The sequence below is a fragment of the Streptomyces sp. NPDC002309 genome (assembly GCF_053593375.1).
In genome coordinates this window covers 113396-160418 of record NZ_JBSFCI010000015.1, presented here as the reverse complement: position 1 = coordinate 160418, position 47023 = coordinate 113396, and the positions used below count along the sequence as shown (strand labels likewise).

The following is a 47023-nucleotide window of genomic DNA, read 5'->3' as shown; positions in this document are numbered from 1 at the left end:
TCTTCGTGACGAGCGGTATCCAGTTCAACCTCGGCGCCCTGTTCGAGGACGCCGGGACCATCCTCCGGGTGCCGATGTTCCTGGCCGCGCTGCTGCTGGTCCGCGGCCTTCCGGCACTGCTGTACCGCGCAGCCGGACTCTCCTGGCCGGAAGTCGCGGCCGGAGCTCTGCTCCAGGCCACCTCACTGCCGGTCATTGTGGCCGCAGCGACCATCGGCCTGAAACTGGATGCCATACGGCCCGAGAACGCGTCCGCTCTGGTCGCCGCCGGGCTGCTCTCCGTGGTCATCTTCCCCCTGATCGCGCTGCCCCTTCTCCACCGCTCCCGGCAGCAGCCGGCAGCGGGTGCCCGGACACGGCCCCCCGGTGCGCCTGCCGGGATCTAAGGCTTCACGCTGTCCCGTGCGCCCGTCCGACTGAGCGTCGTCGATGATCCTCAGGCGCCGGTGCCATCCACCGTGATCGCTTCGTTGCGACGGCGCAGCCGCGGCAAGTGCGCCTTGCTTGCCGGCATGCACGGACCGCACCTCCTGTGATGCCGCTCTGCAGGCGATGCGAATGCCGTATCGCGCCGTAAGACGGGGGCTTGGACACGGAGATGGCCCGAACGGGCACGAGCGCTGCGCCGGACCGCGGAGGGTCGTCCGCGTACTGGGCGTACGCGAGCGATCCCGACAACGCGGCGAGGCGCCGTGCCAGGCGTCGCAGAGCAGACGGGATTTTCGAAACACGACCTAGCGAGCCCGCTCCACCCGCCGCTCGTCCCAGACCGGCTCCGGTGTCTCCCGGAGCCGGCCGTCGGTGCCGAAGACCAGGAAACGGTCGAAGGAACGGGCGAACCAGCGGTCGTGCGTGACCGCCAGGACCGTGCCGTCGAACGCCTCCAGTCCCTCCTGGAGCGCCTCGGCGGACTCCAGGTCGAGGTTGTCCGTGGGCTCGTCGAGGAGCAGGGCGGTGACGCCCTGGAGTTCCAGCAGCAGGATCTGGAAGCGGGCCTGCTGACCACCGGAGAGCCGGTCGAAATTCTGTTCGGCCTGACCGGTCAGCTCGTAGCGGCGCAGCCGGGACATCGCGGCGCCCCGGTCCTGGGCGTGCTCGCGCCAGAGGATGTCGAGCAGGGGGCGGCCCATGAGTTCCGGGTGGGCGTGCGTCTGCGCGAAGTGACCGGGCACGACCCGGGCCCCGAGCTTCCACTCCCCCGAGTGCGCCACGTCCTCCCCGGCGAGCAGCCGCAGGAAGTGGGACTTCCCCGAGCCGTTGGACCCGAGGACGGCGACCCGCTCGCCGTAGTAGACCTCCAGGTCGAACGGCTTCATCAGACCGGTGAGTTCGAGCCCCGCGCAGGTGAAGGCCCGCACGCCGGTGCGGCCGCCCCGGAGCCGCATCGTGATGTCCTGCTCACGCGGCGGCTCCGGCGGCGGGCCCGCCTCCTCGAACTTGCGCAGCCGGGTCTGCGCCGCCGCGTACCGGGACGCCATCTCGTGGCTGACCGCCGCCGCCTGACGCAGGTTCAGCACCAGCTTCTTCAGCTGGGCGTGCTTCTCGTCCCAGCGCTTGCGCAGCTCCTCGAAACGGGCGAAGCGTTCCCGCCGGGCCTCGTGGTACGTCGCGAAGCCGGCGCCGTGCACCCAGGCGTCGGCGCCGGCCGGGCCGGGTTCGACGGAGATGATCCGCTGGGCGGCGCGCGCGAGCAGTTCGCGGTCGTGGGAGACGAACAGGACCGTCTTGCGGGTCTCGCTCAGACGCTCCTCCAGCCAGCGCTTGCCGGGTACGTCGAGGTAGTTGTCGGGCTCGTCGAGCAGCAGCACCTCGTCGGTGCCGCGCAGCAGCGCCTCCAGCACGAGCCGTTTCTGCTCACCGCCGGAGAGCGTGCGCACCTGCCGCCACTGCGCCTTGTCGTACGGAATTCCGAGCGCGGCGGTGGTGCACATGTCCCACAGTGTCTCCGCCTCGTAGCCGCGCGCCTCGGCCCAGTCGGCGAGCGCCTGCGCGTAGCGCATCTGGGCCGCCTCGTCGTCGACGGTCATGACGTCGTGCTCGGCGGCGTCGACGGCCTTCGCGGCCTCGCGGATGCGTGGCGACGACACCGACACCAGCAGGTCGCGCACGGTCGTCTCGTCCCGTACGGAGCCCACGAACTGCCGCATCACTCCGAGCCCGCCGCTCACGGTGACGGAGCCGCCGTGCGGCTTCAGCTCGCCCGAGAGCAGCCGGAGCAGGGTGGTCTTGCCTGCGCCGTTGGGTCCGACGAGGGCGGCGACGGCGCCCTCGCCCACCCGGAAGGACACATCGCCGAGCAGGGTCCTCCCGTCGGGGAGGTGGTACTCGATGTGCGCGGCTTCCAGATGTCCCATGAGGCCGCATTGTGCGGGCGGGCGGCGGGACGGGGCAAACCGATAACCGGGGCGGGTCCGCGCTACCGGGAGCTACCGGGCGTGTCCGCGCTCGTCCGTCGGCCGCCGGGTGGGGCCGTCCTCGCCCGCGAAGGCGACCGTGGCACCGGCCCAGGTCAGGGCTTTCCAGCCGTCGGACGGGGAGCCTTCGAGGATCACCACACCGGTGTTGTCGAGGGGGTGGGTGAAGGAGATGTCGACGTTCTCGGCGCGGGCGGCCGCCCACATCCGGATCACGGCGCCGTGGCTGACCATGGCGACGGTTCCGGCGCCGGCGGCGGCGGCCTCGGCGACCACTCCGTCGAAGCGTGCGAGCGTCTCCTCGCCGCTCTCGCCGCCCGGCATGCGCAGGCCGGTGTCGCCGTCGGCCCAGGCGAACACGGTCCGTATGTACTCCTCGCCCCTGCGCGAGCCGCCCGGCAGCATCTCGAGGTCGCCCGCGGACACCTCGCGGATCCCGTCGCGCACGAGGACGTCGAGGCCGCGGGCCGCGGCGAGCGGCGCGGCGGTGAGCTGGGTGCGCACGAGGGTGGAGGCGTAGAGCGCCTCGATGTCCTCGTCGGCGAGCGCGCCCGGCAGGGCGGCGGCCTGGCGTTCGCCCAGCTCGGTCAGGCCGGGCCCCGGGACCGCGGTGTCCAGCAGGTGGGCGACGTTCGAGGGGGTCTGGCCGTGGCGGACCAAGAGCAGGCGCACGATGGGTTCCTCCGGGTGCCGGCCATCACGGGCCGGACAGAAAACAACCGCATCAGGGTACCCGCCCCTGCATGAGCCCAGATGTCGACCTCACCGCCCTCGAACCCGGCCGCCACGCGCTGCGTGAGCGGCTGCTCGCACTGGACAACCGGCTGTTCGAGTTCGCCGCCGCGCGGGACTGGCCGGCCGCCGCGCCCGTCCTGCCCAGGCTGAGCCGCGCCGCGAACCACGGGCTGCTGTGGTTCGCCGCCGCCGGCGTCGTCGCGGCGAGCCGCACCCCGAGGGCGCGCCGGGCCGCCGTACGCGGGGTGGCGTCCCTCGCCCTGGCCTCGGCCACGATCAACACGATCGGCAAACGCAGCGTGCGCCGCACCCGCCCGGTCCTCGACGCGGTGCCGTCCGTGCGCCGTCTGAGGCGGCAGCCGATCACGACGTCCTTCCCGTCCGGGCACTCCGCCTCCGCTGCGGCCTTCGCGGCGGGCGTGGCCATGGAGTCCCCGGCCTGGGGTGCCGCGGTCGCCCCCGTGGCGTTCTCCGTCGCCATGTCCCGCGTCTACACCGGCGTCCACTTCCCCAGCGACGTGCTGGCGGGCGCGGCCCTCGGGGTGGGCGCCGCGTTCGCCGTAAGGGCACTGGTGCCGACCCGTGACCAGGTCACCCCGCCGCCCCGGCCGCGCGCGGACGCCCCGGCGCTGCCCGAGGGCGAGGGGCTGGTCGTCGTGGCGAACACGGCGGCGGGCAGCTCCGACCTGGTGCGGGCGCTGCGGGACGCGCTGCCCCGGGCGGAGGTCGTCGAGTGCCCGCCGGAGGAGGTGCCGGACGAGCTGGAGAAGGCAGCGGCCCGCGCCCGGGTGCTGGGCGTGTGCGGCGGCGACGGAACGGTCGGCACGGCCGCCGGGATCGCCGTGCGCCACGACCTGCCGCTCGCCGTGCTGCCGGGCGGCACGCTCAACCACTTCGCCCTGGACCTGGGCGTGGAGGACGTCCGGGCGCTGGCCGGGGCCGTCGAGCAGGGCGACGCGGTCCGCGTGGACGTGGGCCGGTTCGTCTGCGGCGACAAGCGCGGTGTCTTCGTCAACAACCTCAGCCTGGGTGTCTACCCGGAGCTGGTGCGCGAGCGGGACCGCTGGTCGCACCGGATCGGCAGCTGGCCGGCCGGGTTGCTCGCGGCGCTGCGCGTGCTGCGTGCCGACCGGCATCCGCTGGAGGCCGAGCTGGGCGGCAGGGTGCGGCCCCTGTGGCTGGTGTTCGTCGGGAACGGCACCTACCACCGGACGGGTCTCTCCCCCGCCCGCCGGACGGACCTCGCGGACGGGCATCTGGACGTCCGGGTCGTGCACGGTGGCCGCCGGCCGGCGCTGCGGCTGCTCGCCGCCGCCTTCGCCGGACCGCTGACCGGCTCCCCCGCCCACGCCGCCGTCCAGGTCCGCCGGCTGCGGCTGGCGGGCGTCGCCCCGGGCACGCTGCTCGCCCACGACGGCGAGGTCACCGAGGTGGAGGGGGAGGTGTCGCTGGAGAAGGTGCCGGAGGCACTGGTGGTCTACCGGCCGCTCCCTCTGCGGGACTGACCGTCCGACGCGCCGTCCGTCCGGATGGCGAAACACACTGTCTCAGCATCCGGCCGGACGCGTACCGTGTCCGAGGACGTGGTCCGGCCGGACGAGAAGGGGCACCGCCATGGCGAAGGCGAGGGAGACCGCCGTCTACACCCACGGGCACCACGAGTCGGTGCTGCGCTCGCACACCTGGCGGACCGCCGCCAACTCCGCGGCGTACCTCCTCGGCTCGCTGGAGCCGGACATGCGGATCCTGGACGTCGGCTGCGGCCCCGGCACCATCACCGCCGACCTGGCGGCGCTGGTCCCGGACGGGCATGTCACCGGCGTCGACCGGGCGCCGGAGATCCTGGAGCGGGCGCGGGCCACGGCTGCCGGGCGCGGACTGGCCGACGTCGACTTCGCGGTGGCCGACGTGCACGCGCTGGACTTCCCGGACGACTCGTTCTGCGTGGTCCACGCCCATCAGGTGCTCCAGCACGTCGGTGACCCGGTGCAGGCGCTGCGCGAGATGGCGCGGGTGACGCGGCCGGGCGGCCTCGTCGCCGCCCGCGACGGCGACTACGCCGCGATGACCTGGTACCCCGTCTCCTCCGGCATGGACGACTGGCTCGACCTGTACCGGCGGGTGGCCCGCGCCAACGGGGGCGAGCCGGACGCGGGGCGGCGACTGAAGGCGTGGGCACTGCGGGCGGGGCTCACCGACGTCACCGCCACGTCGAGCACCTGGACCTATGCGTCGCCGGAGGAGCGGGCCTGGTGGAGCGGCCTGTGGGCGGAGCGCACCGTGGCGTCCTCGTACGCGCGCCGGGCGGTCGAGGGCGGTCACGCGAGCGAGGCGGAACTGCGGGCCATGGCGGAGGCGTGGCGGGAGTGGGGGGCGGCGGCCGACGGCTGGTTCGGGGTGCTGCACGGGGAGATCCTGTGCCGCAAGGCCGGCTGAGACATCCTTCGCCGGGATTCCCTCCGCCCGGGCCGCCTGAGCACCCGGGCGGGCCCGGCCGTGTCCACCAGGGTGATCGCCGGCCGTGCGATCACCCTCACGGCTTCTCCCCCGCGAAGGAGTAGGCCGCCCAGGGGCCGGTCAGCTCCACCCGGACCCCCGGCATCTCGTCCTTCGTCCGGTCCACTATCTCCACGAACTCCTCGGAGCGGCCGCGCGGCACCAGATAGGCCGCGTCGAGCACGTTGCGGCCCAGGACCCCGGACACCTCGGCGCTCCGGGGGGCGTGCGTCCGGGAGTCGTCGGCGTGCGCCATGAGCCTCTCGTGCAGGCGCTCCGCGAACTCCTCGATCCGGCTCTGGCCCCGCTCGCGTTCCTTGACGCCGCCGCGCGCCGGACGGTCCCGGCCCGACGCCGGCGCCGGGGCCGCCCGCCGGTTCCACGTGTCCGGACCGTGCGCGGACCGCACCGAATCCACCGTGGTGCCAGGCTCCGCCGGCGCCCCGGACACGGTGGCCGACGGTTCGGCGAACACCTTCACGCCCCATTCCACCCGGCCGGCCAGCCGGTCCAGGGTGCGCAGGAAGTCGCCTTCCCGTGCCTCCAGCATCATCCGTACGCCGCTGTCGTCCCGGAAGACCGTGCCCAGCCGGAGCGGCAGCGGCGTGGTCACCGTGGTGAGCGCGTCGATCACGCCCTGGTGGCTCCGGGCCGTGGCGGTGAACCAGTCGAGGTCCTCCAGATGGGCGCGCAGCGGCTCCTCGGCGAAGTCGTGCTCCGGCACCGAGCTGACCACGGCGATCAGACCGTGATGGTGCAGCAGCTTGGGTGGCGCACCCGCCACACCCGTCAGCTGGGACTGCAGCGCCGCGTCGAAGGGGCGGCTGACGGCGTACACGTACCGCAGTCCGGTCATGGGCTCTCCTCCTGTGCGCGGCCGGTCCCGGGCAGCACCGGCCGTTCCCGCAACGTGTTCGATACGACCACCTCGCGGTTCGGGTGGCCCTCGATCCCTTGGCCAAACCTTCGGGACCGGCACACCTTCCCGGCGACGTCCAGCGACCTCCAGGAAGGCCCTCGACGCCCGCGCCCGGACGGTGGGAGCTCAGCCACGCAGCGTGTCGAGCCGGCGCCGCGCCGGGCCGAGGGCACGCCCGCGGTTCAGCACACCGGCCCAGGGGTGGGTACGGGCCTGGTCGACGGCGTCGGCGACGGTCCAGCGGCGCGGCCCGAACCCGGGGTGGTCGAGCTGGTCCCAGCCGACGGGCACGGCGACGGGGGCTCCGGGCAGGGCGCGCACGGAGAAGGGGGCGACGGCGGTCTGCGCGTAGCCGTTGCGCTGCACGTCGAGGTAGAGCCGGTCTCCGCGGTCCTTCTTGCGGGCGGCGGTGGTGCACCGGTCGGGGTGCGCGGCGGCGAGGGTGTCGGCGACGTCCCGGGCGAACTCTCTCACCTCGTCGAAGTCGTGGCGCCCGTTCAGCGGCACGACGACATGCAGTCCGCGCGAGCCGGTGGTCATCAGCGCCGAGGGCAGTCTCAGCTCGTCCAGCAGCTCGCAGAGCAGCCAGGCGGCCTCGCGCACCGGCGCGAAGGAGTCGCCGGACGGGTCGAGGTCGAACACCAGCCGGTCCGGCCGGTTCAACGCGCCGGTGCGGGACAGCCAGCGATGGAGGGTGACGCACGCCTGGTCGGCGAGGTGGACCAGGGTGGCGGCGTCGTCGCAGACCGTGTGGCGGACGGTGCCGCCCTCCTTGGGCACCTCGACGCGGGTGATCCACTCCGGATAGCTGTCGGGCGTGTTCTTCTGCAGGAACTCCGGGCCGTCGAGTCCGTCCGGCCGCCGCTGGAGCATCAGCGGACGGCCCCGCAGATGCGGCAGCATGAACGGCGCGACCGCCCGGTAGTAGTCGACGAGATCACGCTTGGTGTACTCCTTGCCCTCCTCGCCACCGGGGAAGAGCACCTTGTCCGGCCGGTGCACCTCGACCGTGCGCCGGCCGGCCCGCACGGAGTGGACGTCGTCACCGCTCACCGGACGACCGCCTGCTCCACCAGCAGCTGCACGGCGGTGGCGATGGAGTCGGCGTCGATGCGGGCGGCGTGCAGCTGCTGGTCGGGCGCCGCCGAACCCGGCATGGCGCGCACCGCGAGCCGCACCAGCCGCGGCGTCGGGCGCCCGTCCAGGAAGGCGTCGACGACGGCGTCACCGAGGCCGCCCTCCTCGCGGTGGTCCTCGACGGTGACGAGGCAGCCGGTGTCCTCGGCGGCCTGCCTCAGGGTGAGCCGGTCCACGGGCTTGACCGAGTACAGGTCGATCACCCGCACCTGGATGCCCTCGCCGTCCAGCATGTCGGCCGCGGCCAGCGCCTCGGGCACGGTGACACCGGCGGCGACCAGGGTCAGGCGGTCGGTGGCACCGGAGCGCAGCACCTTGCTGCCGCCCACCGGGAACTCCTCGTCGGGACCGTAGATCACCGTGGTCTTGCCGCGTGAGGTGCGCAGATAGCGGATGCCGTCCAGGTCGGCCATGGCGGCGACGAGACGGGCGGTCTGGTTGGCGTCGCACGGGTAGAGGACCGTCGAGCCGTGCACGGCCCGGAACATCGCGAGGTCCTCCAGGCCCATCTGCGAGGGCCCGTCCTGCCCGATCGCGACGCCCGCGTGCGAACCGACCAGGTTGATCCCGGCCCCGCTGATCGAGGCCATGCGCACGAAGTCGTAGGCGCGGGTCAGGAAGGCCGCGAACGTCGAGGCGTACGGCACCCAGCCGCGGGTGGAGATGCCCACCGCGGCGGCGACCATCTGCTGCTCGGCGATGTAGCACTCGAAGAACCGCTCCGGGTGCTCCTCGGCGAACGCCTCGGCCCGCGTGGAGTCGCTCACCTCCCCGTCGAGGGCGACGACGTCACCGCGTCCCCTTCCGAGGGCGGCGAGCGCCTTGCCGTAGGCGTCGCGGGTGGCCACCTGCTCACCCTTGTCGAAGCGGGGCAGCTCGACGTGGTCCTCGCGGACCACGTGCAGCAGGGGCACGGCGGGCGGCTCCTGCAGATGGACGCGCAGGTCGCGGAGGCCACCGAGTTCGGCGACGGCCGCCTCGGCGTCGGGCAGCGGCTTGCCGTGCAGCCCTTCGCGGTCCTGGACGGCCTCGACGCCCTTTCCCTTGAGGGTCCTGGCGAGGACGACGGTCGGCCGGCCCTCGGTCGCGGTCGCCTCCCGGAACGCCCGGTCGACGGCGTCCACGTCGTGCCCGTCGACCTCGACGGTGTGCCAGCCGAACGCCTGGAAGCGCCGGGAGTAGGCGGCGAGGTCGTGGCCGTGCCGGGTGGGGCCGCGCTGGCCGAGGCGGTTGACGTCGACGATCGCGGTGAGGTTGTCGAGGTTCTCGAACGAGGCGTGCTCGGCGGCCTCCCACACGGAGCCCTCGGCCAGCTCGCTGTCCCCGCACAGCACCCACACGCGGTAGTCCTCGTGGTCGAGCCGTTTGCCGGCCAGGGCGATCCCGACGCCGACCGGCAGTCCCTGGCCCAGTGACCCGGTGGCCGTCTCGACCCACGGCAGCCGCCGTGGCGTGGGGTGCCCTTCGAGGCGGCTGCCCAGCGTGCGGAAGGTCAGCAGCTCGCCGTCGTCGAGGGCGTCGGCGGCCTTGTAGGCGGAGTAGAGCAGGGGCGAGGCGTGCCCCTTGGACAGCACGAAGCGGTCGTTGCCCGGGTGGTTCGGACGGTCGAAGTCGTAGCGCAGGTGGTGGGCGATGAGGACGGCCATCAGATCGGCGGCGGACATCGACGACGTCGGATGCCCGGAGCCTGCCGCGGCGGCGGCCCGTACGCTGTCCACGCGCAGTTGCTGGGCGAGCTCGACGAGTTCGCGGGTGTTCATCGGTCTCCTTCGTCGGGCGTGTCGATGCGCCTGACGGGGCCCGGCGCGCGGTGGTCGGTGCCGCGCACGGGCGTGTCACCGCCGCGCCTGCCGCCACGGTGCTTCTGCGCCGGCGCGTCACCGCCGTGCTTCCCGGCGCGGTGCTTGCGTGCGGGTGCGTCACCCGGCGGCTTCCTGCGCCCGGCCGGTTCGGCGCCGGTACGGTGCGTGGCCGGTTCGGCACCGGGGCGGTTCCTCGCGGGTCCGCCGTCACCGGCGGCACGGGGCGTGCCGGGAGGCTCGGCGGCCCCGGGACCGTTCCGCGCCCCGGCACCGGGCTGCCGCTGCGTGCCGTCCGGCGCCCGGACCACCTCCGGGGACGCGGTGTCGAGCGGCACCGACCACGACCGTACGAGCCCCAACTGCACGGCCTGGCGCGGCAGTACCGCGTCCAGCAGCCAGTCCGCCGCGACCCGTACCCGGTTGCCCGGCATCGCGGCGAGGTGGTAGCCGCGTGCGACGGCCCCTGCGGCGATCCCGGACAGCGGCACGCCCAGCGGATCGGCGGCCGCCTTGACGCCGCCCAGGTCGACCACGAACCCCAGGTCCCGGTGGCGGTAGGCCCGCGGCTCCCCGTCACCGAAGGAGGCGGCGATGTTCCGGGCGCACACCTTGCCGTGCCGCCAGGCGTGCTGCGCGGTCATCGGCGTGTACTGGCCGGGGTTGTCGAGGTCGGGCACGGCGGCGGCGTCCCCGCACGCGAACACCTCGGGCCGGCCCGGCACCTGGAGGTAGGGGTCGACGAGCAGCCGCCCGCGTTCCATGGGCAGGCCGAGGGAGTCGGCGAGCGGATCGGGCCGTACGCCCACGCACCACACGATCGTGCGGGTCTCGACGAACTCCCCGTCGGTCAGCAGCACCCCGGCGTGCGTGGCCTCCTTCACGGAGGTCCCCATCCGCACGTCGACGCCCCGCTCCCGCAGCACCCGGTCGGCGGTGCGGGAGAGCCGTTCGTCCAGCTCGGGCAGGACGCGCGGGGCGATGTCCAGCAGGATCCAGCGGGGCCGCATGCCCTCCCGCAGGGGCTGCTTCCGCACCTGCGCGTCGGTGTAGAGCTGACCGAGCGCGGCGACCTCCGTCCCGGTGTAGCCGGCGCCGACCACCACGAAGGTGCAGCGCGCCGCGCAGCTCCCGGGGTCGCCGGCGGCGGCCGCGAGCTCGACCTGGCGGGTCACGTGGTCGCGCAGGTAGAGGGCCTCGGGCAGGCCGCGGAAGCCGTGGGCGTGCTCGGCGACGCCCGGGATGGGCAGCAGTTTGTTCACGCTGCCGGCGGCGAGCACCAGCCGGTCGTACTCCAGCGTGCCGCTCCCGCCCTCGGGGTCGGAGTAGTGCACGGTCCGCGTGTCGAGGTCGATACCGTCGGCCTCGCCGAGGACCAGCCGCACCTGTGGCAGGGAGCCCGACAGGGAGATGGTGACGCGGCGCGGCTCCAGGACTCCCGCGGCCACCTGTGGCAGCAGCGGCAGATACAGGAAGTAGTCGGTCGGGTTCAGCAGTGTGATGTCGGCCCTGCCCCGGGCCAGCCGCGACAGGTCGCGGGCCGTCCGGTAGCCGGCGAAGCCGGCGCCGACGATCACGATGCGGGGTCGACTCACGGTCATGCCTCCGGCGTTCGTCTCGTCCGAGGTGTTCCGCGTCCCCCTGGCCAGGACGCCCAAACCCGGACGGCCCCCTCGATCGGCTCCGCGTTCCGGCCGGAGAGCGGGTCGTGTGCGGGGGCGAGAGCCACACGATCGGCCGTGGCCGGGACGACGTCCGGCCACGGCCGATCGGTGGGGACATCCCGCGTCAGGCGCGGTGGTGCGGGCCCCCGGGGTCGATGTCGTCCGGCCGCCGCAGCGGCGGCCCCGGTGTCTCGGTCGGCGCGGCGGCACCGGGCGGGGCCGGCGGCATCTGCGGGTACTCGGCGGGGCCGGCGTGCGGCGGGACGGCGCCGTGCGCGTGGTCCCGGTCCGCCGTCAGCTCGGCGCGCCCGTGCGGCGTCCCGGTGGCGTGCGGCCTGGCGGCGCCGCGCAGCAGATGGGCGACAGCACCGAAGACCGCCGCGGTGATGAGCGCGGCGGCCCAGCCGGGCAGGACGAGGGCGAGGGCCAGCCCCACGGCGAGGGCGACCGCCGCGCCCGCGTACAGCGCGAGGGCGCCGGACGCGGCGTACAGCGTGGCCTTGCGGCGCTGCTTACGGGTCTGCTGGCGCAGTTCGTCGCGGATCGTCTCCCGCGCGACCTGCGCCAACTCGTCGACCAGATGCTTGTCCAGGTGATCCAGATGATCCATGCGGTCCATGGCGGCCGGGTACCCTTCACCGCCCTCGCTTAACGCCGGCTCCCGAGCGGCCGGTCGGTCCTCAGAGTGCGGGCGGCCGCATCCGGAAGTCGTGGCGCGCCGGCAGCGGACCGCCGCCGATCCGCTCCCACAACCGCCCCAGTACCTCGTCGCCCTCCCGCAGGTCGGCCACCTCGAAGCCCGCCGCGAAGACGGCGCGGGCGTCCTCGATCCGTCCCTCGGCGGCCAGCAACTCGGCCTCCAGCAGCCGGAACCGGCCCCGGGCCCGCGTCGCGGGAAGCAGCCGCTCCCACACCGCCCGCGCCTGCCCCGGACGCCGTACGGCGAGCAGCGCGACGATCGCCTCCCGGCCCAGCGCCGCCATGGCCGCCGTCCACACCTCACCGTCGTCGCGCCGCTCGCGGCACAGGTCGTCGAACGCCTCCACGTACCGGTCGGCGGCACGTTCGTGGTGGCCGTCGTCCCGGTCCGCGACCGCCAGACAGCGCAGCAGCGGCCAGAGGGAGGGGGCCAGCGGGAGCGCCCGCTCCCAGCTGCGCACCGCTTGCGCCCGGTCCCCGGCGTGCCACTGCGCGACCCCGAGGTGGTACTCGGCGAGGGGCGTCGCGGGCGCCGTCTCCAGCATGTCCCGCCAGTGCGCTCCGACCGGTGTCCGGCCCGGCGGCCGTACCCGGCGCGGCTCGGGCAGCGACCCGGCGCGCAGCAGATGGAGCCACGGCGCCTGGGCGTCCTCCAGGGTGGTCTCCTCGAAGGGGGTGCCGGGCAGCTTCCAGCCGCCGCGCAGCACTTCGAGCGCGCCCCAGCCCGAGCCGGTCGCGAGCCGCTCCCGGGGTTCGCCGTCGGCGCACGGCTTCCACGCCTCGTAGGCCGCCACCACGTCCGCGCGTGGCAGCACCGTCTCCAGCCGGGCCTCGGCGTCGCGGACCACCGCGGTCCAGTCCTCGCCCTCCGGGGAGGCGGTCAGCGGCCCGTACGCCTCCAGCCAGGACACCTCGCTCTCCGGCTCCAGGCGTACGTGCTCCAGCTGGGTCCGGGCGAGTCCGGCCTGGATCTCGCAGTAGCCGCCGGTGCCGGGCTCGGTGAGCCACTGCTGCCAGCGCCGCCCGCCGCCGCCCGAGCCCCACACGAACAGCTTGCGCCCGCGCAGCACGTCGGTGGACGTCTGTACAAGCCCCTGCCCGTCCGCGCCGAGCGCGGCGATCCAGGGGCGCCGCCCCTCGGGCAGCTCGTAGAAGTAGTCGGCGGGGTAAGGGCTGTTGAGGGGGTAGGTCCGGTCGGTCCCGTCGTGCGCGGGGACCGGCACACGGCGCAGGCGGCGCTCGTAGCTGAAGTTCCACGCCTCCTCGGCCGGCGCGAGCACCCGGCAGTCCTCGGGGACGGCGATGTTGGACCACCAGTAGGCCGGCACCGGCCGCTCGTGCGGATTGCGGATGCGGACGCCCACGTAGAGGAAGTCCGAGCCGTCGGGCAGCCAGAGGTCGACCTGGAAGGGCAGGTCGCGCAGCCGCTCCCACTCCCACAGACGCAGCATCTCCGTGCCGTCGGGAGCGGGGACGCGGGCGGCGTGCAGGGGTGAGCAGGACAGGGTGGTGTGTCCGGTCGCGCCGATGTTCCATTCGACGCCGCCGGAGAACCAGGCGCCGTTGAGGGCGAAGTTGGCGGGCTGGAACACCGGGTTGCGGTAGAGGAGTTCACGGCCGGACGGCAGGTGGACCAGGGAGACCAGCCGACCTCCGAGGGCGGGGAGCACGGTGGCGCGCAGCCGGTCGTTCTCGATCACCACGGCGTCGAAGTCGCGGGGTGCGCGGGCCCGTTCGTATCCGTCCCGGACGCCCACCGGGAGCAGGCTGCGCAGGGGCTCGTAGTCGATCTGCCGTGCCATGTCACGCGGCAGTTCCTCGCGGTCCCGGTCGTCGATGCGGTGCGTCTCGTCGAGGGGCCGTAGCGGGGGCAGGGGGTTGTCCGGTCCCAACTCGGCGGCGGGCAGTGTCACTACGTCGCGTCGGATCGTCGTCACGATCTCCATGGAACCCGCCCGCCGCCGAACTGGCCAGGGTGACGGCGGGCCGGGATCACGCGAAGGCGCACGGGCCGGGCCACGGCTTCCGGGGGCCGCGCTCGACGGTCACGGCACTCGGCACTCGGCACTCGGCACTCGGCACCGTGAGGATGCCACCGCGGTCGGCATCCTGAGGGTCAACCACCGGTCCGCATCTCGGCGGTGAGCGCCCAGCGCTCATGGTCCCGCCAGGCGCCGTCGATGTGGAGCATCAGGGGCGAGAAGCCCTCCAGGCGGAAACCGCAGGCGCGGGCGAGGGCAATGGACGCGGTGTTGCCGGGTTGCACGTTGATCTCCAGCCGGTGCAGCCGCATCGGCCCGAAGGCGTGGCCGATCACCAGGTCCAGCCCTTCCCGCATCAGGCCGCGCCCCGCGGCGTGCGCGAAGGCGCCGTAGCCGAGGGCACCGCTCTGGAAGGCACCGCCGACGATGTTGTTGATGTTGATGTACCCGGCGAGGGCCCCCGTGGCCGTCTCGCAGACCAGGAACCCCGCGCTCCCCGGGTCCTCTATCAGCCGGCCGGCATAGCGGGCGTAGGCCGAGGCCGTGTCCGGCGGGAAGAGCCACGGGTGGTGGAGGTCCTTGCTCTCCCGGACCCGCGCCGTGAACTCGGCGCCGTCCTCGTAGGTGAAGTGGCGTATGCCCACGCGGGGGCCCTCGGCGAGATGGCGGGACGCGATGTGCGGCATCCCGCCACCCTACGACCGGCGCCCGGCCGGCGCAGCCCCGGCCGACGCTCCCGGACCGCGGGCAATCCCACGCCACCAACGCCGCCGAACGCGCGCACCCGGCCCCCCCGGCGGACGAACACGGGACCGGCGCTCCCGGCCCCGGCAGCAGACGGATGCAAGCCCGACGGCACGCACACCCGATCCCGGCCCCGCCGGCAGACGAACACGAGACAGGCGCACCCGGCCCCGGCAGCAGACGCACACGAGCCCGACAGCACGCGCACCCGGTCCCGGGACCCGCAGCAGACGCACACGGAACCAGCGGCACGCGCACCCGGCCCGGCACCAGACGCACACCAGACCGGCGGCACGCGCACGCGGGACCGCGCCGGCGTCGGTCCTTCGGTGCGGACGACCGTGACGACTTCCGCGGGGACCGGCGGAGCCTCAGCGCAGGGCGGGCTCGTCCAGCGTCAGCGTCCCCGCGTAGGTGTCCAGCTCCGCCCTCACACCGAACGGAATCGTCAACGCCCCTTCGCAGTGCCCGAATCCGAACTCCTCGGCGACCGGGATCCCGAGCCCGCCCAGCCGGTCCGCGAGCACCGGGCGCAGCTTCTCGTACGGCCCGCAGTCGACCCAGGAGCCGAGGGCGATGCCCGTGACCCCGTCGAACCGGCCGGCGCGCAGCAGCTGGGTCAGGATCCGGTCGAGCCGGTACGGCTCCTCGCCCACGTCCTCGAGCATCAGCAGCCCGCCCCGGGCGTCGGTGCGGGCCCCCGGTGTGCCCAGTTCGGCGGCGAGCAGGCTCGTGCAGCCGCCGAAGGTCACACCCCGGGCCCGGCCGGGCACCAGGGCCCCGCCGCCGGAGGTGATCGTGCGCACCGTCTCCGGCGCGAACAGCGTGGCCCTCAGATGGTCCTGCGCCCGCGCGTTCTTGATGAAGTCGAGGCCGGCGGCCATCGGCCCGTGCAGGGTGACGAGGCCGAGCCGGGTGGCGAACGCCTCGTGCAGCGCGGTGACGTCGCTGAAGCCGACGAGCACCTTCGGCCCGGCCGCGCGCAGCGCCTCCCAGTCGAGCAGGTCCACCATCCGCTGCGCCCCGTACCCGCCGCGGGCGCACAGCACGGCCGCCACGGACGGGTCGCACCAGGCGGCCTGGAAGTCGGCGGCCCGGTCGGCGTCCGTGCCCGCCAGATAGCCGAACTCGGGGTGCCGGTCGAGCGTATGGGGGGCCACCACCGGGTCGAGGTCCCAGCCGCGCAGCACGGCGAGCCCGTTCTGCAACCGTTCCTCGGGCACCGGCCCGCTCGTCGCGACGACGGCCACCCGGGCCCCGGGCGCCAGCCGGGGCGGGCGCAGCAGTTCCCTCACCCGGTCAGCTCCAGCGTCGCCACCCCGGGCGGATTGAGCCCGAACACCTGGGCGTACAGGGAGAGTTCGGACTCCAGTGCGCGGATCATGGTGTCCGCCCGCCGGAATCCGTGCCCCTCGCCCTCGAAGGCGATGTACGCGTGCGGCACCCCCCGCCCCGCCATCTCCTCCAGGAACCGCTCGCACTGGGCGGGCGGGCAGATGACGTCGTCCAGGCCCTGGAGCAGCAGGAAGGGCGCCGTGATCCGGTCGGCGTGCCCGGCGGGCGAGCGCTCCGCGTACCGCCCGGGCACCTCGGCGAGGGGTCCGACCAGTCCCTCCAGGTACTGCGACTCGAAGTCGTGGGTCTCGCCCGTCGCCCAGCCGGCCAGGTCGAGGATGGGGTAGATGATCGTGCCGCAGGCGTAGACGTCGGTCATGGTGAGCGACGCGGCCGTGGTCCAGCCGCCCGCGCTGCCGCCGCGCACGGCGAGCCGCCCGGGGTCGGCGGTGCCCTCCTCGGCGAGGGAGAGCGCGACGGCCGCGCAGTCCTCGACGTCGACGACGCCCCACTGCTCGCGCAGCCGCTCCCGGTACTCGCGCCCGTAACCGGTCGAACCGCCGTAGTTGACCTCCGCGACCCCGATGCCGCGCGAGGTGAAGTAGGCGATCTGGAGGTCGAGGACGAGCGGGGAGCGGCTGGTGGGCCCGCCGTGCGCCCAGACGACGTACGGCGGCAGCTCGGCGCCGGGCGCGGTGCAGCCGGGGTGGTGCGGCGGGTAGACGTGCGCGTGGATCTCGCGCCCGTCGGGGCCGGTGAAGGCGCGGATCTGCGGTTCCGGGTAGAAGACCGGGTCCACCACGTCGTCGTGCTCGGCGCCGATCACCCGGGCCCGGCCGGTGCGGGCGTCCAGTTCGACCACCTCGTAGGCGCTGCGCGGGCTGGCGCCGACGGCGACGACCCGCGGGCCGTTGACCGCGAGGGAGGGCGCGAACTCGGTCCAGGGTCCGGCCGCGTCGACGACCTCGCCGGTCTCCGGGTCGAGTATCCCGAGGGCGGTGGCGCCGCGGCCGTGCACCACGGCGATCAGCCCGCCGTCCAGCGGCGCGAACCAGCGGTGGCCGAGCTTCCACAGGGCCCCGCCGAACTCCTCCTCGCGCGGGCACAGCGGCTCGCCGTCCCGGTAGAGGTTCCACCAGCCGGTGCGGTCGCTGACGTAGAGCAGGGCGCCGTCGGCGTCGAACTCCGCCTGCGCGATCGACTCCTGCGGGCCGCCGGCGACGGTGCGGGGCCCGGTGAGCGTGCCGTCCTCGGTCACCTCGGCCAGCACCAGCTCGGTGCCGTCCCACGGCATCCGAGGATGGTCCCAGGCCAGCCACGCCGCGAGCCGCCCGTCGGGCGAGAGGCGTGGCCCGGTGACGAAGCGGTGCCGGTCGTCGGAGAGCTCCCGGACGGCGTCCCGGTCCTCGGCGGCGGAGCCGTCCAGCGGCACGGCGGCCAGGACGCGCCGCACGTCGGTGGGGCCGTCGCCGGTGAACTCCTCCAGCACGCACCACACCTCGCCGCGCTCCACCAGCAGCTGCGGGTCCGCCCAGCGCAGCCCGCCGCCCACCGGCGACACGGGGGTCAGCGGACGGGGCTCGACGCCCTCCTCGTACCGGTACAGCCGCTGGTCGGCGAAGTGCACGAACACCACGACCGGGCGGCCGTCGACCAGGGCACCGGCCCACGGCTGCCCGCCGTACTCGATGACCCGGCTGCGCACGTTCCACGGCGCGGGCAGCACGGACTCCTCGGTGCCGTCGGCGTGCCGCCGCACCAGGGTGCGCCGGCCGCCCTCGGCGGGCCGGGGCTCGGTCCACCACGCCTCGTCGCCGACGAACCCCACGAACTCCGGGTGGCCGTCGTGCGCGGCGGCGAGGGCCGCGTCGACGGGCGACGGCCAGGAACCGTACGGCAGGGTCTGCACGTTCTCCCCCATGAGGTCAGGCGTCCCGCAGGAACCGGTCGAGGACGCGGACGCCGAAGTGCAGCGCCTCGACCGGCACGCGCTCGTCGACGCCGTGGAAAAGGGCCTGGTAGTCGAAGCCCTCGGGAAGCTTCAGCGGAGCGAAGCCGTAACCGGTGATGCCGAGCCGGGAGAACTGCTTGGCGTCGGTGCCGCCCGACATGCAGTACGGCACGACATGCCCCTCGGGGGCGAACTCCTCGACGGCGGCCCGCATCCTCGCGTAGGTCGGCGAGTCCAGCGGCGCCTGGAGGGCCACCTCGCGGTGCTCGAACTCCCAGTCCACGTCCGGCCCGGTGAGCAGGTCGAGGGTGTCCCTGAACTCCTGCTCGCCGCCCGGCAGGAACCGCCCGTCGACATGGGCCACGGCCTCGCCCGGGATGACGTTGATCTTGTAGCCCGCGTCCATCATGGTCGGGTTGGCGCTGTTGCGGACGGTCGCCTCGACGAGCTTGGCGGCCGGGCCGAGCTTCTCCAGCAGCCGGTCGACGTCGTCGAGGTCGGTGCCGAGGCCGTACAGCGCGGCGAGTTCGCTCAGCGCCGCGCTCACGGTCGGGGTGAGCCTGAGCGGCCACTCGTGCGCGCCGATCCGCGCGACTGCGGCGGCCAGCCGGGTCACCGCGTTCTCGCGGTTGACCTTGGAGCCGTGCCCGGCCCGTCCGCGCGCGGTGAGCTTCAGCCAGCCCGTGCCGCGCTCTCCGGCCGCGATCGGGTAGATCTCGCGGCCCGCCCCGTCGTGGAAGGTGAACGCCCCGGACTCGCTGATGCCCTCCGTGCACCCCTCGAACAGCTCGGGGTGCCGGTCGGCGAGGAAGCCGGAGCCGTCCTCGGCGCTGGCCTCCTCGTCCGCGGTGAAGGCGATGACGAGGTCCCGCCGGGGCCGGACGCCCTGCCGGGCCCAGGACCGCACGACCGCGAGGATCATCGCGTCCATGTTCTTCATGTCGACCGCGCCCCGGCCCCAGACGACCCCGTCGCGGACCTCGCCGGAGAACGGGTCCACGCTCCAGTCGGCGGCCTCGGCCGGCACCACGTCCAGGTGTCCGTGCACCAGCAGCGCGTCGGCCGTCGGGTCGGTGCCCGCGATCCGGGCGACCACGTTGGTGCGCCCCCGGGTGCGCTCCAGGAGGGTGGGTTCGAGACCGGCCTCGGCGAGCCGCTCGGCCGCGTACTCGGCGGCGGGGCGCTCCTGGCAGTCACCGCCGCCCCGGTTGGTGGTGTCGATGCGGATGAGGCCGGAGGTGAACTCCACGACCTCGTCCAGCGCCTGCTGATCAGCCATACTGCTCCTCCACGGCGGCCGAGACGACAGTGGTGACCGCCTTGAAGGTGCGGATCGCCTCGTACATGGTCGCGCAGGTGTACGCCACCTTCCGCTCCCCGGTCCGCTCCACGCCCGGCACCACGGTCGCCGCCATGGCCAGGTGCTCGGCGTCGAACTCGACCGCGACGGTATGCGGGCCGGACACGGCCGGCTCGCGGCGGACGGCCAGCGAGGCCGCCTCCTTGGCCGCGGCCCGGATGTCCGCCGCCGTCCTGGCCGGTGTGCGGCACACGGCCGCGTACCGCGACACATGGTCCTTCACGGCGACCTTCAGCGCCTCGGGCGCGTACCCGAGCGCGTCCTCGCACGCCACGTCGTCCCCGGTCACCAGCACCACCGGCACCCCGTACTCGGCGACGACACGCGCGTTCAGCAGCCCCTCACTGGCGCGCACGCCGTCCAGCCACACGCCGGTGATGGAGTTCGCGAGGTAGGTGTGGGCGAGGACTCCCTCGGCGCCGGCGCCCGCGTGGTAGCCGACGAAGGCGATCCCGTCCACGTCGCCGTGCTGCACGCCCTCGACCATCGACAGCGCCTTGTGCCGGCCGGTGAGCATCTGCACCCGCTCGTCCAGCCGCTCCAGCAGCAGGTTGCGCATGGTCCAGTGAGCCTCGTTGACGAGGACCTCGTCCGCGCCGCCGTCGTAGAAGCCCAGCGCGGCGGCGTTCACGTCCGAGGTGAACATCGATCGGCAGCGCTCCCACTGGGGTGTCCCGGGCAGCACGTCCGCCGGCCAGGTGACGCCGGTGGCGCCCTCCATGTCGGCACTGATGAGGATCTTCATGGTGCGTCACGTTACGCGGAGAATCGGCGGCCGACCAGGTCGGGCCCTTGCGCTGTAGGACACTACGCGACCGTGCCCCGGCGGTGTCACCCGGTACGGCCCGCGACCAGCCACTTCGCCGGCAGCTCGACCCTGGTGCCGTCGGCCCGCGTCTCCGTGGTGACCAGCGGCAGGTCGCCGCTCGCGAGCACCGCGAGTCCCGCGGCGGTCAGGAACTCGGGGACCGCGGCGTCGGCGACCCCGCCGGGCGCGATGCCGTGCCGCAGGACCGGCGCGAGCTTGGCGGGCGGTCCGTCCGGACTCTGGGCCAGGCCGCGCAGAACGGGTCCGGCCGCCTCGGCGAGCTCCACGAGGAAGACCCGGCCGCGCTCACCGACGAGGGTGGCGATCCCGTCGACGAGCGGCTGCCGGTCACCGGGCTCGCACTGGTGCAGCACACCGCGCATGTACACGTTGGCGTCGCCGAGCTGTGCGCGCAGGACCTCCACCTCGGTCTTGTCGGCGGCGTCCAGCTCCCGGTAGGTCGCCTGCGCCGCCGGGTCCGCCTCCTCCGCGTGCGCGACGGCCGCCGCGGACAGGTCGACACCGAGAACCCGGGGGAAGCGGCCCGCCAGGAAGCGCGTCTGCGTGCCGTTGCCGCAGCCCAGGTCGATCATCGGCAGGCCGGGGTCGACCAGCCGCGGCTCGAACAGGGCCACATGCCGTCCGGCGGTGAGCACGGGCTCGGCGTCCCACAGGACGGTGCCCTGCCCGCCCGGCGCCTCGCGCCAGAACCCCTCCCAGGCCTCCCGGTACCGACTGGTCACGCTCATGGCCAACTCCCCAGGTACGAAGCCGTTTTCCCGCGACACGCGGCGGGCCGGTACGGGTCTATCGCGCCCGCCGCGCGGTCACAAGAAGTCGGCGCACACCCCGCGCATACCTTCACGGCTCGTTCGAGCCACGTACGCGAACGGGTTCGGTTCAGCGGCGCGGCAGCGTGAGTTCGCACCAGACGGTCTTGCCCGCCTTCGTACGGGTGGCGCCCCACTCGCGGGCGAGGGTGCTGACGACGCGCAGACCGCGCCCCGCCTCGTCGAGCGGCCCCGCGCTGAGCAGCGTCGGCAGGTCGTGATCGTCGTCGTCGACCTCGCACAGCAGGGAGTCGCCGCGCACCAGGCGCAGTTCGACCGGCCGGCGGTGGGAGTGCCGCACGGCGTTGGTGACCAGCTCGCCGACCATCAGCTCGGCACTCGCGGCCAGTCCCGGCAGCGCCCATTCGTGCAGCTGCTCGCGGACCACCGCGCGGGCCCGGCCCACCTCGGCCGGATCGAGCGGGAAGCGCCACACGGCGACGTCACCGGGCTCGAAGCCGCCGAGACGGGCCATCAGGAGGGCGACGTCGTCCTTGCGGCCGCCGCGGGTGCCCAGAGCCCGGATGATCGTGTCGCAGGCGTCGTCCATGGACGCCGCCGGGTGGGCGGCCGACTCGCACAGCGTGGCGAGCCTGACACCGATGTCCTCGCCGCGCAGCTCGACCAGCCCGTCGGTGCACATCACCAGCCGGTCACCGGGCTCCACCCGCACGCGCACCGCCTCGAACGGCACCCCGCCGACGCCGATGGGAGCGCCGGTGGGCAGGTCGAGCAGGTCGGAGCGGCCGTCCGCGGCGTGGACGAGGACCGGTGGGATGTGGCCCGCGTTGGCGAGGTGCAACTCGCCCGCGATCGGGTCGTAGACGGCGTACAGGCACGTCGCGAGGTAGGTGTCGCCGAGCCGTTGGGCGAGGTCGTCGAGGTTGCGCAGCAGTTGCGCGGGCGGCAGGTCGAGGGCGGCCATGGTCTGCACGGCCGTACGCAACTGGCCCATCATCGCGGCGGAGTTGAGGCCGTGCCCCATCACGTCGCCGACGACGAGCGCGGTGCGCGCGCCGGGCAGTTTCACCGCGTCGAACCAGTCGCCGCCGACCCGGCCGAGCAGCGTGCCCGGCAGATACCGGGTGGCGATGTCGCAGCCCGCCATGCGCGGCGGGATGTGCGGCAGCATGCTGTCCTGGAGGGTCTCGGCGACGCTCTCCTGGAAGGTGTACATGCGCGCGTTGTCGAGCACGAGCCCGGCGCGGGCGGCGAGTTCGGCGCCGGTGACACGGTCCATGTCGTTGAACTCGGCGCGCTCCGGATGGCGCAGCAGGACCATGAAGCCGAGCACGACGGTACGGGCCTTCAGCGGTACGACGAGCATGCTGCGGCCCGTGATCAGCGGCCGGATGTCGCGCTTCTCGAACTGCGAGGCGATGGCGTGGCCCATCGGCTCGCTGATCCGGGGCACGAGGACGGGCTCGCCGGTGGTCATGCACTGGAAGAACGGCGTGTGCGCCGGGAACGGCATGGCCTCGCCGACGGGCACGACGTCGTCCCAGCGGCCGGGTTCGTCGGTGTGCTCCAGGGCGACCCGGTGCCACATGGTCGTCGTGTCCGGCGCACCGTCCGGGAAGCCCTCACCGGCGACGACCTGCTCGCGCAGATAGGTGCCCGCGACATCGGTGAAGCGCGGCACGACCGCCCTGCTGACCTCGACGATCGTCCGCGACAGGTCGAGCGAGGTGCCGATCCTCCCGCTGACCTCGTTGAGGAACTCCAGACGCTCGCGCACGGCCGCGTACTCCAGGTCCTCGGCCTCGTCGCGCAGCCCCTCCGGCACGGGCTCCCCCGCGGCCATGGCCCGGACGAGCCGCTCGCGCCGCGCCTTGCGCTCGGCACGCCGGGGCACACCCCAGTCGGGCGTGACGGGCACCCGGTCGTTCTGACTGAACTCCAGGATCGGATAGCCGAGTTCCAGGACCTGCCCGACGATCCGGCTGCTCTCCCCGACACTCATGCTGGGCAGGATGCCGGGGAGCCCGCGGGCCAGTTCGGCGGCACCGGGGAAGTCGGTGTGCAGGGCGAAGGCGGGCGTGATCCGCTCGACCGCGGCTTCCGCGCCCGCCGCCTGCCCGCGCAGCGCCTCGGCGTCGGCGGCGAGCACGAGCAGCCGCTCCGCGCCGGGCCCGACGAGCGGGTACGCCCACCACAGCACGTCGATACGGCCGCCGTCCGGCACGGTGAGGCGGGCACTGCCCGCGGCCGGGTAGGACAGCCCGCCGTCGAGCGAGGCCCCGAGGTCCGGACCGAGTCCGTCGTACGCGCCGTAGGGCCCGTACGGCGAGTCCTCGTCGTCCGCCGACAGCGCGCCCGTGACGGGCAGCAGGTCGCCGGCCGGGCGGCCGATCGCCGATTCCTTGGCGGTGCCGAACAGCCGGCGCGCGCCGGTGCTCCAGTGGGAGACGAGGCCCTCGCGGTCCACCACGACCACCGCCAGCGGGACCCGTCCCACCGGCGCGGCGCCCCCGGCCGGGTGGCCGGAGGGTGCTCCCCGGTCGGTGCCCTGCTCCATGGCCCAGGCCCTCTCTCCACGGCTGCGCAAGATCTGTGCCCCGGCTCACCACCGTACGGCGCCGCCCGCACGCGATGTGCGCCAATAGGGGAATTGGCGCCACCGGTCACGCGGGCGCGCGCTCGTGCGCCGCCGCGGGCCGCTCAGTCCTCGTGGCCCAGCTGCAGATCCCGTTCCGTGCGCCCGCCGCCCGCCATCTGGAGCACGGTCGCCACCGGCGGATATCCGGCGGCGATGACCGTGTACTCGCCGGACGACAGGTCGACGAACCGGAAGATGCCGTCGGGCCCGGTGGTGAGGGTGTCGACGACGTTGCCCGCGGCGTCCAGCAGGGTCACGCGGGCGTCCTCCACGGGCCGTCCCCCGCTCGCCCGTACCGTGCCGCGCAGCACGGCGCCGCCCGCGAGTTCGACGTCCTGCCGGGTCTCCCGGGCGGCCTGGACGGTGACGGGGAGCGCGGCGGGGCGGAACGCGGGCGCGCTCGCGGCGAGGGTGTACTCACCGGCGACCAGTTCGGTGATGACGTAGGCGCCCTCGCGGCCGCTGCGGGTGCTGGAGACGACCTCGCCGTGCACGTTGGTGAGGGTGACCATGGCGTCCCGTACGGGCGTGCCGTCGGCGGTGAGCACGCTCCCGGCCAGGCGCCCGGCGCCGCCGAGCACGACGTCCAGCTCGACGGGGCGCTCGCCGACGGTCACGGAGACGGCCTGCGGCTGGTGCCCGCCCGCCGCCGCGATCAGGACGTACGCCCCGGAGCCCGGCGTGGCCAGCGCGTACCGTCCGTCCGCGCCGCTCGCGCCGCGCCCGATCTGCTGTCCGGCGACGTCGATGAGGGTGAGCGCCGCGCGCGGGACGACGGTCCCGTCGGGGTGCTGCACGGTTCCGCAGACGGCGATTCCGGCCGCGTGGGGCGAACGGGCCTGCGGGACGGTGGTGTTCACCGGCGCGCTGTCCGTCTCGGAGGTTCGGTGGGTCACCAGCGGTTTCTCCTTGAGGAAGAACGAGAGCAGCAGGCCGACGACGAGCACGGGCACGAGGTACAGGAAGATCCTCGGCATGGCGTCGGCGTATGCCTGGACGTAGCCGTCGCGCAGCGCCGGGGACAGTGCGTGGACGGCCTGCGGGGTGATGGACTCGGCGTCGGGCAGCACGGCACCCGTACGCGGCAGACGCTCGGCGAGGGAGTCGGTGAGACGGTCGGCGAAGAGGGTTCCGAAGACGGCGGCTCCGACGCTGCCGCCGATCTGGCGCAGGAAGTTGTTGGCGCTGGTGGCCGTGCCCAGGTCGGCGGGGCGCACGGAGTTCTGCACGGCGAGGATCAGTACCGGCATCACCATGCCCATCCCGGCGCCCAGGACGCCCATCCAGATGCTGTAGTGCAGCCGGGGCGTGTCGGCTTCGAGTCCGGAGAGCAGCCACATGCCGACGACGGAGAGGGCGCTGCCGAGGATCGGGTGGATCCGGTAGCGGCCGGTGGCGCTGATGAGCTGTCCGGAGATGATCGAGGCGGCGACGATGCCGCCCATCATCGGCAGCATGAGCAGCCCGGACTCGGTGGCGCTCGCCCCGTCGACCATCTGCAGGAACGTGGGCAGATAGCTGGCGGCGCCGAACAGCGCGACGCCCAGCACCAGGCCGACCAGACCGGTGATGTTGAAGACCGGGTCGCGGAACAGCCGCAGCGGGATGAGGGGTTCGGCCGCGAAGTGCTCGACGACGACGAACAGCGCGGTGGCGGCCACGGCGCCGACGGCGAGGCCGAGCACGACACGGGAGTCCCAGGCGTACTCGGTGCCGCCCCAACTGGTCAGCAGGACCAGGCAGGTGGAGGCCGCGGTGAGCAGCAGGGCGCCGAGGACGTCGAGGCGGGCCTTGGCCTCGGGCTTGGGCAGCCTGAGGACGACGGCGACGACGGCCATGGTGACCAGGCCGAAGGGCACGTTGATGTAGAAGCACCAGCGCCACGAGAGGTGGTCGGTGAAGTAGCCGCCGAGCAGCGGCCCGGCGACCGAGGCGACACCGAAGGCGGCGCCGATCAGCCCCATGAACTTGCCGCGCTGCCGGGCCGGCACGATGTCCGCCATGATCGCCTGGACGCCGATCATGAGTCCGCCCGCACCGACGCCCTGCACCGCGCGGAAGGCGATCAGCTGGTCCATGGTCTGCGCGCGGCCCGCGAGGGCGGAGCCGACGACGAAGACGACGATGGCGAACTGGAAGACGCCCTTGCGGCCGAGCAGATCACCGAGCTTGCCGTAGATCGGCAGTCCGACGGTGGCCGTGAGCAGATAGGCGGTGATCGCCCACGACATCCTGTCGAGGCCGTGCAGCTCTCCGACGATCTTCGGCAGCGCGGTGGCGACGATCATCTGCTCCAGCGCGGCCAGGAGCAGGGCGAGCATCAGCGCGAGGAACACCAACCGCACCCGGCGCGGACCGAGTCCGGCGCCCGGGGCGGGCGGTGGCACCTGCCTCGGCGGCGCCACCGCCGCGACCGGTTCGTCCTGCGCCAGAGTGGTCCCGCCCACGTACCGCTCCCCTCGTCACGCTGCCGCACCATTACCGATTAAAAGCGACAACTACCGACAAGCGTGACGAGTTACGGATCCATACCGACGGAACCAGGGATCCACTCGAACCGGTGAGGGACCAACGGCCCTTGCGGACCTGCCTCTTGGGCTACTTCTCCACCTCGACCGCGAGCTTGTCGAGGATCGCGTCGTAGATCCGGGCGAGCCCCTTGGGCGCGAACGTCCTCTCGAAGAAGCCGCCGATGCCGCCCGCGCCCTGCCAGACGGTGACGACGACGACACGGGACTTGCCCTCCCCGGCCGGGGTGACCCGCCAGGTGGTGACCATGGAGGAGTTGCGGTCCTTCTCGACCAGCTCTCCGTCGGTCGGCTCGGTGACCTCCAGGAGGCAGTCGCGGACGCGCTTGCTGGTGGCCTGGAGCTTCCAGTGGACGAGGGTGCCCTCACCGTCGCCGCCCTCGCGCACCTCGTACTCGCTGAAGTGCTCGGGAAGCAGCTTCGCCCGCACGCCGCTGTAGTCGGCGAGGGTGTCGAACACCGTCTCCGGGTCCGCCGCGACGACGCGTTCCGTGGTGGCCTCGACCTGCGCCATGGAGTTCCTCCAGCACCTGAGTTCTCGGGAATCGGGGCAAGCCAACCACCCCGGTCCCCGGCCACCCAAATCGGGGGCACGGATGTGATCGATCGGGTTTCGCGACGCGATCGGAGGTGACGTCCACAGGACCTTCGCACGATCATGGGAACAAGTGTTCTATTGTGGCCCCAGTGCTACCGAGGAGGCGTCATGCGCTGGGAGAACCTCACCCTGGAATCCGGCGACAGCCGCGCCGACGCCGCGCTGTTCGGCGCGGACGCGGTGACCACCCGTACCTTCGACACCCCCGAGTTCGCCGGCATCACCTTCCACGAGGTGCGGGCCCGCTCGATCCTCAACCGGGTGCCGGGTGCCTCCCGCATGCCCTTCGAATGGACGGTGAACCCGTATCGCGGATGCACCCACGCGTGCGTCTACTGCTTCGCCCGCAGGAGCCACAGCTATCTGGACCTCGACACCGGCCTGGGGTTCGACTCCCAGATCGTGGTCAAGGTGAACGCGCCGGACCTGCTGCGCCGCCAGCTCGGCTCACGCCGCTGGCAGGGCGAGCACATCGCGATGGGCACCAACGTCGACTGCTACCAGAGGGCCGAGGGCCGGTACCGGTTGATGCCGGGCATCCTGAGCGCTCTGCGGGACCACGCGAACCCGTTCTCGATCCTCACCAAGGGCACGCTGATCCTGCGCGACCTGGACCTGCTGACCGAGGCGGCCCGGGTGACGGACGTCGGCATCTCGGTCTCCGTCGGCTTCACCGACCCCGAGCTGTGGCGCACCGTGGAGCCGGGCACGCCCGCGCCGGAGCGGCGCCTGGACGTCGTACGCACGCTGGGCGAGCACGGGATCGGCTGTGGGGTGCTGATGGCGCCGGTGATCCCGTTCCTGGGCGACCACCCGGCCCAACTGCGGGACACGGTGCGGGCGATCGCGGCTTCTGGGGCCACCTCGGTGACCCCGCTGGTGCTCCATCTGCGTCCAGGGGCACGCGAGTGGTTCATGGCCTGGCTCGGCCGGGAGCACCCGCATCTGGTGAGCCGCTACGAGAGGCTGTACGCGGACGGGGCCTACGCGCCGAAGTGGTATCAGCGACACATCACCCGGCAGGTGCACGAGCTGGCCCGGGAGTACGGCATCGGCCCCACGCCCGCGGGGGCGCGGCGCCGGATCATGGAGCCGGATCCCGCCCCGTCGGCGGTGGGCGGACAGACTCAACTGTCACTGATCTGAGAGCGTTCCGCCGACGAGCGTTCGAGCGCACCTCGCGGCCCAATCGGGTCAAGAATCGACCGAACACGTTCTTCCAGGGGCCCGCTCCGGGACGATCCGGCGAGGGCCGCGGGACTCGCGGTCCGCAACCCTCCGTCCTGGGAGGACCCCCCTTGAAGAAACGTGCAGCCGCGCTGTGCGGCGCCGCGGTCGTGGTGGCCGGGACGTTCGCGGCCGTCCCCGCCCGCGCGAGCGCCCCGGACGTCACCGGGCCGGCCTGGAAGAAGTGCGCCACCGCGAACCATCCGACGCTCCAGTGCGCGTCCCTGGAGGTGCCGCTGGACCACGCGGACCCCGACGGGCGGAAGATCACCCTTGCCCTGTCCCGGATCCCGCACACCGCGAAGACGTACCAGGGACCGCTGCTGGTCAACCCCGGCGGTCCCGGCGGCAGCGGTCTGAAGCTCGCCGGGTTCGTCGCCTCCTCGCTGCCCGAGTCGGTGGCGGCCCAGTACGACGTCATCGGCTTCGACCCGCGCGGCGTCGGCGGCAGCAAGCCCGCGCTGAACTGCGCTCCGGGCCACTTCGACCCGGTGCGCGCCGACTCCGTGCCGGCCACCCCGGCCGTCGAGCAGGCCGACCTGGCGCGCGCCAGGTCCTTCGCCGACGCCTGCGGCAGGAAGTACGCGAGCGAACTGCCGCACATGAACACGCTCGGCGCCGCCCACGACATCGACCTGATCCGGCACGCCCTCGGCGCCCCGAAGATCAGCTACCTCGGCTACTCGTACGGCACCTACCTCGGCGCGGTCTACGCCAAGCTCCATCCGGACCGGGTGCGGCGTATGGTCCTCGACTCCGTCGTCGACCCGGACGGGGTCTGGTACGAGGCCAACCTCGCACAGGACCACGCCTTCAACGACCGCCACCGGGCCTTCATGGCGTGGGTCGCCGAGCACGACGCCGCCTATCGGCTGGGCAGCGATCCGGAAGAGGTCGAGGCCCGGTGGTACGCGATGCGGGCCGCGCTGGCGGAGAAGCCCGCGGGCGGCACGGTGGGCGCGTCCGAGCTGGAGGACACCTTCCTGCCGGGCGGCTACTACAACGGCTACTGGCCCTTCCTCGCCGAGGCGTTCGCGGCGTACGTGAACGACGGGAGGACCGCCCCGCTGGTCGACGCGTACGAGAACCTCGGCGCGGCCGACGCCGCCCAGGAGAACGGCTACAGCGTCTACACGGCCGTGCAGTGCCGGGACGCCGGCTGGCCGCGCGACTGGGCGCAGTGGCGCAAGGACAACTGGGCGGCGCACGAGAAGGCGCCGTTCATGACCTGGAACAACGCCTGGTACAACGCGCCCTGCGCGTTCTGGCCGACCGACTCCCTGGGGCCGGTGGAGGTGGCCAACGACAAGCTGCCTCCGGTGCTGCTGTTCCAGGCGACACACGACGCGGCCACGCCGTACCAGGGCGGCGCGACGATGCACAGGCTGCTGCGCGGCTCCAGCCTGGTGGTCGAGGAGGACGGCGGCAACCACGGCATCACGCTGAGCGGGAACGACTGCCTGGACCGGCATCTGACGGCGTACCTGACCGACGGCACGGTGCCGCGCGGTGGCGGGGAGGCCGACGCGTTCTGCGCGGCGCTGCCCGCACCCGAGCCGTCGGCCGAGAAGTCCGCCGGTGATGCGCGGGGCGCGACGCTGCACAGGCTGCTGGGCTTCCGCGGCTGAGGCGTCGAGGTGACGACCCGTCGGGGGCCCGGCCGGTGCTCATGGTCCACCATGGACGCATGAGTCAGCCGACCAGGATTCCCGCCCCCGACGCGGTCGCCGCCGAGCGGTGCTCCCACGAGTGCGCGGGAGCACCCCCGGCGGTGACGGCCCTGTGACCGGGCCGCGGGTGCGGGAGCTGGCTCTCGCCGACTGCGGCCGGGTGGCCGAGATCCGTGTCGGCGGCTGGCGGAGCGCCTACCGGGGCCTGATGCCGCAGTCCTACCTGGACGCGCTGAGCGTGCGGCAGGACGCCGACCGGCGACGGGCCCGTTTCGGGCAGGGCGACGGCACGGTGGTGAACCTGGTCGCCGAGCGGGCGGGCGAGGTCGTCGGCTGGGCCTGCCACGGCCCCTACCGCGACGGCGAAGTACGCACCGCGGACGCGGAGTTGTACGCGATCTACGTGCACCCCGAGCGGTACGGCGAGGGCATCGGACACGCGTTGCTGAGCGAGTCCGTACGACGGTGCCGGGCCTCCGGGCACCGGCGGATGCTGCTGTGGGTGCTCCGGGACAACACCGCCGCCCGTCGCTTCTACGAACGGGCGGGTTTCGCGGCGGACGGCGCGCAGGAGCCGTTCGAGGTGGACGGGGTCCAGGTCCCGGAGGTGCGGTACGCGCGGGAGTTGACCGAGGCAGGTTAGTCATCCGATGCCGCCGCCCCGGGCTCCTTGCCCCGTCGCGGCCCCGGAATCCGCGCGAGCGCCGTCACGGCCGCCTCCGTCAGTTCCGCGAACGCGAGGGCCTCGCCCAGTACGGGACCGGCCCGGCTGTCGCCCAGTTCCCCGAGGCCCTCCACGCACGCGAGGGCCACGCGCCGGTACGGGTCGTGCGGGCGCAGCCGGCGACGCAGCGTGGTGATCAGCGCGGGCACGGACTCCGGGGCGCGCAACTCGACGAGCAGGCGCACCGGGTGCAGCGCGTAGGCGACGCGCAGTTCGTTCGTCGCGAGGGCCGCGGCCGCTCGGGCGGTGCGCGGGTCGCCGAGCCGGGCGAGGGCGTGGGCGGCGGAGGCGCAGCGCGGTGGATCGCGGTGGTTGAGGAGCAGGACGAGGGACTCGAAAGCCCGCCGGTCGCCCGCCAGGCCCAGCCGGAAGGCGGCCAACTCCCTGGCCCACAGCGGCCGGCCGGGCGCGACGAGCACTGCGGCGAGTTCGCCGGGTTCCTCGGTGGCGGCCAGCCGCTCGTACTCCGCGGAGCCCCCGGACTCCCGCCGTAAGCGCTCCGTGAGCGTTCGCAACTCTTCGTCCATGGGGCGAGCGTACAAACGATCTCGGCGTCAGGGACCCGGATCACAGGGACAAGGGCTGGCGCGCTCGTTACCCGCGAGTTAAGCTCATCAGAGCGAGTTACCCGCTCGCATCCTGCTCGCGACGGCCTGGTGACGCAGCCGCTCGCGAGAGCAGTCGGTCCGGTACCTCAGGTACCGCAGTGCGACTCGGCCCCGGGACAGGGCCGGTCGGTCATCACCGTTCCCGGGCGTGTGCACGTCCGCGGAGACGGCACCGGGCCTGTGCGCTCGGCAGCCCGGCATCACCCGCACTCCTCACGCATCCGTCGCGTCCATGACGCGACCGGGCGCGATTTCCCAGTCGTCACCTCATTTTCCAGGAGTCCCGCGATGGCCACTCCCCTGTCCGACCGTCCTCTGTCCCCGCTCCGGACCATCGCCGTCGTCGGCCTGGGCACCATGGGCACCGGCATCGCCGAAGTCCTCGCCAGGGCCGGCCGCGAGGTCGTCGGCATCGACATCAGCGAGTCCCAGGCGGTGCGTTGTGTCGCCGCCCTGGAGTCCTCCACGGCGCGCGCCGTCCAGCGCGGGCGCCTGACCGAACAGGAGCGCGCGGACGCCCTCGCCCGCGTCCGCACCTCCACCGACCTGCGCGCCGCCGCCGACGCCGACCTGGTGATCGAGGTGGCCCCGGAGTCGTACGAGATCAAGCACCAGATCTTCCGCGAACTGGACGGTGTGGTGCGCCCGGAGACCATCCTCGCGACCGGCACCAACGCGCTGTCCGTCACGCGCCTGGCCGCCGATTCGGCCCGCCCGGAGCGCGTGCTGGGCCTGCACTTCTTCAACCCGGCCCCGGCCATGAAGCTGGTCGAGGTGGTCTCCTCGGTGCTCACCGCGCCGGGGGCGGTCGCCGCCGTCACGGACCTCGCGATCGAGCTGGGCAAGGAGCCCGTGGCGGTCGGGGACCGGCCCGGATTCGTCGCCGACGGGCTGCTCTTCGGGTATCTGAACCAGGCCGCCGCGATGTACGAGGCGAGGTACGCCTCCCGCGAGGACATCGACGCCGCGATGCGGCTCGGCTGCGGGCTGCCCATGGGCCCGCTCGCCCTGCTCGACCTGATCGGCGTGGACACCGCGCGTACCGTCCTGGAGGCCATGTACACGGCGTCCCGCGACCGTCTGCACGCCCCCGCGCCGATCCTGAAGCAGCTCAGCGAGGCGGGCCTGACGGGACGCAAGGCGGGCCGCGGCTTCTACACCTACGAGGCCCCGGGCAGCGCGACGGTCGTGCCGGACGCGCTGACGCCGCGGGAGGGCGGGAACCTCACGCCGGGCCGCCCGGTCCGCTCGGTCGGTGTCGCGGGCTCCGGCACCATGGCGTCGGGCATCGCCGAGGTGTTCGCGAAGGCCGGGTACGACGTGGTCCTCGCCGCCCGCAGCGAGGAGAAGGCCGCCGCGGCCAAGGCCCGTATCGGCAAGTCCCTGGCACGCTCCGTCGACAAGGGCCGGCTGACGGCCGAGGCGGCGGCGCAAACACTGGAGCGGATCACCCCGGCGGGCTCGTACGACGCGTTCGCGGACGTCGACCTGGCCGTCGAGGCGGTCGCCGAGGACCTGGAGGTCAAGCGGCAGCTGTTCGCCGCGCTGGACAAGGTCTGCAAGCCCGGCGCGGTCCTGGCGACGACGACCTCGTCGCTGCCGGTCGTCGCGTGCGCCCGTGCCACCTCGCGGCCGCAGGACGTGATCGGTATGCACTTCTTCAACCCGGCCCCGGCGATGAAGCTGGTCGAGGTCGTGCGCACGGTGCTCACCGCGGACGACGTCCACGCCACCGTCCGTGAGGTGTGCGCCAAGGTCAGGAAGCACGCCGTGGACTGCGGCGACCGGGCCGGGTTCATCGTCAACGCCCTGCTGTTCCCGTACCTGAACAACGCGATCAAGATGGTGCAGGACCACTACGCGTCCCTGGACGACATCGACGCGGCGATGAAGCTGGGCGGCGGCTACCCCATGGGCCCGTTCGAGCTGCTGGACGTGGTCGGCCTCGATGTGTCGCTGGCCATCGAGAAGGTCCTGCACCGCGAGTTCCGCGACCCGGGACTGGCCCCGGCGCCCCTGCTGGAGCACCTGGTCGCCGCGGGCTGCCTGGGCCGCAAGACGGGCCGCGGCTTCCGCGAGTACTCCCGCCGCTAGGGGTCTCCCGTGGATCGATCCGGCCCCGGCGGGCGGCACGGCGCGACCCCGCCGGGGAAGGTCGCCGGGGCCCCGCGCCCGTCGCGCGACGCCGAGGGTTCACCGGCGGGCGAGCCCTCCGACGCGCGGGCCCGGCCCCGGGGCTCCGGCCCGCTCCACGAGGGGCCGCCCGGCCGGTCCGGCGACGGGTTCAGGACGGGCGGGGAATGGGGCGGACTGCTCGCGCCCGGCAGCCGTTCCCCGGCCGCCCGGCCCGGCGGACCCCCGCCCGGCAGGGGTGGGGGAAACCCCGGACCTGCGCATCGAGCTGGGCACATGCAGTACGTTCAGGGCATGCCCCAGCCCGCCAGGTCCTCACGTACACCCGCCTCGTCCGACGCGCCGGAGAGCGCCGCGGGCGGTCGTGCCGCCGCCCAACGGCTGAAAATGCGCCGGGAACTGGCGGCCGCGGCGATGGAGCTGTTCGCGACCAAGGGCTACGAGGCGACCACCGTCGACGAGATCGCGGCCCAGGCGGGCGTCGCCCGCCGCACCTTCTTCCGCCACTTCCGCTCCAAGGAAGAGGCGATCTTCCCGGACCACGACGACACCTTGATCAGGGCGGAGGCCGTGCTGAACGCGGCACCCGCGCACGAGCACCCGCTCGACACGGTGTGCCGCGGGATCAAGGAGGTCATGAAGATGTACGCGGCCCGCCCGGAGATCTCGGTCGCCCGCTACAAGCTCACGCGTGAGGTGCCCACCCTGCGCGAGGCGGAGATCGCCTCGGTGGCCCGCTACGAGCGCCTGTTCACGCGCTATCTGCTCGGCCACTTCGACGAGCACGCCCACGACGACGACGCCAACGACGACCCGCTGCTTGCCGAGGTCGCCGCGTCCGCCGTCGTCACCGCCCACAACCACGTCCTGCGGCGCTGGCTGCGCGCGGGCGCCCAGGGGGACGTGGAGGCCCAGCTGGACCACGCCTTCGCGATCGTGCGCAGGACGTTCGGGACGGGCATCGGGATAGGGCGTTCGACGGCGGCACCGAAGCCGGCTCCGGCCTCGGTCTCGGCGCACGGGGAGGTGCTGGTGACGGTCGCCCGCACCGACGCCCCGCTGGAAGAGGTCATGAGGACCATCGAGGAGGCGCTCAAGGACCGCTGAGCCGCCCCGCGCCTGTGACGACGGCCACCCGCCCGGGTGGCCGTTTTGGCATGTCAGGGCATCTTTTCGGCGCGTCCTGAGACCCGATTCGATCGATCATCGCTCATTTGTTACGTAAAGATTTCATCTGAGAGCAAGTCCTGGCACCCAGTGCCTTGCCGTATGACACGGGGTGCCATACGTTGATGGTGTCCGGGCGGCCGGCGTGCAGCGACCTTTCGTACGCCGGCTGTCCCAGCAAACCGATGGTTTGCGCGCCCGGACGCCTGCGTCACAGGCAACCTCCCGCGCCACAAAGCGCTGCCGAACAGGCACCACCCGCCGGACCGACGGCACACCCTCATCCCTCAGCAGCACCCGACGTAACCCTCAGCGCCCCTCCCTTCGGGGGCGCTCACCGCCGGAGGCAACACCGTGACCGTGATGGACATCCTGGACGCGATCCAGTCGCCCGACTCCACGCCGGCCGACTTCGCCGCTCTGCCGCTCCCCGAGTCGTACCGCGCGATCACCGTGCACAAGGACGAGACGGAGATGTTCGCGGGCCTCGAGACCCGCGACAAGGACCCTCGCAAGTCGATCCACCTGGACGAGGTCCCGGTGCCGGAACTGGGTCCCGGTGAGGCCCTGGTGGCCGTCATGGCCTCGTCGGTGAACTACAACTCGGTGTGGACCTCGATCTTCGAACCGCTGTCCACCTTCGGCTTCCTGGAGCGCTACGGCCGCACCAGCGAGCTGGCCAAGCGCCACGACCTGCCGTACCACATCATCGGCTCCGACCTCGCGGGTGTCGTCCTGCGCACCGGCCCGGGCGTCAACTCCTGGAAGCCCGGTGACGAGGTCGTCGCGCACTGCCTGTCCGTCGAGCTGGAGTCCAGCGACGGCCACAACGACACGATGCTCGACCCCGAGCAGCGCATCTGGGGCTTCGAGACCAACTTCGGCGGTCTCGCCGAACTCGCGCTGGTCAAGTCCAACCAGCTGATGCCCAAGCCCGCCCACCTGTCGTGGGAGGAGGCCGCGGCCCCGGGCCTGGTCAACTCCACCGCGTACCGGCAGCTGGTCTCCCGCAACGGCGCCGGCATGAAGCAGGGCGACAACGTCCTGATCTGGGGCGCGAGCGGCGGACTCGGCTCGTACGCCACCCAGTTCGCGCTGGCCGGCGGCGCCAACCCGGTCTGTGTCGTCTCCAGTGAGCAGAAGGCGGACATCTGCCGGTCGATGGGCGCCGACGCGATCATCGACCGCAGCGCCGAGGGCTACCGGTTCTGGAAGGACGAGAACACCCAGGACCCGAAGGAGTGGAAGCGCTTCGGCAAGCGCATCCGGGAACTCACCGGCGGCGAGGACATCGACATCGTCTTCGAGCACCCCGGCCGGGAGACCTTCGGCGCGAGTGTCTTCGTCACCCGCAAGGGCGGCACGATCACCACCTGTGCCTCGACCTCGGGGTACATGCACCAGTACGACAACCGCTACCTGTGGATGTCCCTGAAGCGGATCATCGGCTCCCACTTCGCCAACTACCGCGAGGCCTGGGAGGCCAACCGCCTCATCGCCAAGGGCAAGATCCACCCGACGCTGTCCAAGGTCTACGCGCTGGAGGAGACCGGCCAGGCCGCGCACGACGTCCACCGCAACGCCCACCAGGGCAAGGTCGGCGTGCTGTGCCTCGCTCCCGAGGAAGGTCTCGGCGTGCGCGACCAGGAGATGCGCGACCGGCACATCGACGCGATCAACCGCTTCCGGAACGTCTGAGGAGCGCTGCATGACTGAGCGTCAGAAGGACCGGCCGTGGCTCATGCGCACGTACGCCGGTCACTCCACGGCCGAGGCGTCCAACGAGCTGTACCGGCGCAATCTCGCAAAGGGACAGACCGGTCTGTCGGTGGCGTTCGACCTGCCGACGCAGACCGGGTACGACTCCGACCACATCCTCGCCCGCGGCGAGGTCGGCCGGGTCGGGGTGCCGATCGGCCACCTCGGTGACATGCGCCGGCTGTTCCAGGACATCCCCCTGGAGCAGATGAACACCTCGATGACCATCAACGCCACGGCCATGTGGCTGCTGGCGCTCTACCAGGTCGTCGCGGAGGAGCAGGGCGCGGACATCACCAAGCTCCAGGGCACGACCCAGAACGACATCGTCAAGGAATACCTGTCGCGGGGGACGCACGTGTTCCCGCCGGGGCCCTCACTCCGGCTGACCACGGACATGATCGCCTACACGGTCTCCCACATCCCGAAGTGGAACCCGATCAACATCTGCAGCTACCACCTGCAGGAGGCGGGCGCCACACCGGTGCAGGAGATCGCGTACGCGATGTCCACCGCGATCGCGGTTCTCGATGCCGTACGCGACTCGGGGCAGGTTCCCGAGGAGAAGTTCGGGGACGTCGTGGCCCGTATCTCCTTCTTCGTGAACGCGGGTGTCCGCTTCATCGAGGAGATGTGCAAGATGCGGGCGTTCGGGCGGATCTGGGACCAGGTCACGCGCGAGCGGTACGGCATCGAGAACCCCAAACAGCGCCGCTTCCGCTACGGCGTGCAGGTCAACTCCCTCGGCCTGACCGAGGCGCAGCCGGAGAACAACGTCCAGCGCATCGTCCTGGAGATGCTGGCCGTGACCCTCTCCAAGGACGCCCGCGCGCGGGCCGTCCAGCTGCCCGCGTGGAACGAGGCCCTCGGCCTGCCCCGCCCCTGGGACCAGCAGTGGTCCCTGCGCATCCAGCAGGTGCTCGCCCACGAGAGCGACCTGCTGGAGTACGACGACATCTTCGCGGGCTCGACGGTGATCGAGGCGAAGGTCGGCGAGCTCGTCACGGAGTCGCTGGCCGAGATGGAGCGCATCCAGGAGATGGGCGGCGCGATGGCCGCCGTCGAGTCCGGCTACCTCAAGTCGCAGCTGGTCTCCTCGCACGCGGAGCGCCGGGGGCGGATCGAGTCCGGCCAGGAGAAGATCATCGGCGTCAACATCTTCGAGACGACCGAGCCGAACCCGCTGACCTCGGACCTGGACACCGCGATCCAGACGGTCGACCCGGCGGTCGAGGCCCGTGTCGTCGGCGCCCTGGGGAACTGGCGCGACACCCGCTACCAGCCCCCCTTCAACCACCCTCGCCCCTGCAAGGCGCTGGACCGGCTGAAGGAGGCCGCCAAGGGCACCGGCAACCTCATGGAGGCCACCCTGGAGTGCGTCCGCGCCGGGGTCACGACCGGCGAGTGGTCCGGGGCCCTGCGCGAGGTGTTCGGCGAGTTCCGCGCCCCGACGGGTGTCTCGTCGGCACCGGTGGCCGTCCCCGTCGAGGAGGGCAGCGCCCTGTCCCAGGTGCGCCGCAAGGTGAACCTGACGGCTCAGGACCTGGGCGTGGGCAAGCTGCGCTTCCTGGTCGGCAAGCCGGGCCTGGACGGGCACTCCAACGGCGCCGAGCAGATAGCGGTGCGCGCGCGGGACGCCGGCTTCGAGGTGGTCTACCAGGGCATCCGGCTGACGCCCGAGCAGATCGTCGACGCGGCCCTCGCGGAGGACGTGCACGCGGTCGGGCTCTCCATCCTCTCCGGCTCGCACGCCCAGCTGGTGCCGGACGTGCTGGAACGGCTGCGCGGTGCCGGGGCGCCCGACATCCCGGTCATCGCCGGCGGGATCATCCCGAACGGCGACGCCGAGCAGCTCAGGGCCGCCGGAGTGGCCGCGGTCTTCACCCCGAAGGACTTCGACATCACCGGGATCATCGGCCGTATCGTCGACGAGATCCGCAAAGCGAACAAGCTCGACCCCCTGGAGGTCCCCGCATGACTTCGCCTGTCAACCGCCTGCGTCCGCGGCGCTCCTGTCTCGCGGTCCCCGGAAGCAATCCCCGCTTCCTGGAGAAGGCGCAGGGCCTCCCGGCCGACCAGGTCTTCCTCGACCTGGAGGACGCCTGTGCGCCGCTCGCCAAGCCGGAGGCGCGGCACACCATCGTCAAGTTCCTCAACGAGGGCGACTGGACGGGCAAGACCAGGGTCGTACGCGTCAACGACTGGACGACGGAGTGGACGTACCGCGACGTCGTGACCGTGGTCGAGGGGGCGGGACCCAACCTCGACTGCATCATGCTGCCGAAGGTGCAGGACGCCCAGCAGGTCGTCGCGCTGGACCTGCTGCTGACGCAGATCGAGAAGACGATGGGCTTCGAGGTCGGGCGGATCGGCATCGAGGCGCAGATCGAGAACGCGCGGGGCCTGAACAACGTCAACGAGATCGCGCAGGCCTCGCCGCGGGTCGAGACCATCATCTTCGGCCCGGCCGACTTCATGGCGTCCATCAACATGAAGTCCCTGGTCGTGGGCGAGCAGCCGCCCGGCTATCCGGCGGACGCCTACCACTACATCCTGATGAAGATCCTGATGGCCGCCCGCGCCAACAACCTCCAGGCGATCGACGGCCCCTACCTCCAGATCCGCAACGTCGACGGCTACCGCGAGGTCGCGATGCGCGCCGCCGCGCTCGGCTTCGACGGCAAGTGGGTGCTGCACCCGGGCCAGGTCGAGGCGTCCAACGAGATCTTCTCGCCCTCCCAGGAGGACTACGACCACGCCGAGCTGATCCTGGACGCGTACGACTACTACACGTCCGAGGCGGGCGGCAGGAAGGGCTCGGCGATGCTCGGCGACGAGATGATCGACGAGGCCAGCCGCAAGATGGCGCTGGTCGTGTCCGGCAAGGGCCGTGCCGCCGGCATGCAGCGCACCAGCTCGTTCGAGATCCCGGAGGCGTGAGGCGATGCAGTTCGGGCGCACCTACGAGGAGTTCGAGGTCGGGGCGACGTACAAGCACTGGCCGGGCAAGACGGTCACCGAGTACGACGACCACCTCTTCTGCCTCCTCACCATGAACCACCACCCGCTCCACATGGACAGCAACTACGCCGAGAAGACGACGGACTTCGGCAGGAACGTCGTGGTCGGGAACTACGTCTACTCCCTGCTGCTCGGCATGTCGGTGCCGGACGTCTCCGGCAAGGCGATCGCCAACCTGGAGATCGAGTCGCTCAAGCACGTGGCACCGACCTTCCACGGCGACACCGTCTACGGCCAGACGACCGTGCTGGACAAGTGGCCGTCGAAGTCGAAGAACGACCGCGGCATCGTGCACGTGGAGACCAAGGGCTACAAGCAGGACGGCACGCTGGTCTGCGTGTTCCGCCGCAAGGTGATGGTCCCCACCGAGACGTACATCAAGGAGCGCGGCGGCGAGCAGCCGGGCCGGCCCGAACTCGAGGAAAAGGAACAGGGGAAGTAGCGATGGCGCGACTCGCCCAGACCGCCGGTCTGACCGACGTCCAGCAGGAGATCCTCTCCACGGTCCGGGACTTCGTGGAGAAAGAGATCATTCCGGTCGCCACCGGGCTGGAGCACCGTGACGAGTACCCGCAGGAGATCGTCGACGGCCTCAAGGAGTTGGGCCTGTTCGGCCTGATGATTCCCGAGGAGTACGGGGGTCTGGGCGAGTCGCTGCTGACGTACGCCCTGTGCGTCGAGGAGATCGCCCGCGGCTGGATGTCGGTCTCCGGCATCATCAACACGCACTTCATCGTGGCGTACATGCTCAAGCAGCACGGCACCCAGGAGCAGAAGGACCACTACCTGCCCAGGATGGCGGCCGGCGACATCCGCGGCGCCTTCTCGATGTCCGAGCCGGGTCTCGGCTCGGACGTCTCGGCGATCACCTCCAAGGCGGTCCGCGACGGCGACGAGTTCGTCCTGAACGGCCAGAAGATGTGGCTGACCAACGGCGGCACGTCGTCCCTCGTCGCCATCCTGGTGCGAAGTGACGAAGGTCACCCCGAGGGCACCGCGCCCCATAAGTCGATGACGACCTTCCTGGTGGAGAAGGAGCCCGGCTTCGGCGAGGTCCGGCCCGGCCTGACCATCCCCGGCAAGATCGACAAGATGGGCTACAAGGGTGTCGACACCACCGAGCTCATCATGGACGGTCTGCGGATTCCCGCCGATCGCGTGCTCGGCGGGGTCACCGGACGCGGCTTTTACCAGATGATGGACGGCGTGGAGGTCGGCCGCGTCAACGTGGCGGCTCGCGGCTGCGGCGTCGCCCAGCGCGCGTTCGAGCTCGGCGTCCGGTACGCCCAGCAGCGGCACACCTTCGGCAAGCCGATCGCACAGCACCAGGCCATCCAGTTCAAGCTCGCCGAGATGGCTACCAAGGTGGAGGCCGCACATGCCATGATGGTGAACGCCGCGCGCAAGAAGGACTCCGGGCAACGAAACGACCTCGAGGCCGGGATGGCGAAGTACCTGGCCTCGGAGTACTGCAAAGAGGTCGTGGAGGATGCCTTCCGGATCCACGGCGGTTACGGCTTCTCCAAGGAGTACGAGATCGAGCGCCTCTACCGCGAGGCCCCGATGCTGCTCATCGGCGAAGGCACCGCCGAGATCCAGAAAATGATCATCGGGCGGCGATTGCTCGAGGAGTATCGACTCCAGAGCTGATTGTCCGGAAACGGGGTGTTTTCTTCGAGAAGAAGATCACACCCCGTAGGCACTCTCCGGCCGCCGACTCGGCTTCCTGGCTTACCCAGTTGTGGCACATAGCCGCTACGATCGCGGGAAAGCCGCCGTCCCCCGTCAGAAGCGCGGCATCATCCGCTACGAAGGTCATCCATGCCCCACAGCCAAACCTCTGCACCTCGCGACAGCCTGGTCGGCGTACGCCTCGCGCGCGGAGCATCGCCGTGGCTTCTGCCGACCGTCGCCACCGCCGCCCTCAGCCTGGCCCGCGCCCGCCGCTCCGGCGCGGCGAAGGCCGTCGCCGTTCCCGCCACCGCGCTCGCGGCGGGGATGCTGTGGTTCTTCCGCGACCCCGAGCGTGAGATCACCCAGGGCCGCGTCATCTCGCCGGCCGACGGTGTGGTGCAGAGCATCATGCCGTGGAAGGACGGACGCACCCGCGTCGCGATCTTCATGAGCCCGCTGAACGTCCACGTCAACCGCGCTCCCCTGGCCGGCACCGTGACGTCCGTCGAGCACGTCCCCGGTGGCTTCGTTCCCGCCTTCAACAAGGAGAGCGAGAACAACGAGCGGGTCGTGTGGCACTTCGACACCGAGCTCGGCGACATCGAGATGATCCAGATCGCCGGCGCCGTGGCCCGGCGTATCGTGCCTTACGTGCCCGAGGGCACGAAGGTCGAGCAGGGCGACCGGATCGGACTGATCCGCTTCGGCTCGCGTGTGGACCTCTATCTGCCGGAGGGCGTGGAGGTCGCGGTCGAGGTCGGTCAGAAGACCGTGGCTGGGGTGACTCGAATTGACCGTGATTGACCCGGAGACCCAGGCGGGCTGGGTGCCCGAGGCCGAGGAGTCCGACGAAGAGGAGGAGATGCCGCTCTCTCTCCGCCTCTCGATAGCGGACACCCTCACCCTCGGCAATGCCACGTGCGGCTTCATGGCGGTGTACTTCACCACCACCGGCATCCTGATCCCGCACCTCACCGGCAGCCAGGAGAGCGGCATGGCCCGCCACAGCGCGGCCACCGCGGTGATCCTGATGCTCTGCGCGGCTGTCTTCGACCTGTTCGACGGCCTGGTCGCGCGCAAGCTGCGCTCCTCCCCCATGGGCGCCGAGCTGGACAACCTGTCCGACCTGATCAGCTTCGGCCTGGCCCCGGCGTACTTCGTCCTGGTCTACGGCATGGTCGCCGACGACGCGCACCAGCGGGTGGCGGCGGTCGGCGCGATCGTCGTACTGCTGGCCGTCGTGCTGAGGCTGGCGAGATTCTCCTGTGTGACGCCGACCAACGGCATGTTCCAGGGCATGCCCAGTCCCTTCGGGGCGCTGACGGTCGTGGCCATCGTGCTGCTGGAGCTGCCGTTCGCGGCGACGCTGCTGGCGATCCTGGGCACCGCGTGGCTGATGGTGAGCCGCGTCGAGTACCCGAAGCCGCGGGGCCGCCTGGCCGGTGCGATGCTCGCCTGGATCGTGCTCAGCATGGGTCTGCTGGTGGCCTGGGCCTTCGGCGCTCCCAGCGGCCAGCTGCTGCTCCAGACGGGCTGTGCGCTTCAGCTGGTCATGGGCGCGGTGATCCCGCTGTTCGCCACGGCCCGGCGGGTGAACAACTTCCGCGACAACCGGCGTGAGGCACGGGCGGCGCAGCTGCCGTAGCGCTGCCGCGCGGTCATCCGTGACGTAGGGGCCCCGAACCTGTGAGGTTCGGGGCCCCTGTCCGTTCTTGGGGGGTCGTGCGCGGCTCGGCGCGGAAGCGACCGGGCCGGAGTGTGGCTCGCCGCCGGACGGGACCGGGAGCGCCCCGGCCGGGGATTCCGGCGCTCCGGACGCCCACCCCGGAGTGGGCGGCGAAACCGGGCGGGAGTGCGCGCAGAGGGGCGGGGTGCCCAGGCTCAAGGGGCCGAGCACCGTCCGGTCGGGCCGGGTGCTCAGGCCGGTCAGGTCAGGTGGTCGCGGGCGATGCGCTCCGCCGTGCGCTCCAGGATCGGGCCGGCGTCCGCGATGCACTTCGCCACGTCCGGCTCGATGTCGGTCAGCGGGTACGCGCGCCGGATTCCCGCCCGCTGAAGCGCCTCGGGCGTCAGCGTGAGACGCCCGCACACCGCGAGGACCTCCTTGCCCGCCGCCCGCGCCGCCGCCGCGACGCCCGCCGGGGCCTTGCCGTGCAGGGTCTGCTCGTCCAGCGAGCCCTCACCGGTGATCACCAGGTGCGCACGCTCCAGCGCGGGCGCGAAGCCCAGCACGTCGAGCATGACCTCGATGCCGGGCCGGAAGCGCGCCCCGAGCAGCAGCGCGCCGTACCCGATGCCGCCCGCCGCACCGGCCCCGGGCGCCGCGGCGTGCTCGGCCGCCCTGGACCCCAGGGTCCGTTCCAGAACCTTCGCGAAGTGCCCGAGCGCCGCGTCCAGCGCCGCCACGTCGTCCGGGGACGCCCCCTTCTGCGGGCCGTACACCGCGGGCGCGCCCTTGGGCCCGGTCAGCGGGTTGTCGACATCGCTGGCCAGCACCAGCTCGACCGAGGAGAGCCGCGGGTCCAGGTCCGACAGGTCGGCGGAGGCCAGCTCGGCCAGTCCTCCGCCCCCGGGCGTCACCGGCTCGCCCTCGGCGGTCAGGAAGCGCGCCCCGAGCGCGGCCAGCATGCCCGCGCCGCCGTCGGTGGTCGCGCTGCCGCCGACCCCGAAGACGATCGTGCGCGCCCCGGCGTCGAGGGCGGCCCGCAGCAGCTCTCCCGAGCCGTACGTGGAGGCCGTCAGGGGGGCGAAAACTCCTGCGGGCAGCCGCTGGAGTCCGCTCGCCTCGGCCATCTCCACGACCGCGGTGTCGCCGCGCAGCGCGAACGCGGCCGTCACCTGGTCCCCGAGGGGACCCGCGACCCGCACCTCACGCCGCTCGAAGCCCGCCGCGACCGCCGCGTCCACGGTCCCGTCGCCGCCGTCGGCGACGGGCAGCGCCTCGACGGCGAGGTCGGGCACGACGCGGCGCAGCCCGGCCGTCACCCGCGCGGCGACCTGCACGGCCGTCAGCGACCCCTTGAACTTGTCCGCGGCGATGAGCACCCCACGGGCACCGTCCACAGCGTCAGCCACCTTCTCTTCCCCTCGCTCTCCGGGCCCGTGTCTGTCAGGGCCAGTCGCGCCGCTGCGACCTTAACCGCAGGACACCCCCGCCGTCATACCCCGCCCGGTCCGCGCGATCGCCGGGCGGGAGGCCGGAAAGGCCCGTTGCGGTGGCCGGAAGTGGGTAGACCGGAGCTATGACCCCTGAGGGCACCGAGCCAGAGCTCGCCGACCGCGTACTGGGGGGCTGGCTCGGCCGGATCGCCGGCAACATGCTGGGCAAACCGGTCGAGCAGGGCGACCTGTGGACGCGGCACCGCATCGACGACTACCTGCGGCAGGCGTCCGCCCTGCCCCTGACCGACTACCTCCCCGAGCCGCCTCCCGGCGTCACCGGGCCCGAACTCCGTCCGGAATGGCGCGAGTGCGTCCGCGGACGGATCCACGGCAGCTGCCGTGACGACGACGTCGACTACGCGATCCTCGGACTGCACCTGCTGGAGACCCACGGCTTCGGCTTCAGCACCGAGCAGGTCGGCGACCTGTGGCTGCTGCGGCTGCCGTACCTCCAGACGTTCACGGCCGAGCGGGCCGCGTACCGGAACCTGGCGAGCGGTCTGAAGCCGCCGCTCACGGCGACGTACGAGAACCCGTACCAGGAGTGGATCGGCGCGCTCATCCGCGCCGACATCTACGGCTGGACCTGTCCCGGGGAGCCCCGTCGCGCCGCCGCGCTGGCGCGCCGGGACGCGGTGCTGTCGCACACCGGGAACGGCGTCTACGGCGCCATGTGGGCGGCGGCGCTGGTCTCATCGGCCTTCACCGTGTCGACCGTGCGGCAGGCGCTGGACGAGGCGCTCGGCGTCGTCCCGGCGAGCAGCCGGCTGGCCCGGACGGTCCGGCGGGTCATGTCGCTGCACGAGACGCGGATGACGTGGGAGGACACGCTGACCACGGTGGGCGAGGAGACCGCGGGGCTGGGCTGGATCCACACGGTCCCGAACGCCGCCGTGCTCACCGCCGGGCTGCTGTACGGCGACGGCGACTTCACCCGCACCATCGCCCTGACCGTGCGGGGCGGTCTGGACACCGACTCGAACGGTGCCACGGCGGGTTCGGTGGCCGGGGTGCTGACCGGTGCGGAGGCGATCCCGGACCAGTGGAAGGAGCCGCTGGAGGACACCGTGCGCAGCGCCGTCTTCGGCTTCGACGGGGTCCGCATCAGCGAGTTGGCGGAGCGGACGTTGCGCCTGGCGACGGCGGAGGCCTAGACGCCCTCGGCGCGGGCCGCCGCCGTGGGGCGGGAGGCGCGTTCGGTGTCGTCGTGCGCCGGGGAAGGCGGCCCCGTGCGCTGGTTACCCTTGCCAGGGTGACCACTGCTGACTTCGCCACGTACATCGCGAGCCTGCCCCGCGTCCTCGCCGGTGCCGCGACGCTCTTCCGCGACGCCGAGGGACGGGTGCTGCTCGTCGAGCCCAACTACCGCGAGGGCTGGGCTCTGCCGGGCGGCACCATCGAGTCCGACGACGGCGAGACGCCCCGGCAGGGCGCGCGCCGTGAGACCGCCGAGGAGATCGGTCTGGACCGCGAACCGGGGCGCCTGCTCGCGGTGGACTGGGTGCACGGCACGGCACGGCCGCCGCTGGTGGCCTACCTCTACGACGGCGGCGTCCTCGGCGAGGAGGACATCAAGGCGATCCGGTTGCAGGAGGAGGAGCTGCTGTCGTGGCGGTTCGTCGCTCCCGACGAGGTCCCCGAGCTTATGCCCGGCGCCACGGGCCGCCGTGTGCTGGCCGCCTTGGACGCCCTGGCGAACGGCTCGGAGACGGTCGAGCTGGAGAACGGCCACCGGGCCGGCTGACCCGTCGCGAGGAGCGGGGCCGGGAGACCGGCGGGTTCAGCCCTCCGCGTCGCGCGGCCCGGCGTCCCCTCGCGCGGCGACCCCTGCCTCCGTCCGGTGGCCGCGCTGGACGTGGTCGCGCAGGACGAGTTCCACGGCGTCCGGCGGACCGTCGACGCCCGCGAGCGCCATGCCGTCGACGACGAACTCGGCGTCGAGCGGCACATCGACCGCCGCCGTGCGCGGACCCCGGCAGCAACGTCGCCCCGCCGGCCCGGATATCGGTTCGCCGACCCTTCGTCACCGCCCTACCCTCGACCCCCTGAGCACGCCCCTCGTCGCCCTCCTCAGCGGCGCCGGAACTGGGGGCTCCCGCCGGACATGGTCGCCGGTATCGCCTGGCAGGAGATCGGCGGACAGCCCGGCGTCCTCGACGACATCACCGACACCATCCGCGAACAGGCCGACTCCCCCCTCAGCCCGATCGCCCCCGAGAGCCTGCCCTGGCGCCTCGGCGGCGACCCCGACAACACCTCCATGGGACCCATCGCCATCCAGGTGCGACGCGGCGCCGAGGTCCTGGGCTACGACCCCGACCACCTCACCGACCAGCAGCGCAACGTGGTGGAAGATTCCCTCCAGGATCCCGCACAGAACATCTTCATCGCCTCTGAGTACCTGGCCCAGCTCAAGACGGAGAGCGAGTTCGCCAACGTGCCCGCCGAGGAAATGACCCCAGCTCAATACCAGGAGCTCGCCTCTCGTTACAACGGTGGCCCGTACTGGCAGGCCGACGACGCCCGGGCGTACGGGCGTGGCTTCATGAACAATCTGGACGACGCAAGGAGCGCACTGCGCTGATGACCAGCTCTTCCCACGTGGACGACGACCGCGGCTGCCTCCGCCTGGTCCTCGCCGTACCACTCATCCTGCTCACCCTCATCGCCGCGTATTTCTGCTGGACGGCGCTGACCATCCAGCCGTCCGGGCCTTGGGACGACGACGCGTACGCAGGCATCGTCCTGTCGTGCGTCCTCACCATCGGGGCGGCCGGTGCGGCGGCGGTGTTGTGGGTACTGCCGCCGGTGCGCCGGGTCATGCGGTGGTTGTGGGCAGGACCGGCCCTCTTGTTCGGAGTGGTCGCGACGGTGCGGTGGGTTATGGGCGGCTGAGCCCAGTGCGCCTACCCGTCCCAGCGGTCGGTGTTACATCTGCCCACACCTTGCGACTCCGGCATCCCGAACTACCGTGGCCCAAGGCATGCCAGGTGTTCATCGCGGTCGGCACCAGCCTCCAGGTGCAGCCCGCCGCCGGACTCGCGGGTGTCGCCGCCGACCACGGGGCACGGCTGGTCGTCGTCAACGCCGAACCGACGCCGTACGACGAACTGGCCGACGAAATCGTAAGGGAGCCGATCGGGACCGCGCTGCCGCGACTCCTGCGCTCCCTCGTCGGCTAGCGCCGTATCAGGCAACGTTCGCCCTGTTCACAACCTTCGCCGCTGTACCGAACTCATTGTCAGGGCCAGAGCACCTCCGCAATGATGATCGCCGCCACG

At 72.5% G+C, this 47023-nt stretch carries 40 protein-coding genes and 1 pseudogene (1 of these 41 only partly in view); 20 read left to right on the top strand and 21 right to left on the bottom strand.

All coding sequences use genetic code 11. The features are described 5' to 3' along the window. A partial coding sequence (locus ACWCPM_RS15315; protein WP_450976636.1) for a cation:proton antiporter domain-containing protein occupies positions 1 to 386 on the top strand: 386 nt, incomplete at its 5' end. A gap of 348 nt (positions 387 to 734) precedes the next feature. Here the strand turns inward: ACWCPM_RS15315 and ACWCPM_RS15310 are convergent. Together ACWCPM_RS15310 and ACWCPM_RS15305 are read right to left on the bottom strand one after the other, a co-directional pair. Next, on the bottom strand, positions 735 to 2354 hold the full coding sequence (locus ACWCPM_RS15310; protein ID WP_450976635.1) for an ABC-F family ATP-binding cassette domain-containing protein: 1620 nt from the start codon (positions 2352 to 2354) through the stop codon (positions 735 to 737). 72 nt (positions 2355 to 2426) lie between these two features. Next, entirely contained in the window at positions 2427 to 3086 is a 660-nt protein-coding gene (locus tag ACWCPM_RS15305) for a histidine phosphatase family protein (RefSeq protein WP_450976634.1), read from the bottom strand. A 71-nt stretch (positions 3087 to 3157) separates the two neighbouring features. Here ACWCPM_RS15305 and ACWCPM_RS15300 point away from each other — a divergent pair, with 71 nt between their 5' ends. Both ACWCPM_RS15300 and ACWCPM_RS15295 read left to right on the top strand, forming a co-directional pair. Next, positions 3158 to 4654 carry a phosphatase PAP2 family protein gene (locus ACWCPM_RS15300; RefSeq protein ID WP_450976633.1) on the top strand — a complete coding sequence of 499 codons (1497 nt, stop codon included), beginning with the start codon at positions 3158 to 3160 and terminating at the stop codon, positions 4652 to 4654. A gap of 109 nt (positions 4655 to 4763) precedes the next feature. Beyond that, positions 4764 to 5585, top strand: coding sequence for a methyltransferase domain-containing protein (locus tag ACWCPM_RS15295; RefSeq protein ID WP_450976632.1), 822 nt, complete (start codon positions 4764 to 4766; stop codon positions 5583 to 5585). 97 nt (positions 5586 to 5682) lie between these two features. Here the strand turns inward: ACWCPM_RS15295 and ACWCPM_RS15290 are convergent, their stop codons facing one another. From ACWCPM_RS15290 to ACWCPM_RS15220, 15 genes are all read right to left on the bottom strand, one after another. Continuing rightward, a complete protein-coding gene (locus tag ACWCPM_RS15290; protein WP_450976631.1) occupies positions 5683 to 6501 on the bottom strand; it encodes a GvpL/GvpF family gas vesicle protein in 819 nt (272 codons plus the stop codon). 189 nt (positions 6502 to 6690) lie between these two features. Continuing rightward, complete coding sequence (gene ligD, locus ACWCPM_RS15285) at positions 6691 to 7617, bottom strand: non-homologous end-joining DNA ligase (protein ID WP_450976630.1); 927 nt, start codon at positions 7615 to 7617, stop codon at positions 6691 to 6693. Next, on the bottom strand, positions 7614 to 9461 hold the full coding sequence (locus tag ACWCPM_RS15280; RefSeq protein WP_450976629.1) for a transketolase: 1848 nt from the start codon (positions 9459 to 9461) through the stop codon (positions 7614 to 7616). Before ACWCPM_RS15280 ends, ligD begins: the two co-directional genes overlap by 4 nt. Beyond that, the gene (locus ACWCPM_RS15275) at positions 9458 to 11101 is read right to left on the bottom strand and encodes an FAD-dependent oxidoreductase (protein ID WP_450976628.1); all 1644 of its coding nucleotides are present in this window, start codon (positions 11099 to 11101) and stop codon (positions 9458 to 9460) included. Before ACWCPM_RS15275 ends, ACWCPM_RS15280 begins: the two co-directional genes overlap by 4 nt. A gap of 187 nt (positions 11102 to 11288) precedes the next feature. Next, complete coding sequence (locus ACWCPM_RS15270; RefSeq protein ID WP_450976627.1) at positions 11289 to 11783, bottom strand: phage holin family protein; 495 nt, start codon at positions 11781 to 11783, stop codon at positions 11289 to 11291. A gap of 61 nt (positions 11784 to 11844) precedes the next feature. Then, positions 11845 to 13809: a DUF5107 domain-containing protein gene (locus tag ACWCPM_RS15265; RefSeq protein WP_450976626.1), complete on the bottom strand. Its 1965-nt coding sequence runs from the start codon at positions 13807 to 13809 to the stop codon at positions 11845 to 11847. Positions 13810 to 13979: 170 nt separating this feature from the next. Next, positions 13980 to 14531, bottom strand: a complete 552-nt coding sequence (locus ACWCPM_RS15260; RefSeq protein ID WP_450976625.1) for a GNAT family N-acetyltransferase — start codon at positions 14529 to 14531, stop codon at positions 13980 to 13982. A gap of 429 nt (positions 14532 to 14960) precedes the next feature. Further along, the gene (locus ACWCPM_RS15255; protein ID WP_450976624.1) at positions 14961 to 15884 is read right to left on the bottom strand and encodes a S66 peptidase family protein; all 924 of its coding nucleotides are present in this window, start codon (positions 15882 to 15884) and stop codon (positions 14961 to 14963) included. Continuing rightward, on the bottom strand, positions 15881 to 17845 hold the full coding sequence (locus ACWCPM_RS15250; protein WP_450976623.1) for a S9 family peptidase: 1965 nt from the start codon (positions 17843 to 17845) through the stop codon (positions 15881 to 15883). Before ACWCPM_RS15250 ends, ACWCPM_RS15255 begins: the two co-directional genes overlap by 4 nt. 4 nt (positions 17846 to 17849) lie before the next feature. Continuing rightward, positions 17850 to 19154, bottom strand: coding sequence for a M20/M25/M40 family metallo-hydrolase (locus tag ACWCPM_RS15245; protein ID WP_450976622.1), 1305 nt, complete (start codon positions 19152 to 19154; stop codon positions 17850 to 17852). Continuing rightward, positions 19147 to 19980, bottom strand: coding sequence for a M55 family metallopeptidase (locus ACWCPM_RS15240; protein ID WP_450976621.1), 834 nt, complete (start codon positions 19978 to 19980; stop codon positions 19147 to 19149). Before ACWCPM_RS15240 ends, ACWCPM_RS15245 begins: the two co-directional genes overlap by 8 nt. 86 nt (positions 19981 to 20066) lie before the next feature. Further along, positions 20067 to 20792 (bottom strand): class I SAM-dependent methyltransferase, encoded by a 726-nt coding sequence (locus tag ACWCPM_RS15235; protein WP_450976620.1) that lies wholly within the window; start codon positions 20790 to 20792, stop codon positions 20067 to 20069. A 151-nt stretch (positions 20793 to 20943) separates the two neighbouring features. Then, positions 20944 to 23391 (bottom strand): SpoIIE family protein phosphatase, encoded by a 2448-nt coding sequence (locus ACWCPM_RS15230; protein ID WP_450976619.1) that lies wholly within the window; start codon positions 23389 to 23391, stop codon positions 20944 to 20946. A 143-nt stretch (positions 23392 to 23534) separates the two neighbouring features. Continuing rightward, the gene (locus ACWCPM_RS15225; protein ID WP_450976618.1) at positions 23535 to 25919 is read right to left on the bottom strand and encodes an MFS transporter; all 2385 of its coding nucleotides are present in this window, start codon (positions 25917 to 25919) and stop codon (positions 23535 to 23537) included. 151 nt (positions 25920 to 26070) lie between these two features. Continuing rightward, positions 26071 to 26514 (bottom strand): SRPBCC family protein, encoded by a 444-nt coding sequence (locus tag ACWCPM_RS15220; protein WP_450976617.1) that lies wholly within the window; start codon positions 26512 to 26514, stop codon positions 26071 to 26073. 192 nt (positions 26515 to 26706) lie between these two features. Here ACWCPM_RS15220 and ACWCPM_RS15215 point away from each other — a divergent pair, with 192 nt between their 5' ends. The 3 genes from ACWCPM_RS15215 to ACWCPM_RS15205 all read left to right on the top strand — a co-directional run bounded on the left by ACWCPM_RS15215 (position 26707) and on the right by ACWCPM_RS15205 (position 30138). Continuing rightward, positions 26707 to 27744 (top strand): Rv2578c family radical SAM protein, encoded by a 1038-nt coding sequence (locus tag ACWCPM_RS15215; RefSeq protein ID WP_450976616.1) that lies wholly within the window; start codon positions 26707 to 26709, stop codon positions 27742 to 27744. 152 nt (positions 27745 to 27896) lie between these two features. Then, entirely contained in the window at positions 27897 to 29453 is a 1557-nt protein-coding gene (locus ACWCPM_RS15210; RefSeq protein ID WP_450976615.1) for an alpha/beta hydrolase, read from the top strand. 154 nt (positions 29454 to 29607) lie between these two features. Next, complete coding sequence (locus ACWCPM_RS15205) at positions 29608 to 30138, top strand: N-acetyltransferase family protein (protein ID WP_450976614.1); 531 nt, start codon at positions 29608 to 29610, stop codon at positions 30136 to 30138. Here ACWCPM_RS15205 and ACWCPM_RS15200 read toward each other — a convergent pair. Beyond that, positions 30135 to 30746, bottom strand: a complete 612-nt coding sequence (locus ACWCPM_RS15200; RefSeq protein WP_450976613.1) for an adenylosuccinate lyase — start codon at positions 30744 to 30746, stop codon at positions 30135 to 30137. The two genes, ACWCPM_RS15205 and ACWCPM_RS15200, sit on opposite strands and share 4 nt — an antisense overlap. Positions 30747 to 31115: 369 nt before the next feature. Between ACWCPM_RS15200 and ACWCPM_RS15195 the strand changes: the two genes are divergently transcribed. From ACWCPM_RS15195 to pssA, 9 genes are all read left to right on the top strand, one after another. Continuing rightward, positions 31116 to 32921, top strand: a complete 1806-nt coding sequence (locus ACWCPM_RS15195) for a 3-hydroxyacyl-CoA dehydrogenase family protein (RefSeq protein WP_450976612.1) — start codon at positions 31116 to 31118, stop codon at positions 32919 to 32921. A gap of 315 nt (positions 32922 to 33236) precedes the next feature. After that, entirely contained in the window at positions 33237 to 34067 is an 831-nt protein-coding gene (locus tag ACWCPM_RS15190) for a TetR family transcriptional regulator (RefSeq protein ID WP_450976611.1), read from the top strand. A gap of 420 nt (positions 34068 to 34487) precedes the next feature. Continuing rightward, a complete protein-coding gene (ccrA, locus tag ACWCPM_RS15185) occupies positions 34488 to 35825 on the top strand; it encodes a crotonyl-CoA carboxylase/reductase (protein ID WP_450976645.1) in 1338 nt (445 codons plus the stop codon). Between the two features lie 10 nt (positions 35826 to 35835). Next, a complete protein-coding gene (locus ACWCPM_RS15180) occupies positions 35836 to 37863 on the top strand; it encodes a protein meaA (RefSeq protein WP_450976610.1) in 2028 nt (675 codons plus the stop codon). After that, a complete protein-coding gene (locus tag ACWCPM_RS15175; RefSeq protein ID WP_450976609.1) occupies positions 37860 to 38825 on the top strand; it encodes an HpcH/HpaI aldolase/citrate lyase family protein in 966 nt (321 codons plus the stop codon). The genes ACWCPM_RS15180 and ACWCPM_RS15175 overlap by 4 nt, the downstream gene beginning before the upstream one ends. Positions 38826 to 38829: 4 nt before the next feature. Continuing rightward, positions 38830 to 39348, top strand: a complete 519-nt coding sequence (locus tag ACWCPM_RS15170; RefSeq protein ID WP_450976608.1) for a MaoC family dehydratase — start codon at positions 38830 to 38832, stop codon at positions 39346 to 39348. Positions 39349 to 39350: 2 nt separating this feature from the next. Continuing rightward, positions 39351 to 40556, top strand: a complete 1206-nt coding sequence (locus ACWCPM_RS15165) for an acyl-CoA dehydrogenase family protein (RefSeq protein WP_450976607.1) — start codon at positions 39351 to 39353, stop codon at positions 40554 to 40556. A gap of 171 nt (positions 40557 to 40727) precedes the next feature. After that, positions 40728 to 41384, top strand: coding sequence for a phosphatidylserine decarboxylase (locus ACWCPM_RS15160; protein ID WP_385375265.1), 657 nt, complete (start codon positions 40728 to 40730; stop codon positions 41382 to 41384). After that, complete coding sequence (gene pssA, locus ACWCPM_RS15155) at positions 41371 to 42225, top strand: CDP-diacylglycerol--serine O-phosphatidyltransferase (RefSeq protein WP_450976606.1); 855 nt, start codon at positions 41371 to 41373, stop codon at positions 42223 to 42225. Before ACWCPM_RS15160 ends, pssA begins: the two co-directional genes overlap by 14 nt. Before the next feature lie 281 nt (positions 42226 to 42506). Here pssA and ACWCPM_RS15150 read toward each other — a convergent pair whose 3' ends face one another. After that, positions 42507 to 43655, bottom strand: a complete 1149-nt coding sequence (locus tag ACWCPM_RS15150; RefSeq protein WP_450976605.1) for a glycerate kinase — start codon at positions 43653 to 43655, stop codon at positions 42507 to 42509. A 167-nt stretch (positions 43656 to 43822) separates the two neighbouring features. Here ACWCPM_RS15150 and ACWCPM_RS15145 point away from each other — a divergent pair, with 167 nt between their 5' ends. Then, the gene (locus tag ACWCPM_RS15145; RefSeq protein WP_450976604.1) at positions 43823 to 44896 is read left to right on the top strand and encodes an ADP-ribosylglycohydrolase family protein; all 1074 of its coding nucleotides are present in this window, start codon (positions 43823 to 43825) and stop codon (positions 44894 to 44896) included. A gap of 98 nt (positions 44897 to 44994) precedes the next feature. Further along, positions 44995 to 45486, top strand: coding sequence for an NUDIX domain-containing protein (locus ACWCPM_RS15140; RefSeq protein WP_450976603.1), 492 nt, complete (start codon positions 44995 to 44997; stop codon positions 45484 to 45486). 36 nt (positions 45487 to 45522) lie between these two features. On the opposite strand, the gene ACWCPM_RS15135 is transcribed toward ACWCPM_RS15140, so the two are convergent. Next, positions 45523 to 45690 (bottom strand): DUF2191 domain-containing protein, encoded by a 168-nt coding sequence (locus ACWCPM_RS15135; protein WP_450976602.1) that lies wholly within the window; start codon positions 45688 to 45690, stop codon positions 45523 to 45525. Between the two features lie 156 nt (positions 45691 to 45846). On the opposite strand from ACWCPM_RS15135, the gene ACWCPM_RS15130 reads away from it, so the two are divergent. The 3 genes and pseudogenes from ACWCPM_RS15130 to ACWCPM_RS15120 all read left to right on the top strand — a co-directional run. Beyond that, a complete protein-coding gene (locus tag ACWCPM_RS15130; protein ID WP_450976601.1) occupies positions 45847 to 46326 on the top strand; it encodes a hypothetical protein in 480 nt (159 codons plus the stop codon). Next, positions 46326 to 46637: a hypothetical protein gene (locus ACWCPM_RS15125; RefSeq protein ID WP_450976600.1), complete on the top strand. Its 312-nt coding sequence runs from the start codon at positions 46326 to 46328 to the stop codon at positions 46635 to 46637. The genes ACWCPM_RS15130 and ACWCPM_RS15125 overlap by 1 nt, the downstream gene beginning before the upstream one ends. 83 nt (positions 46638 to 46720) lie before the next feature. Continuing rightward, a pseudogene (locus tag ACWCPM_RS15120) lies at positions 46721 to 46924 on the top strand (NAD-dependent deacetylase); the annotation flags it as partial. Positions 46925 to 46983: 59 nt separating this feature from the next. Here ACWCPM_RS15120 and ACWCPM_RS15115 read toward each other — a convergent pair. Then, a protein-coding gene (locus ACWCPM_RS15115; protein ID WP_450976599.1) for a hypothetical protein crosses the window boundary here: on the bottom strand, positions 46984 to 47023 show its 3' portion. 137 nt of this gene lie beyond the right edge of the window; 40 of the gene's 177 nt are visible here — the last part of the coding sequence; its start codon lies off the right edge, out of view; its stop codon occupies positions 46984 to 46986.

What these genes read in the sequence shown, in the direction of transcription:
- ACWCPM_RS15215 (WP_450976616.1), top strand. Translation starts at nt 26,707, where the DNA reads ATGCGCTGGGAGAACCTCACCCTGGAATCCGGCGACAGCCGCGCCGAC.
- ACWCPM_RS15145 (WP_450976604.1), top strand. Translation starts at nt 43,823, where the DNA reads ATGACCCCTGAGGGCACCGAGCCAGAGCTCGCCGACCGCGTACTGGGG.
- ACWCPM_RS15175 (WP_450976609.1), top strand. Translation starts at nt 37,860, where the DNA reads ATGACTTCGCCTGTCAACCGCCTGCGTCCGCGGCGCTCCTGTCTCGCG.
- ACWCPM_RS15280 (WP_450976629.1), bottom strand. Translation starts at nt 9,461, where the DNA reads ATGAACACCCGCGAACTCGTCGAGCTCGCCCAGCAACTGCGCGTGGAC.
- ACWCPM_RS15275 (WP_450976628.1), bottom strand. Translation starts at nt 11,101, where the DNA reads ATGACCGTGAGTCGACCCCGCATCGTGATCGTCGGCGCCGGCTTCGCC.
- ACWCPM_RS15265 (WP_450976626.1), bottom strand. Translation starts at nt 13,809, where the DNA reads ATGGAGATCGTGACGACGATCCGACGCGACGTAGTGACACTGCCCGCC.
- ACWCPM_RS15300 (WP_450976633.1), top strand. Translation starts at nt 3,158, where the DNA reads ATGAGCCCAGATGTCGACCTCACCGCCCTCGAACCCGGCCGCCACGCG.
- ACWCPM_RS15240 (WP_450976621.1), bottom strand. Translation starts at nt 19,980, where the DNA reads ATGAAGATCCTCATCAGTGCCGACATGGAGGGCGCCACCGGCGTCACC.
- ACWCPM_RS15165 (WP_450976607.1), top strand. Translation starts at nt 39,351, where the DNA reads ATGGCGCGACTCGCCCAGACCGCCGGTCTGACCGACGTCCAGCAGGAG.
- ACWCPM_RS15170 (WP_450976608.1), top strand. Translation starts at nt 38,830, where the DNA reads ATGCAGTTCGGGCGCACCTACGAGGAGTTCGAGGTCGGGGCGACGTAC.
- ACWCPM_RS15195 (WP_450976612.1), top strand. Translation starts at nt 31,116, where the DNA reads ATGGCCACTCCCCTGTCCGACCGTCCTCTGTCCCCGCTCCGGACCATC.
- ACWCPM_RS15295 (WP_450976632.1), top strand. Translation starts at nt 4,764, where the DNA reads ATGGCGAAGGCGAGGGAGACCGCCGTCTACACCCACGGGCACCACGAG.
- ACWCPM_RS15260 (WP_450976625.1), bottom strand. Translation starts at nt 14,531, where the DNA reads ATGCCGCACATCGCGTCCCGCCATCTCGCCGAGGGCCCCCGCGTGGGC.
- ACWCPM_RS15200 (WP_450976613.1), bottom strand. Translation starts at nt 30,746, where the DNA reads ATGGACGAAGAGTTGCGAACGCTCACGGAGCGCTTACGGCGGGAGTCC.
- ACWCPM_RS15230 (WP_450976619.1), bottom strand. Translation starts at nt 23,391, where the DNA reads ATGGAGCAGGGCACCGACCGGGGAGCACCCTCCGGCCACCCGGCCGGG.
- ACWCPM_RS15220 (WP_450976617.1), bottom strand. Translation starts at nt 26,514, where the DNA reads ATGGCGCAGGTCGAGGCCACCACGGAACGCGTCGTCGCGGCGGACCCG.
- ACWCPM_RS15250 (WP_450976623.1), bottom strand. Translation starts at nt 17,845, where the DNA reads ATGGGGGAGAACGTGCAGACCCTGCCGTACGGTTCCTGGCCGTCGCCC.
- ACWCPM_RS15130 (WP_450976601.1), top strand. Translation starts at nt 45,847, where the DNA reads ATGGTCGCCGGTATCGCCTGGCAGGAGATCGGCGGACAGCCCGGCGTC.
- ACWCPM_RS15290 (WP_450976631.1), bottom strand. Translation starts at nt 6,501, where the DNA reads ATGACCGGACTGCGGTACGTGTACGCCGTCAGCCGCCCCTTCGACGCG.
- ACWCPM_RS15310 (WP_450976635.1), bottom strand. Translation starts at nt 2,354, where the DNA reads ATGGGACATCTGGAAGCCGCGCACATCGAGTACCACCTCCCCGACGGG.
- ACWCPM_RS15190 (WP_450976611.1), top strand. Translation starts at nt 33,237, where the DNA reads ATGCAGTACGTTCAGGGCATGCCCCAGCCCGCCAGGTCCTCACGTACA.
- ACWCPM_RS15235 (WP_450976620.1), bottom strand. Translation starts at nt 20,792, where the DNA reads ATGAGCGTGACCAGTCGGTACCGGGAGGCCTGGGAGGGGTTCTGGCGC.
- ACWCPM_RS15270 (WP_450976627.1), bottom strand. Translation starts at nt 11,783, where the DNA reads ATGGACCGCATGGATCATCTGGATCACCTGGACAAGCATCTGGTCGAC.
- ACWCPM_RS15160 (WP_385375265.1), top strand. Translation starts at nt 40,728, where the DNA reads ATGCCCCACAGCCAAACCTCTGCACCTCGCGACAGCCTGGTCGGCGTA.
- ACWCPM_RS15125 (WP_450976600.1), top strand. Translation starts at nt 46,326, where the DNA reads ATGACCAGCTCTTCCCACGTGGACGACGACCGCGGCTGCCTCCGCCTG.
- ACWCPM_RS15180 (WP_450976610.1), top strand. Translation starts at nt 35,836, where the DNA reads ATGACTGAGCGTCAGAAGGACCGGCCGTGGCTCATGCGCACGTACGCC.
- ACWCPM_RS15245 (WP_450976622.1), bottom strand. Translation starts at nt 19,154, where the DNA reads ATGGCTGATCAGCAGGCGCTGGACGAGGTCGTGGAGTTCACCTCCGGC.